General features: G+C 46.3%; 62 protein-coding genes (1 of these 62 only partly in view). 9 read left to right on the top strand and 53 right to left on the bottom strand.

From position 1 onward, the window contains the following. The 7 genes from AMJAP_RS07100 to AMJAP_RS07070 form a co-directional block, all read right to left on the bottom strand. On the bottom strand, nucleotides 1-441 hold the 5' portion of the coding sequence (locus AMJAP_RS07100) for an RDD family protein (RefSeq protein WP_201356423.1). Its footprint begins 261 nt before the window's first position; the window shows 441 of its 702 coding nt (coding positions 1-441); it begins with the start codon at nucleotides 439-441; its stop codon lies off the left edge, out of view. Between the two features lie 16 nt (nucleotides 442-457). After that, complete coding sequence (locus AMJAP_RS07095) at nucleotides 458-1747, bottom strand: BPSS1780 family membrane protein (RefSeq protein WP_019621559.1); 1290 nt, start codon at nucleotides 1745-1747, stop codon at nucleotides 458-460. Nucleotides 1748-1997: 250 nt separating this feature from the next. Beyond that, complete coding sequence (locus AMJAP_RS07090; protein WP_019621558.1) at nucleotides 1998-2369, bottom strand: hypothetical protein; 372 nt, start codon at nucleotides 2367-2369, stop codon at nucleotides 1998-2000. A 26-nt stretch (nucleotides 2370-2395) separates the two neighbouring features. After that, on the bottom strand, nucleotides 2396-2908 hold the full coding sequence (locus AMJAP_RS07085) for a gamma-glutamylcyclotransferase family protein (protein ID WP_019621557.1): 513 nt from the start codon (nucleotides 2906-2908) through the stop codon (nucleotides 2396-2398). A gap of 42 nt (nucleotides 2909-2950) precedes the next feature. Next, the gene (locus AMJAP_RS07080) at nucleotides 2951-3355 is read right to left on the bottom strand and encodes a VOC family protein (RefSeq protein ID WP_019621556.1); all 405 of its coding nucleotides are present in this window, start codon (nucleotides 3353-3355) and stop codon (nucleotides 2951-2953) included. 104 nt (nucleotides 3356-3459) lie between these two features. After that, nucleotides 3460-4062 carry a flavin reductase family protein gene (locus AMJAP_RS07075; RefSeq protein WP_019621555.1) on the bottom strand — a complete coding sequence of 201 codons (603 nt, stop codon included), beginning with the start codon at nucleotides 4060-4062 and terminating at the stop codon, nucleotides 3460-3462. Nucleotides 4063-4174: 112 nt separating this feature from the next. Further along, on the bottom strand, nucleotides 4175-4543 hold the full coding sequence (locus tag AMJAP_RS07070) for a hypothetical protein (protein WP_019621554.1): 369 nt from the start codon (nucleotides 4541-4543) through the stop codon (nucleotides 4175-4177). Between the two features lie 692 nt (nucleotides 4544-5235). Here AMJAP_RS07070 and ubiU point away from each other — a divergent pair. Continuing rightward, nucleotides 5236-6231, top strand: coding sequence for a ubiquinone anaerobic biosynthesis protein UbiU (gene ubiU, locus AMJAP_RS07065; RefSeq protein WP_019621552.1), 996 nt, complete (start codon nucleotides 5236-5238; stop codon nucleotides 6229-6231). Between the two features lie 11 nt (nucleotides 6232-6242). Continuing rightward, nucleotides 6243-7193: a U32 family peptidase gene (locus tag AMJAP_RS07060; RefSeq protein ID WP_019621551.1), complete on the top strand. Its 951-nt coding sequence runs from the start codon at nucleotides 6243-6245 to the stop codon at nucleotides 7191-7193. Between the two features lie 127 nt (nucleotides 7194-7320). On the opposite strand, the gene ubiT is transcribed toward AMJAP_RS07060, so the two are convergent. The 5 genes from ubiT to AMJAP_RS07035 form a co-directional block, all read right to left on the bottom strand. Then, on the bottom strand, nucleotides 7321-7821 hold the full coding sequence (gene ubiT, locus AMJAP_RS07055; RefSeq protein ID WP_019621550.1) for a ubiquinone anaerobic biosynthesis accessory factor UbiT: 501 nt from the start codon (nucleotides 7819-7821) through the stop codon (nucleotides 7321-7323). A 227-nt stretch (nucleotides 7822-8048) separates the two neighbouring features. Continuing rightward, nucleotides 8049-8528, bottom strand: a complete 480-nt coding sequence (locus AMJAP_RS07050) for a hypothetical protein (protein WP_019621549.1) — start codon at nucleotides 8526-8528, stop codon at nucleotides 8049-8051. After that, nucleotides 8518-9654 (bottom strand): PIN domain-containing protein, encoded by a 1137-nt coding sequence (locus tag AMJAP_RS07045; protein WP_019621548.1) that lies wholly within the window; start codon nucleotides 9652-9654, stop codon nucleotides 8518-8520. Before AMJAP_RS07045 ends, AMJAP_RS07050 begins: the two co-directional genes overlap by 11 nt. Before the next feature lie 90 nt (nucleotides 9655-9744). Next, the gene (locus AMJAP_RS07040) at nucleotides 9745-10041 is read right to left on the bottom strand and encodes a hypothetical protein (RefSeq protein WP_019621547.1); all 297 of its coding nucleotides are present in this window, start codon (nucleotides 10039-10041) and stop codon (nucleotides 9745-9747) included. Between the two features lie 72 nt (nucleotides 10042-10113). Next, nucleotides 10114-10344, bottom strand: coding sequence for a hypothetical protein (locus AMJAP_RS07035; protein WP_019621546.1), 231 nt, complete (start codon nucleotides 10342-10344; stop codon nucleotides 10114-10116). A gap of 528 nt (nucleotides 10345-10872) precedes the next feature. Here AMJAP_RS07035 and AMJAP_RS07030 point away from each other — a divergent pair. Next, entirely contained in the window at nucleotides 10873-11391 is a 519-nt protein-coding gene (locus tag AMJAP_RS07030; RefSeq protein ID WP_019621545.1) for a YcxB family protein, read from the top strand. A gap of 153 nt (nucleotides 11392-11544) precedes the next feature. Here the strand turns inward: AMJAP_RS07030 and AMJAP_RS07025 are convergent, their stop codons facing one another. The 14 genes from AMJAP_RS07025 to AMJAP_RS06960 all read right to left on the bottom strand — a co-directional run bounded on the left by AMJAP_RS07025 (nucleotide 11545) and on the right by AMJAP_RS06960 (nucleotide 21853). Next, a complete protein-coding gene (locus tag AMJAP_RS07025; RefSeq protein ID WP_019621544.1) occupies nucleotides 11545-12156 on the bottom strand; it encodes an MOSC domain-containing protein in 612 nt (203 codons plus the stop codon). A gap of 186 nt (nucleotides 12157-12342) precedes the next feature. Next, a complete protein-coding gene (locus AMJAP_RS07020; protein ID WP_019621543.1) occupies nucleotides 12343-12750 on the bottom strand; it encodes a VOC family protein in 408 nt (135 codons plus the stop codon). Nucleotides 12751-12838: 88 nt separating this feature from the next. Beyond that, the gene (locus tag AMJAP_RS07015) at nucleotides 12839-13840 is read right to left on the bottom strand and encodes a hydrolase (RefSeq protein ID WP_026340096.1); all 1002 of its coding nucleotides are present in this window, start codon (nucleotides 13838-13840) and stop codon (nucleotides 12839-12841) included. A gap of 255 nt (nucleotides 13841-14095) precedes the next feature. Further along, on the bottom strand, nucleotides 14096-15646 hold the full coding sequence (locus tag AMJAP_RS07010) for a peroxidase family protein (RefSeq protein WP_019621541.1): 1551 nt from the start codon (nucleotides 15644-15646) through the stop codon (nucleotides 14096-14098). Between the two features lie 489 nt (nucleotides 15647-16135). Further along, nucleotides 16136-16594, bottom strand: coding sequence for a hypothetical protein (locus AMJAP_RS07005; RefSeq protein ID WP_019621540.1), 459 nt, complete (start codon nucleotides 16592-16594; stop codon nucleotides 16136-16138). A gap of 91 nt (nucleotides 16595-16685) precedes the next feature. Beyond that, nucleotides 16686-17198, bottom strand: coding sequence for a hypothetical protein (locus AMJAP_RS07000; protein WP_019621539.1), 513 nt, complete (start codon nucleotides 17196-17198; stop codon nucleotides 16686-16688). A 58-nt stretch (nucleotides 17199-17256) separates the two neighbouring features. Next, nucleotides 17257-17643 carry a hypothetical protein gene (locus tag AMJAP_RS06995; RefSeq protein WP_236588753.1) on the bottom strand — a complete coding sequence of 129 codons (387 nt, stop codon included), beginning with the start codon at nucleotides 17641-17643 and terminating at the stop codon, nucleotides 17257-17259. A gap of 196 nt (nucleotides 17644-17839) precedes the next feature. After that, nucleotides 17840-18295: a hypothetical protein gene (locus tag AMJAP_RS06990; protein WP_019621537.1), complete on the bottom strand. Its 456-nt coding sequence runs from the start codon at nucleotides 18293-18295 to the stop codon at nucleotides 17840-17842. Between the two features lie 68 nt (nucleotides 18296-18363). Next, nucleotides 18364-18852 (bottom strand): tetratricopeptide repeat protein, encoded by a 489-nt coding sequence (locus tag AMJAP_RS06985; RefSeq protein WP_019621536.1) that lies wholly within the window; start codon nucleotides 18850-18852, stop codon nucleotides 18364-18366. Nucleotides 18853-18946: 94 nt separating this feature from the next. After that, nucleotides 18947-19249 (bottom strand): hypothetical protein, encoded by a 303-nt coding sequence (locus tag AMJAP_RS06980; protein WP_019621535.1) that lies wholly within the window; start codon nucleotides 19247-19249, stop codon nucleotides 18947-18949. A 33-nt stretch (nucleotides 19250-19282) separates the two neighbouring features. Next, the gene (locus tag AMJAP_RS06975; protein ID WP_019621534.1) at nucleotides 19283-20218 is read right to left on the bottom strand and encodes a hypothetical protein; all 936 of its coding nucleotides are present in this window, start codon (nucleotides 20216-20218) and stop codon (nucleotides 19283-19285) included. A 95-nt stretch (nucleotides 20219-20313) separates the two neighbouring features. After that, complete coding sequence (locus AMJAP_RS06970) at nucleotides 20314-20685, bottom strand: hypothetical protein (RefSeq protein WP_019621533.1); 372 nt, start codon at nucleotides 20683-20685, stop codon at nucleotides 20314-20316. A 115-nt stretch (nucleotides 20686-20800) separates the two neighbouring features. Then, nucleotides 20801-21382, bottom strand: coding sequence for a hypothetical protein (locus AMJAP_RS06965; protein WP_019621532.1), 582 nt, complete (start codon nucleotides 21380-21382; stop codon nucleotides 20801-20803). Between the two features lie 69 nt (nucleotides 21383-21451). Beyond that, nucleotides 21452-21853 carry a hypothetical protein gene (locus AMJAP_RS06960; RefSeq protein ID WP_019621531.1) on the bottom strand — a complete coding sequence of 134 codons (402 nt, stop codon included), beginning with the start codon at nucleotides 21851-21853 and terminating at the stop codon, nucleotides 21452-21454. A 641-nt stretch (nucleotides 21854-22494) separates the two neighbouring features. Between AMJAP_RS06960 and AMJAP_RS06955 the strand changes: the two genes are divergently transcribed. Further along, entirely contained in the window at nucleotides 22495-23454 is a 960-nt protein-coding gene (locus AMJAP_RS06955; protein WP_019621529.1) for an integron integrase, read from the top strand. Nucleotides 23455-23496: 42 nt separating this feature from the next. On the opposite strand, the gene AMJAP_RS06950 is transcribed toward AMJAP_RS06955, so the two are convergent. The 12 genes from AMJAP_RS06950 to exaC form a co-directional block, all read right to left on the bottom strand. After that, on the bottom strand, nucleotides 23497-24075 hold the full coding sequence (locus AMJAP_RS06950) for a PhnA domain-containing protein (protein ID WP_019621528.1): 579 nt from the start codon (nucleotides 24073-24075) through the stop codon (nucleotides 23497-23499). Between the two features lie 138 nt (nucleotides 24076-24213). Next, nucleotides 24214-26268, bottom strand: coding sequence for an alpha/beta hydrolase family protein (locus tag AMJAP_RS06945; protein ID WP_019621527.1), 2055 nt, complete (start codon nucleotides 26266-26268; stop codon nucleotides 24214-24216). 47 nt (nucleotides 26269-26315) lie between these two features. Beyond that, nucleotides 26316-27491 carry a pyrroloquinoline quinone biosynthesis protein PqqE gene (pqqE, locus tag AMJAP_RS06940; RefSeq protein ID WP_019621526.1) on the bottom strand — a complete coding sequence of 392 codons (1176 nt, stop codon included), beginning with the start codon at nucleotides 27489-27491 and terminating at the stop codon, nucleotides 26316-26318. Continuing rightward, nucleotides 27466-27759, bottom strand: coding sequence for a pyrroloquinoline quinone biosynthesis peptide chaperone PqqD (gene pqqD, locus AMJAP_RS06935; RefSeq protein WP_019621525.1), 294 nt, complete (start codon nucleotides 27757-27759; stop codon nucleotides 27466-27468). The genes pqqE and pqqD overlap by 26 nt, the downstream gene beginning before the upstream one ends. Beyond that, nucleotides 27756-28526, bottom strand: coding sequence for a pyrroloquinoline-quinone synthase PqqC (gene pqqC / locus AMJAP_RS06930; protein WP_019621524.1), 771 nt, complete (start codon nucleotides 28524-28526; stop codon nucleotides 27756-27758). Before pqqC ends, pqqD begins: the two co-directional genes overlap by 4 nt. Before the next feature lie 10 nt (nucleotides 28527-28536). Next, on the bottom strand, nucleotides 28537-29457 hold the full coding sequence (gene pqqB / locus AMJAP_RS06925) for a pyrroloquinoline quinone biosynthesis protein PqqB (protein ID WP_019621523.1): 921 nt from the start codon (nucleotides 29455-29457) through the stop codon (nucleotides 28537-28539). Between the two features lie 76 nt (nucleotides 29458-29533). After that, nucleotides 29534-29605 (bottom strand): pyrroloquinoline quinone precursor peptide PqqA, encoded by a 72-nt coding sequence (gene pqqA, locus AMJAP_RS06920; RefSeq protein WP_003243383.1) that lies wholly within the window; start codon nucleotides 29603-29605, stop codon nucleotides 29534-29536. A 160-nt stretch (nucleotides 29606-29765) separates the two neighbouring features. Continuing rightward, on the bottom strand, nucleotides 29766-29942 hold the full coding sequence (locus tag AMJAP_RS06915; RefSeq protein WP_019621522.1) for a DUF3012 domain-containing protein: 177 nt from the start codon (nucleotides 29940-29942) through the stop codon (nucleotides 29766-29768). A gap of 25 nt (nucleotides 29943-29967) precedes the next feature. Then, nucleotides 29968-30381, bottom strand: coding sequence for an alternative ribosome rescue aminoacyl-tRNA hydrolase ArfB (arfB, locus tag AMJAP_RS06910; RefSeq protein WP_019621521.1), 414 nt, complete (start codon nucleotides 30379-30381; stop codon nucleotides 29968-29970). A gap of 50 nt (nucleotides 30382-30431) precedes the next feature. Further along, entirely contained in the window at nucleotides 30432-30881 is a 450-nt protein-coding gene (locus AMJAP_RS06905; RefSeq protein ID WP_019621520.1) for a bacteriohemerythrin, read from the bottom strand. 54 nt (nucleotides 30882-30935) lie between these two features. Then, nucleotides 30936-33056: a sensor domain-containing diguanylate cyclase gene (locus AMJAP_RS06900; RefSeq protein WP_019621519.1), complete on the bottom strand. Its 2121-nt coding sequence runs from the start codon at nucleotides 33054-33056 to the stop codon at nucleotides 30936-30938. Between the two features lie 322 nt (nucleotides 33057-33378). After that, nucleotides 33379-34899, bottom strand: coding sequence for an acetaldehyde dehydrogenase ExaC (gene exaC, locus AMJAP_RS06895; RefSeq protein ID WP_019621518.1), 1521 nt, complete (start codon nucleotides 34897-34899; stop codon nucleotides 33379-33381). 301 nt (nucleotides 34900-35200) lie between these two features. Here exaC and AMJAP_RS06890 point away from each other — a divergent pair, with 301 nt between their 5' ends. Beyond that, a complete protein-coding gene (locus AMJAP_RS06890) occupies nucleotides 35201-36763 on the top strand; it encodes a methyl-accepting chemotaxis protein (protein ID WP_019621517.1) in 1563 nt (520 codons plus the stop codon). A gap of 31 nt (nucleotides 36764-36794) precedes the next feature. Here the strand turns inward: AMJAP_RS06890 and AMJAP_RS06885 are convergent, their stop codons facing one another. After that, complete coding sequence (locus AMJAP_RS06885) at nucleotides 36795-37424, bottom strand: LysE/ArgO family amino acid transporter (RefSeq protein ID WP_019621516.1); 630 nt, start codon at nucleotides 37422-37424, stop codon at nucleotides 36795-36797. A gap of 106 nt (nucleotides 37425-37530) precedes the next feature. On the opposite strand from AMJAP_RS06885, the gene AMJAP_RS06880 reads away from it, so the two are divergent. Continuing rightward, nucleotides 37531-38427, top strand: coding sequence for a LysR family transcriptional regulator ArgP (locus AMJAP_RS06880; protein ID WP_040404341.1), 897 nt, complete (start codon nucleotides 37531-37533; stop codon nucleotides 38425-38427). 14 nt (nucleotides 38428-38441) lie between these two features. Here the strand turns inward: AMJAP_RS06880 and AMJAP_RS06875 are convergent, their stop codons facing one another. Then, nucleotides 38442-40796 (bottom strand): sensor domain-containing diguanylate cyclase, encoded by a 2355-nt coding sequence (locus AMJAP_RS06875; protein ID WP_169336951.1) that lies wholly within the window; start codon nucleotides 40794-40796, stop codon nucleotides 38442-38444. Between the two features lie 434 nt (nucleotides 40797-41230). Between AMJAP_RS06875 and AMJAP_RS06870 the strand changes: the two genes are divergently transcribed. From AMJAP_RS06870 to AMJAP_RS06865, 3 genes are all read left to right on the top strand, one after another. After that, nucleotides 41231-41704, top strand: a complete 474-nt coding sequence (locus AMJAP_RS06870; RefSeq protein WP_019621513.1) for a helix-turn-helix transcriptional regulator — start codon at nucleotides 41231-41233, stop codon at nucleotides 41702-41704. A 133-nt stretch (nucleotides 41705-41837) separates the two neighbouring features. Next, nucleotides 41838-42038 carry a 23S rRNA (adenine(2030)-N(6))-methyltransferase RlmJ gene (gene rlmJ / locus AMJAP_RS17745; RefSeq protein WP_236588752.1) on the top strand — a complete coding sequence of 67 codons (201 nt, stop codon included), beginning with the start codon at nucleotides 41838-41840 and terminating at the stop codon, nucleotides 42036-42038. Then, nucleotides 41980-42675 carry a 23S rRNA (adenine(2030)-N(6))-methyltransferase RlmJ gene (locus AMJAP_RS06865; protein ID WP_236588751.1) on the top strand — a complete coding sequence of 232 codons (696 nt, stop codon included), beginning with the start codon at nucleotides 41980-41982 and terminating at the stop codon, nucleotides 42673-42675. The genes rlmJ and AMJAP_RS06865 overlap by 59 nt, the downstream gene beginning before the upstream one ends. Before the next feature lie 127 nt (nucleotides 42676-42802). Here the strand turns inward: AMJAP_RS06865 and AMJAP_RS06860 are convergent, their stop codons facing one another. The 13 genes from AMJAP_RS06860 to AMJAP_RS06800 form a co-directional block, all read right to left on the bottom strand. Further along, nucleotides 42803-44566 (bottom strand): PQQ-dependent methanol/ethanol family dehydrogenase, encoded by a 1764-nt coding sequence (locus AMJAP_RS06860; protein ID WP_019621511.1) that lies wholly within the window; start codon nucleotides 44564-44566, stop codon nucleotides 42803-42805. A 170-nt stretch (nucleotides 44567-44736) separates the two neighbouring features. Then, nucleotides 44737-45027: a hypothetical protein gene (locus AMJAP_RS06855; RefSeq protein ID WP_019621510.1), complete on the bottom strand. Its 291-nt coding sequence runs from the start codon at nucleotides 45025-45027 to the stop codon at nucleotides 44737-44739. A 21-nt stretch (nucleotides 45028-45048) separates the two neighbouring features. Then, a complete protein-coding gene (locus AMJAP_RS06850) occupies nucleotides 45049-45969 on the bottom strand; it encodes a quinoprotein relay system zinc metallohydrolase 1 (RefSeq protein WP_019621509.1) in 921 nt (306 codons plus the stop codon). 10 nt (nucleotides 45970-45979) lie between these two features. After that, entirely contained in the window at nucleotides 45980-46744 is a 765-nt protein-coding gene (locus tag AMJAP_RS06845) for a quinoprotein dehydrogenase-associated SoxYZ-like carrier (RefSeq protein ID WP_019621508.1), read from the bottom strand. 60 nt (nucleotides 46745-46804) lie between these two features. Then, nucleotides 46805-47713 (bottom strand): substrate-binding periplasmic protein, encoded by a 909-nt coding sequence (locus AMJAP_RS06840; protein ID WP_019621507.1) that lies wholly within the window; start codon nucleotides 47711-47713, stop codon nucleotides 46805-46807. A gap of 22 nt (nucleotides 47714-47735) precedes the next feature. Then, the gene (gene pedF, locus AMJAP_RS06835) at nucleotides 47736-48179 is read right to left on the bottom strand and encodes a cytochrome c-550 PedF (protein WP_019621506.1); all 444 of its coding nucleotides are present in this window, start codon (nucleotides 48177-48179) and stop codon (nucleotides 47736-47738) included. A 259-nt stretch (nucleotides 48180-48438) separates the two neighbouring features. After that, entirely contained in the window at nucleotides 48439-51507 is a 3069-nt protein-coding gene (locus AMJAP_RS06830) for an efflux RND transporter permease subunit (RefSeq protein WP_019621505.1), read from the bottom strand. Beyond that, complete coding sequence (locus AMJAP_RS06825) at nucleotides 51507-52643, bottom strand: efflux RND transporter periplasmic adaptor subunit (RefSeq protein WP_019621504.1); 1137 nt, start codon at nucleotides 52641-52643, stop codon at nucleotides 51507-51509. The genes AMJAP_RS06830 and AMJAP_RS06825 overlap by 1 nt, the downstream gene beginning before the upstream one ends. A 96-nt stretch (nucleotides 52644-52739) precedes the next feature. Next, nucleotides 52740-53486, bottom strand: a complete 747-nt coding sequence (locus tag AMJAP_RS06820; protein WP_019621503.1) for a MipA/OmpV family protein — start codon at nucleotides 53484-53486, stop codon at nucleotides 52740-52742. Between the two features lie 148 nt (nucleotides 53487-53634). Further along, nucleotides 53635-54942, bottom strand: a complete 1308-nt coding sequence (locus tag AMJAP_RS06815; RefSeq protein WP_019621502.1) for an ATP-binding protein — start codon at nucleotides 54940-54942, stop codon at nucleotides 53635-53637. 135 nt (nucleotides 54943-55077) lie between these two features. Continuing rightward, a complete protein-coding gene (locus AMJAP_RS06810; RefSeq protein ID WP_019621501.1) occupies nucleotides 55078-55815 on the bottom strand; it encodes a response regulator in 738 nt (245 codons plus the stop codon). 262 nt (nucleotides 55816-56077) lie between these two features. Beyond that, nucleotides 56078-56899, bottom strand: coding sequence for a tetratricopeptide repeat protein (locus AMJAP_RS06805; protein WP_019621500.1), 822 nt, complete (start codon nucleotides 56897-56899; stop codon nucleotides 56078-56080). Nucleotides 56900-56950: 51 nt separating this feature from the next. Then, nucleotides 56951-57391, bottom strand: coding sequence for a cupredoxin domain-containing protein (locus tag AMJAP_RS06800; RefSeq protein ID WP_019621499.1), 441 nt, complete (start codon nucleotides 57389-57391; stop codon nucleotides 56951-56953). Nucleotides 57392-57400: the final 9 nt, after the last annotated feature.

Below are 57400 nucleotides of genomic sequence, written 5' to 3'. Positions count from 1 at the left end.
AGCCAGATCACCAAGCCGCTGGAAATTTCGATTCATCAACATCGAAAGTAACCCTGCGGCATACAGAAATGGCAGAAAATCCGCAGCCCGTAACAGGTTCCGAATGAACGAAGAGGAAAAAGAGATCGGCGTACCATTATCATGAATAACCACCAGCCCCATCGCCTTTTTTCCCGGTGAAGCGCCGTTATAGAGTTCGAATAACACCGGATAAAACCATTCAATCAGGAAAAACATGATCAGCATTACCGCCGTCCCCACCCCACCAAAGAATGAGAAAACGGTGACAATCAGACCATAGAGAATCGTCCTGATCAGCATATCGATGCTCCAGGCACAGGCACGCACGATCGGCCCTGCCAATCGGAGTTCCAGGCGAATACCTTCAGGCGTTTCATGCGCCCGGACAGTATCCGTCAACGGGCTCATTTCAGTGTGCACTGACATCCTCTACAGCCTAGCTGTAAAAAATATCGCGGTACGAGGTATACATTGAGGCGACGATCATCGGTATAACCACCAACAATCCTAAGCCAAAGGGAATTGAGCCAATAATAAATAACAGCATCATGAACAAGCCGTAAAGGAAAAACGGCAGCATATTTTTCAGGCAGGCACTGAAGCTCATCTTCATGGCAGCAATCGCCGAGATATCATTCAGTGCAACCAGCGCTGGCGCAAACCAATAAGCCATCACCACCGGGATAATAAACAAAGTACCAATCAGAATCGGTACCAGCATCGCCGAAGCCATATCCGGCCCCATGCTGTTAAGACCATCACCCAGCAAAAAAGCTGCGCCGCCAGCGAACATAGCGATAACCACAATCACCACGATCATTGATACCAGATAGAGTAGCCCTACCAATACCAGCTGTCCGACATTGCTGCTAAAGCCACTGAACAGATGAGCAACGCGGAAATCTCCGCCCTCCTCTTGCTCACGGCATCCCAGCATAAAGCCCGCCGAGATAACCGGTGACAACAGTGTTACCGCCAAAGAACCAATAACAGGAATAAAACTAAGTACCGAGGTAAGGATTACCCAGACGATCATTGTAACAATCCAGGCAACCGGGTTTTGCTTAAAATGACCAAAGCCTTCGGTCAACCATCCCCAGCCCCGTAAAGCCGATACCGATACGGGCCCGGTCATATCCCCTTCTTCATACTCGGGGGTCAGATCTGCTTCAGGTGCCTGATAAGGGTTTGATGAGGAATCCGCCGGGGCGCTGTAATCTACTGCCGAAGAGGATGATGTATCTGGCGATGACTCTTCAGCTTCTTCAACTTTTTCCGGGGTCGCGGCCGGTGCCGTAAACGCATGGCCGCTTTCCTGTATGGCAAGATACTTCGAAATAACGATTTTACAGTCCAGACAGCGGTCATCGGCAACTTGTTTTGAACCGCACTTAGGGCAGGCAGAAACACTGGTATCAGAAACAGAATCGTCATCATCAGCGGAAGGAGAGTCTCCCTCTATCTCAAATGCAAATGCAGGCTTAGCTGCTGGCTGCGGGGCGACCAGTTCGACTTCCAGCCCCATCGCGACAAGAACCGCCTGGTATTTTTCGGCCTTAGCTTTTTCCAGACCACTCTTAATAGGCGTTGCCTTACCGGACATCACCAGAACACGGGCTTTTTCTTCGCTGCATTTAAATGTTCCAGCAAACGCGGTAATGATATCTTCAGGCTCGCGATCCTCTGCAAGCTTACCCGTAAAAACCACTTTGTATTGATCCGACATTTGCAAAATTCCCTGTTGCGCTCAGAAAGGTGTAAAAACTCATTCTAACGATAACAGGATAATTAACAAGGACTCATAAAGATGAAACACAAAAACATGAAATAGCTCATTAAATTAGCAAGTTACTGGTTTAAAAATGCTTGTTTTAAAAAATAAACCCGTGGCGGCCTGACGATAGATAAAGCGATCTTAGAGCAGATATTCAGGCGCGTTTATGTCCGGCTCTCAAGCACTACGAGAGCTCCTGTTATTAATCCGGAAGATTGAGTGTAAATGACGTTCCACCGTACCCATGCACCAGATCCTGGGCGCGAATCGTCACGGACTTCACCCCGGCACCGATGCGGACACCCGAAAGGCTTCGCGTAAAGGGTTGCTCTCTGACGTGGGGATGAACCAAAATCCGGGTTCCCAGAACCTTACCCTGCGGATCAACAACCTCCCACTGATTGGCATAATGATCCCAGCCGCTATCCTCGTGCTGCACCGTCACACTAAAAGAATAAAGACCCGCACCCGTCTTACTGACAGTCGCGTTAACGACATTCGCTTCTCCTGCGTCGGCGCCATTCAACAATGAGCTCAGTAGCAGCAACGCAAAAACACAGGTATTTTTTTTCATAGAGTAACTATAGCCTAATCAGCTCTTCAGGAATTTTCGGGGCATGGCTGATGAATCTCTCTCTCCCGGGTATTCCGGGCAGCATCAGCATCATCGACAGACTCTGTCGAGGTGATGCTGAGGATATACTCATCGGGTAACTCCGCTTCCCTGGCACCGATGACCACATGATTCACATACCAGCTATAGGGCTTCAGAACCTCATCGATCTGCAACGCATAATAGGTGATCGCCTCAACGTTAGTGCCATTCAGATTATAGATCTGAACCATTTTTTCACCATAGCCGACGCCGAGCCCTTCTGCCTTATCTAATTGAATTTTTTCGACCGAATCAATCTCATACAGCACACCGTAGACCCGGCCTTCCCCACCGGTATAGCACACATTGCATTTGGCAGAGCCGTCCTGACCGGACTTATGAAACCGCAGCGAGTGACCATCAAGATAATAGACACCGATAACGCAGGCGCTGGGGACACGTTGCCTTAAGCGGGCAACAGACATATTGGAACCATAGGCAAAATATTTAATCAGCATAATGAGGGCTGTTCACCGTAATATCTCTCTTCATTACCCGGTCTATACTGGCTCATAACACACCGCCTGCAGTTTATTGCCATCCGGGTCTCTTACATAGGCAGCATAGTAGTGATCGCTGTACTCTGTTCGTACGCCGGGAGGGCCTTCACACAACCCACCATGTGCGAGGGCCTGATGATAAAACGCATCGACTTCATCCCGGGTCTCTGCAAGCAAGGCCAGGTGAGTACCGTTTCCCCAGGTTGCGGGCCTTCCATCAAAGGGTTTATACAAATATAAGTGGGGCATTTCACCGTTCTTGGCAAACAATGGAGGCTTACCCGCCGGCTTAGGCACACGGCTAAACCCTAACGGCGCAAGTGCCGCCGTATAAAAGCGGGCGGACCTTTCGTAGTCATTAGACCCCAGCGTAATATGACTCAATGCCGCAGTAGATTTTCCCATGAGTTCCCTCTTAAGCTTATGTGAACCTGTAACTCAAACACCGGAGCACAGCAGCCCCATCGTATAAAAAACGGCGAAAACTATTCAACATTACAGCCTGGTTTTCAGGGGCGTTTCATCTCTACGCAGGTAGAAATTAAGCTGTAGTGATCACCACCCATCTTTCCGACTGACTCGATTAGTTGCTGATTTATAATTCCATCTTCATACAAGTCATCACGGACATAAACAGACTGCACATCTAAAAGCACAACGGTACCGCCCATCGGTAAGTCACTGATAGACACAACTTCTCTCAGAGTACACTCGTAACGCACAGGAGACTCTTTTACAGAAGGAGGTTTCACTTTCTGACTCGGGCAACGTTCAACGTCCGCCAGATCGAACTCACTTTCATCCCTGTTAAGCGTGGTACTGGTCAGACTCATTTTTTCTAATAGCGCAGTATTCACAATATTAACCACGCACTCACCCGTTTCAATAAGGTTGCGCAGCGTATCTTTCTGTACGCCACTTCTCGGGTTTACCTGTGTGTAGAGCAGTACCGGAGGGTTACAGCTGGCCACGGTGAAAAATGAATACGGGGCTAAATTATCAATATTATCATCTGATCGTGTACTCACCCATGCGATCGGTCTGGGCGTAACTCCCCCATTCAAGAGGCGATATTTATCCTGGTTTTCTAATTCTGAAATATCAAAAATCATCTGTTATCCATTTAGTCATGCAGAACGTTGGCCCCGAAACGCCAGGCCGCCTTTACAGTGAACATAGCCAGCAGCAGCCAGGCGGAATCTTATCAAGGGTAAAAGTTCCGCGTCATTCGCTATTGAGTATTCTGTTGTTATATTCCGGGTCAAATGCGGTCACTTTAAGCGAATTAGTGAGTATACAGGTCGCGCCTTCAATATCGTTTTCATCAATATAAACAGTGCTACCGTCTACTAGCTGAACCTGTAGCTTCCGGTTTCGCTTACCTTTAAGCCACGCGATGAAAACCGATACAAGATTTTCAATCAGCGTTTCAGGGGAATCAGTACTGATAATTTCCACCGTTTCGTCCATCGCCACCACAAACTGCCGGGTAACCGGTACCTTCCTAAACGCTATACCGCGTTTATTTAACCCGGCAACAAGCGTATTCTCAGGATCAAAAAGGGTTAACTCAAATAACGTATTTTCATTCATTCAAATGGCTCTGTAGCAATATAGATTTGAACATAACTGTTAGGGTCACACGGAACCAGGTATTCAGTTTGCAACTCAACGCGCATTGGTGAACTTTTAATTATTATGCTTTACCCGTACATAAACCAAAGTCTTCAGCTAGCTGTATCGCAGCGATTATGTAAATTACACAAAAAAATAAAACGGCACGCCACTTTCTACCTTTTACACTTGCAGACCATCTGTCTCTCACAAGCACCAGAATACTGCATACTATTCCAACCAGAGCGACAACAAAGCCAGCTAACAAAAACACTTCATACTGAGCGGAACATGCGCCAAATATAATATTCATAATTCCTTCAAAGCATCCTTCTCCTGATCATTTGTCCGCTGTATAGATGCCCGCATGATACAAAGCAATGCACAGGGTCAGACTATGTCCAGCTTTTCTAATCGACCTGCAGACAGTCAAATCAATAACGACAACTTAACCATCTATCGCTGTAAATATTTTTCATGATAATAGAGGCGCGCTTTTCATGCCTCTCTTTTCTGCAACTCAGGCGCTCCTTTTAAGTTCACCTTGCCGATGACAGAAGATAAATCTGATGATGCATAGCGTCATCTATTTTTATTGTTTGATGGCTATCAAATACATCTATTATTGCGATTGTTAGGCTAGCGTCTCTGAAATATGTTGGAGATGCATCGTGGATTTGATTTGTCCTGCCGGAAGTTATCCTGCCTTAAAAGCAGCCGTTGATAATGGTGCTAGTGCTGTTTACTTTGGCTTTAAAGATGCCACCAATGCCCGCCATTTTGCAGGCCTTAATTTTGACCGCCGCAAGGCTGAAAAAGGCATAGACTATGCCCGCAAGCATGGCGTTAAAGTGCTCTGTGCTGTGAATACCTATCCGCAGCCTTCCGGCTGGAAAGCCTGGCAGGGCGCGGTTGATCTGGCCGCCGATATGGAAGTTGATGCGTTAATCGCTGCGGATATGGGAGTATTAGGCTACGCCTCGGATACACATTCAGCGCTTAACCTGCACCTTTCTGTACAAGGTTCAGCAACCAACTATGAAGCCCTCGCCTACTATCAGCAGCAGTTCGGTATTAAGCGTGCGGTACTGCCCCGTGTGTTATCGCTCGCGCAGGTCGAACACTTAGCTCAGCACAGCCCGATTGAACTGGAGGTATTTGCCTTTGGCAGCCTTTGCATCATGGTCGAGGGCCGTTGTTATCTTTCTTCGTATATTACAGACGAATCGCCTAATACCTGTGGTGCCTGCTCTCCGGCGAAAGCGGTGTGCTGGCAAGAGACCGCAACAGGCCTTGAATCGCGTTTAAATGATGTGCTGATCGACCGCTACAAAACTGATGAAAAAGCAGGCTATCCCACCCTGTGTAAAGGTCGCTTTGATGTGGAAGGCTCGGTTTATCACGCGATGGAAGAACCCACTAGCTTAAATACGTTGAACTTGATTCCTGAGTTAAAACAAATGGGCATTAAGGCATTAAAAATTGAGGGACGCCAGAGAAGCCCTGCCTATGTCGCTAAGGTTGTGCGTATTTGGCGAGAAGCCCTGGATACGGCGGCGCGTAACCCTGATCACTTTGACATAAATCCTGAGTGGAATAACGGCCTGCTGGAACTCTCTGAAGGCTCAACAACGACCATCGGTGCTTATCACCGTAGCTGGCAGTAAAGGGAGATAACATGATGAACCGGGTTGTGAATCAACAAGAACCTCATCCAGAAAATCAGATCATCGAAAAGGCCATGAAGCTGTCATTGGGCCCTATGTTATATTTTTGGCCAAAACAGGATGTTTACAATTTTTATGCAGAAATGGCAGAGCTGCCACTGGATACCATTTATCTGGGCGAAACCGTCTGCTCTAAACGGCGTGAACTCAAACTGTCTGATTGGTTAGAGATAGCGCAGGAGTTAACTCAGTGCGGAAAAAGAGTGGTGCTCTCTACCCTGGCGTTGCTTGAGGCCGAATCAGAACTAAAAATGCTGCGGCGTATCTGCAGCAATGGCGATCTGATGGTCGAGGCCAATGATATGGCCGCCGTGCAGTTACTCAGTCAACAGGGTATCCCCTTCGTGACCGGCCCTTCTATCAACGTTTATAACTTACCGGTTCTGAAACAACTGTATAGCAGCGGCATGCGACGTTGGGTGATGCCTGTAGAATTAGGCGCACAAACCCTTGAAGACTTGTTACAACAAGCCACCGCTGATGGTGGCTTACCAGCGCTAGAAACCGAAGTCTTTGCTTATGGTTGCTTACCCCTGGCTTACGCTGCACGCTGCTTTACCGCTCGCTTTAAGAACCTGCCCAAAGATAACTGCAATTTTTGCTGTATCGAATACCCCGATGGTATTCCGATGAGATCACAGGAAGATGATAATCTTTTCATCATCAATGGTATTCAGACGTTATCGGGAGAGCACTACAACCTCGAAAACGAGTTACAGCGGATGCGTGACATCGGGGTAGACCTGGTGCGCCTCAGCCCACAGCGTGAAGGCATGGCTGACGTGGTGCAACGCTTCGCTAACCGTTTACATGAGTCTTCATCAACGAGTATCCCGCTACTGAATCAGTCCCAATGTAATGGCTACTGGTATGGTGAGCCCGGTATGAAGTGGATCGATTAGGGTGTTTTCTAAGTCGCGAAACTGAATCTCAGTGGCGACCTATGAGGGCTAAGTGATGAGTTTCAACTAACAGGAATAAGATAAGAGAGGGTCGTCATCTTATTCCTGTTCAAGTTACCGAGTCCAACTAAGTAGTTGAACGTTGGGCTAACTGAATACTACGCTGGAACACCGCCGGCATTTCACTCCAGTCCACGCTATCCATTAGATTCTTAATAGCTAAACCGAGTTCTGTATTACCCTCGATAACCAGCTTACGTTGAAAGAATAACGTGTCGGGGTCAACGTCCTGAGACGCCATTTTGATGAAGTCGGCTGAATCGCCTCGAATCCAGGCATCCGGTTGTTGGGCTGGCAGCACCACGAGCTTTTCGAACTCGCAGGTAAACGCCACCTGTATGCCTAAATCCCTGACCTCCAAACCTAACTGCTGCCCTTCGAGAAAATAAAACTCATCATCCTGAAGCTGTTCTTTGAACAGATAATTTAACAGCTGCTCCGCCATTTTTTTCCTAAAAGCAAACGGCAGCTTCGGCTCTGTAAACTGAATAAATTTAGAGAAACTCGGTATCGGTAGAGATTGCAGCAGCCGGGATGGCGCCAAGTCAGGCAGCGTGAACGAGGTCATGGGAGACTCCTTAATCGATGCCTGATAGTAGAGGAAAATGCGCTTTTAGCCTTTGATGGCAGTCAATTTTTTAAGGTCAGCAGCTAGACCGCCGCTTCGCGGCTAGCTAGTGGTTAGACGCGACTTCGTCGCTTGCTAGAAAAAGCTTTGGTTCTGTGGGTTGTGAAGAGAGAGGGGACAACGAATAAATTTGCCCTTTTTTCTCTTCTTTTTCTTTGTTAGAACAATTACTCACTGACATAAATAGCCCTACCGGTAACTGTTTGTTCAGAGACAGGTATAACGTAGGTGACTCCATTTGAGTAAGTCCAAACAATAGCCGAAGCATTCTCTCCGGTAGTAGAGAGTAAAACACCATTAGCACCCAATTTTGCTGCCTGCTTTTTTAGCTCTTGAATAGCATAATCTTGGCTGCGCTGCTCTGTCCAACCTGCATCACTAGATGCTTTAACAATACCTACTGATTCGTAATTTTTAGGAGCGTCTAGGTAAAGTTTAACTTGATTAAAGTCTATTGGTGCTCTGACTTTACCAGTGACAATCGATGAACCTGAAGCGCAAGCAGTGAGGAATACTACAAGGACAACAAGGGTATATATTTTGAATTTATCGATATACATGTACTCTCCCGTTACTTTTAACGCCCAAAACAGCGAGCGAGGAACGAGTCCGCTGCTTTTTCTTGTTATATTTTGGTTACTCATCATCCCAAAAATCTGGCTGTAGATCCCCGAACTCAACGCTGTTAGGACTAGATAGAAATTCAATTCCAACTAGCTCAACAGCATCCATTCCTTGGTCAAACTCACCCGCCAAGGTCATTAGTACATCGGTTTTGTACTCAAAATCAGTTGAAGCTGATGAACTATCTAGAAACACGTAGTCTTTATCAATGGAATCATGCACTGAAAGAGAGAAGCTACAGCTTGCCTCAGCCTTAATAATTACTTTTGCTTCAATGACAATGCTTTCTTCTTCTACTTCGACTAAGCGTAAAACTGGTTGATTGTTACCATCTTCTACAAACTCAAAACTCTCATAGTTGACTTCCACTGAATCCGTAGCTTCCCAGAAGAAACCAGAGGTTGCTTCTGCATAAAGGTATAAATCATTTGTATAGTCGCATGCCGCTTGCTCAATATCTGCAATGACAGCTTGATCATCGCCACTTGATATAGCTTTGGCAAGTACATCGCAGAAGTGATATGGAGCAGTTTTAGGTTGAAAAGTAGAAATGGCCTCAGCTAAGTCTCCTTTGATAAATAACCAATCTGATACCTCACAAAACTTCACCCAATCCTTATCTGTTGATACGGCCAAAACTTTTATTTCATTTTCTTCCGCCCATTTTTCAAGAGATAAAAGGGCTATAGCATCAGGAAACTCATTTTTCTTTTGACCAGACTCGCTAAATGGGGCTTTGTGAGAAAAATAGCTATTTATCAGTTCATCAACATTGAGGTATTTAGAAGACTCAACGGTTGTGAACCCATTGCTTTCTTGAAAGTCCTTTAGACGTTCATCTGTGATTTCTTCAGGGGACTTTTCTGGAATTAAAATGCTTTTTCCATCGTTGATTTTGGATGAATCAAAGCAAAGGTGGGTTTCGGTATCCTTGATGCTCTTCTCAAGTTTATTTTTTATTTCAGAAACTTTTGACTTTAAATGGTTGCGAACTTCATTTAAAACAATATCTGAAATAGCAAGTTCAACATCTGTAGGTTTGAACTGATCAAGTTTTCTCAATAGACCTGATTCCAGCCTAATTCCATGATTATCAAAAATGGAGGTATCTACAGTTAACCCACCGAAGTCATGGTCTTCTTCGCCCATTGTTACTCCTTAACTTTGTGCAAAATATAACGCTTGCAGCATGGGCGGCCACGCAGTGGATGTCCAATGCCTGCACTTGTTAAGCGGCTGCTACAGAGTGCCATTAAAGAACCCTCCGGCCGCGGTTATAAGAAACAAACCGAAAAATACTAGTAGGTTCTTACCGGCCTTAGCTCGGTATTTGATGCCTTCTTCGTTTAATGCTCCTGGGACAAACAGAGCATTAAAAGTATTGAAACGAGTGAATCGGTTTTCTTTGGTAATGTTCACGTTGTGATTGCCTACGGCTTTGATCGTGAAGTACATGCCTTTGATTAAGCTCGGCAGGCCTACAATCAACATAATCGAAAGCCATACCAATGAAATTATAATTTCTACGATTTCCATCTAGTTACGCTTAACGCCTAGCTTAGTGGTGAGGAGCGCAGCGACGATCCACTACAGCTACTTGTTAAATGTTTAGTCACAGCTACCATCTCCACCAAAACCTCCATCATTACCATGATAACCAACCCCTCCATCATCTCTTCTTCCAAAGCCTGCTTTCAAAACGAGCCAAATACCTAATGAGATTAGAAAAATGAATACACCTAATGGAGCGAGAACACTATAAAGGCTGCTATCAGAGGATAAGTCCGTGAAATGCCATGATGCAAATAATCCAATTATGATTATAAGTAGTGATTTCATCTGAGATCCATTTTAGACATTTAACATTTTAATACTAGGCCGGCGCATATGCATGCCGAGCTAAAGTCACAAAAGGGGTGATAACTATCTGATCTTAGAAGGGAATTACTGAACATCGTGATCTCCTTTAAGACAAAAACGAGAATGCGCATATGCATTCTTTACCTGGCGCAGTATCTCACCAGCGTTTTATACCTATCCCTTTGTATTTCTTCAGTTTTGCAAAACTTATAAGCAGCAAAACGAGCCTTTGTCTAACGATAAAACGAGCATAACTACTGCTATATGCAAAATAAACTGTTTATACATACAAGCTATGCACTAACTATAACAGTACTGGAGAATTGATACTTTTGACAATTACTTTTTCGAACAACGAGCAAGTCACGCTTTTTGTGACGTTCGAACAATGAGCTACGGCTTTTAAAGACTAAATCGATTAGAGCCCTTTAACTAATCAAGCTTCATTTGCCAGATTTGCTACACTAGCGTTCCTACAACATTGTCCTTACATCGCCAGGCCAGAGTATGACAGACACCGCCCACCCTAACAGCAGCACCAGTACAGATCAGAGCAGCTACTATATCCTCAATCGTGAATACTTCATTGAGTGCTTTGACGAATCTGCGAATACTACTCTCAGCCTCAAAACATACCGTCAGGTGATAATACTGGTCATTCTCGCCGGTGTGTTTTTTGCCCAAGAGTCTGACCCCTATATTGCATGGTTTCTACTCGCCCTCTGCGCTGTTGAACTGCTATCTATTCGCTATAAACGCGGTTGGTGGGTAACCCGTCAAATGCTTAGTCGCAGGGCCGGTAGCCGGGTCAATATTCGGATTGATGATCAGGGTATCTATAGCGACAGCGCTCACCACCAGCAAAGTATCCTCTGGAACGATATTGATGAATTAAAGACCACTGAGAAAGGTTTTATAGTCATCCATAAGGGCGGTACTAACTACCTTTCAAGAAAAGGCCTGGATAAGGGTTATTTGGATTTATTAGCCGAAAAATCAAGCGCAGATAACAAAGCACCGACCTAAATGCCTATCATGTCGCTTAGCGACATTCGAACAACGAGCTACGGCTTTTAATCTTTCCCTAGCAGTCACGTAGCGACGTTCTAGCAAGTGGCGTAGCCACGTCTAACCACTGGCTTCTGCTCCAAATCTTCGCACGCAACTCATGTTGAACGATTAAGCGTGGCCCAATAATCGAAAATTCCAGTTTTCAACTTCACCTGTGTCTATACGCTGGACAACTTTTTGCATCCAGCTATCAGACAATCTCGTTTGCTGTTTTAGTTTACACAAGCCCTCTTGATCGAGTGGGTTGCCGAAGTAGATATCACATACCTGACGAACGGTTAGCGCGTCAGGGACCCGCTCAATCAGCCGAAGCGGCTTATCAACATTGACTATTCCGGGCTCGATCACTCGATACAACCACCCGCATCGACTGATCTCCTGCATATGGATAGAAAAGTCTTCTATACCCCACCGTGTATTGAGTTTATAGCAGGGAGAGCGAGGCTGGCTTATCTCAATAACCGCATCACCCCAGCTAAAACGATCGCCGATGCAAACGTTCTGCTCTGTCATACCCGTAGAGCTAAGATTCTCTCCCATGCCCGGCGCATGCCATTGAAACCCTGTCCCATATCGCTTGCACCAATATTTGTAGTGTTCAGATGGATACTGATGAAGGGCACGCTCTAAGCCACCATGGTGATTTTTATCCGCACAGGCGTCACCTTCCAGGCCTTCAATAGATAGGTAAATATCCCCTTCCACAGGCGATTTCTCCATCCCTGTCTCTAGCCCAAAGCTTTGCTTTACCTTTCCTTGGAACAGGTTATTGAGAACGTTGTGCTTGATCATTCTGACTTAATATCCCATGTGAATGTGACGATCGAACAACGCGCTACGGCTTTTAGTCTTTCCCTAGCAGTCGCATTGCGACGTTCTAGCAAGTGGCGAAGCCACGTCTAACCACTAGCTACTGCTCTTATTTGAGGCCTGATGAAGCTCTATGACGTTATCGTCCGGGTCTCTGATAAAGAAGAATTTTGCACCATTAATCTCTACCCGTTCAGTGATTGTTATTCCCAGCTCTTCAATTTTCTTAGACACGACCTCTGCGTCAGTTATCTCCAACGCGATATGTGTATAGCCAGGATATTTTATATCCTGTTTCATTAGAATATTATCTTCCGGAGCATCATCAGATGCGTTGAGAATGAAATTGATATTGATACCTGATGGGTGCTCAACGATAGCCGCAGGCTCTGGACCAACCGGACCTGCAATGAATTTAAATCCGAGTTGCTCGTAGAATTTTCTAGCGGTATCTAAATCTCTAACCCGAAGCCCTACATGATTAATTCGTGTGATCTCTTTCATTGAGTCCTGCCTTTATTTACAGTTTACGGCTTTTAATCTTTTCCTAGCGAGTCGCGTAGCGACGTTCTGGCAAGTAGCGAAGCTACGTCTAACCACTAGCGATTGCTTCATCACTAGCTACAGCTTTATTTATCGTCAGAAAATGAATAATACGTTGTTCTAAATAGTAGCGTGGTTTTAGTGGAGAACCACCGTCAATAAAGCCGACATGACCACCCTGTTGATGCAGTTCATAGGTTACATCTGCGGAGCACTGGTTAGCTGATGGGATTACGTCTGCATTCATGAACGGATCATCAGCGGCATGTATGACTAACGTTGGTCGGTCAATCTTCGCCAAATAACTAAATCCACTGGCTTTAGCATAGTAATCATCAACACCCTCGAAGCCATGCAGTGGCGCAGTCACCCGGTGATCAAATTGATAAAACGTTTTCAGTGTACTGACTTGCTTCGGCGTCACCGATGCTTGATCGACAATGGTTCGATGATTAAATTTATCGGTGAGTTTATCTCGAAGCTGCTTAATCAGATGCCATTGGTAAAGAGTCGAAAACCCCTTTTCTAATCGCTTGGCACAGGCTGATAACTGCAGTGGGGCCGAGACAACAACCGCACGGTCTATGGTGCTATCACTCTGCATCTCGCCCAGATATTTAGTCAACACATTCCCCCCTAAGCTATAACCCACAGCGCACAGTTTTGCTTGAGGGAAATGCTCTTTAAGGTACGCCAAGGTGTCACTAATATCTTGCGTATCGCCACTATGATAACTGCGGGCTAAACGGTTCGGCTCACCCGAACAGCCCCGATGGTGATGCACAACCGCGCATAAACCATGGCGATTACAATCTTGCAGTAAGCGTCGTATATAGTGGGAATCAGAGCTACCTTCCAGCCCATGCATAATAACAACAATGCTACCGGCGTTATGGGGGTCACCTAACCAATCAAGATCGATAAAATCACCATCACCTAATTCCAGGCGTTGGCGGGAAAGTGCCGGGGATTCAACCTTAGTGAGCACAGGTAAAATCGTCTGCACATGTGGGTTCTTTGCCCACCAGGGGGGTAAAAAAGATCGTCTCATCATAGATTGGCTGTTATTTGAGGGAAGCGCATAGGATAACAGATCATCCAGCCGCTACTTCAGAGCTTTTACCACCGAGGACACAGAGAGCACAGAGAAAAGCGGATAGAGGCTAGTTAACGGTCCTTCTCCGTGCTCTCGGTGTTCTCTGTGGTGATATTTTTAGGTGTTAAAGTTGGTTTTTGAGGGCTTTTTCGAGCGACGAGCAAGTCACGTTTTTTTGTGACGTTCGAACAACGCCCCAGGGTTTTACTTCTACCTCTTAACACTAACCTTCACCAGTCGATTGGTATTGCGATCAGCCAGATCCTGAAACGACTTCGTGGCATCGATTCGCTCCATACCGTAAGCGGTGAAGTGCTTATCGCAGAAGTTTTCCTTTGCCAGTAAAGGATTCGTATATATCTGTGTCAGCGCATCGTAGGCCACCATGGCGGTCTGTAGCTCGCCTGTCAGCGTGCTGCCTCCATCTTCTGCAAACAACCCTACGGTGAGTTCCAGATTATCAATGTCGCTATAGAGTCTTTTAAGGCTTGCGTTGAGATTAGTATCGTCAGTCACCTGATCGAACGAGTCTAATCGGGACAGACCAAACTGAACGCGATAATCATTAAAAGACCGTAACCGCCAGTCCCGGCCTTTGTTGATCATCGCCTGCTCTGCGGGCATTAAAAATCCGGGGACATTGTCCAGTGATATTTTACCGGCCACCTGCAATGTTGCCGCTTCTAACAGACTGCTCAGGCCTTCCCTGATCAGCAGATCAAAGTTTTTAACGAGGCTCTCATCTCTGCCCGCAACCTTTAGCGCATCAGGTACTAAGCCGTGCCAGCGATAAAGCAGATTGAATTCTGCCGCTATCCAGGGAGTACGGTACCACTGCTGTTTCTCAACGAATGAATTATCCATCACCAGAACATCCAGACCGGCGATATGGTTAACGTAATCTTCGATAATGAGTTTCATCAGGATGACAGTATTGATGATGCGCGCGGTGTGAAATAACCGATCATCGTCCCAACCGGGATTTCGGCTAGCCAGCTGATCACAGATACCGTTGTGCTCCCTTAGAAACAAGGTACTCATCACCATATGCCCAACAATTGAGTTCCCCCTCTCCAGCCCTGTCGCGAATAGCTTGTCTTTCTGCGAGTCAGTTAACCCACCAAAAATAGACTCCATCCACTCTTTATCAGCGATGTAAGGTAGGTTTTTATAACGATCTTTTACCTGCCAGACACCGTTTTCATCCAGTTCGCCAAGAGAATCCGGATACTCTTCACCCCCTATCATCTGGCTACGCAACTTGCCGCCCTCCCCTGAGCGGAGCATCAGTGCTACCGCTTCGTTAGAACCATATATCTGGGCAAGGTCGATGTTATGGTTGGAGGTGGTCTGTCTGAAATCGATATGACTGGAACGGAAAAAACCGTCGGTGAACCATTGAGCAACAAACATAAAAAAGACCGATGAACGGTCTTCCTTCATTCCACCTTTTCGCTCAAACAAGGCGGTAACCTCACCGAAAGGGAATTCAGTCGTCCCCTCATTTGATGGTAAGGCATTCATAAAACGATCATCAGCCGGGGCAAGATGACGATCGAAGTAGTTTTTATCGGTGACCGTATGCCAGGTCAGATATTCACTGGGCGAGGCATCAACTTTATCGAGGGGCGACCACAAACTATGGCTATGGGGCCGGGGTGTTGTGGCTGACGCTAACTTATTAGATGCGATTCGATTAGCAAGCTTAGCAACGCCAGGTAATCGTTTGGCGAACCCCAGTAGTTTGTTCAGCGTAGACATATCAAACTCCCTCTATCGTCGTTGATAAACTTAGGGGATTCGTCCGATTAGCGATAAAACTCTTATCCAAGAGCTCGCTATAAGCACTACCCCTTCGCCAAAAACACTTTAGCTGTTACGCATATTGCTCGATGCCGTGCTTTGCCTGAGCAAATTAAAACAACAGTTTGAAATAAGAATAGTCGTTAAGCATTAGAAAACAACTTCATCCAGACCTTACTCATTACTTGTAAATTGCACCAACAGAGTCTAATAAACTCTCATATTTGAGCGAAAAAAAAGAGCGTCTAAGCGCTCTTCATTTTTCCAAGCTAGTTGAGCAACGATTTTCTAATCTCTGAGAAATCCGCTGATTAAAGCTCTTCTGATTAGCCTAAACTATTCAGAAAAAACACATCCCTAAGCATAACTTTTCCTTAGGTATAACGCCTTACACAGCGGCGAGTGCAACGAGTCCGACAGCCACAGGCTGCGAACCGCTGTAACTTGTTATTTTTCTTCAATGTCAGATTCCTTAGCACTAACTATTACCAACCGGACATTGCCTATTTTTTTCCCGATAACTCTATCTAAAGCAACAAAGATAAATGCAGTTGCTATCACTAGGTAAAATATCACTCCGATAGTTTCTGCTACGCCAGTAGTAAGCATCTCCTGTTCAATAAGCGTGTTCATAGAATGATAAAATATTAATCCGAGGAAACCGCCAATAACGACTAACATAAGCATGAAGCGCCACGTAATAGCCCACCATACGGATAACAAGTTTGAACCAGAAGTATCAACTTCAACCGGGATAAACTTGACTGTACCCTCTGTCCACACCTTAGCAGCGCTTCGCTTTAGATCGGTGAGTTTAGTGATATGGTTGGTATGCTCTTCACAAACTACGGCGAATTCGTTACCCCAGTTTATAGTGATTGAACGACCACATACGTCACACTTCATCCTTGGCACCTAGTTTTGGAGAGAAATATCGCCTTGCACTGCGGCGAGCATAGCGAGTCCGCAGCCGTAGGCGGCGAACTACTGCAACTTGTTATACTTTTTCATAGCCGGATATTATAGCTATATGATTTCTTAGCTGAAGATAAAAAAGTGAGTAGAACGCTAGTGTTGCTACAAACATTGCAACCACAGTAATTACCGCACCAACCGAACCTAAACCGCTTATCAATAATGTTGATGTAAAACCCAAAGCTACCCCAGCAACTAAAAAGTACATAAAAAGCTTGAGACCAATTGGTAAACTTAAAGATGCTAATCTCAAGAAAAAATCTTTACCGTCTCCTTTTTCGTTAGCCTGATAAGCTAGCCATAATCCATAGTAAGTAATAACACCTGAAACTATTAGTATTAATAGTGAGGCCAAGCTCTTCCACATACTTATTTCAGACTCAGAAAAAGCAATTTCAACAGGAAACTCAAATGAAAACCGCCCTATCACTGCTGTAACAATCAAATGTTTTAAAGCTCTAACCTCTGAGAACGTCCCTGATTTAAGCTCTTCTGAGAGCCCTCGACTATTAAGAAAATATATATCCTTGAGCATAACTTTCCCTTAGGTATAACGCTTAGCTTAGTAGGAGCGTAGCGACGATCCACTACAGCTACTTGTTAGATTGTTCAATTTGAACCCGCCCTTGTTCCAAATGTTCAATCAAGTGATCCATATTTGTATAATGCTTTATCTCTATGAATTGGCCTGAAGTTGTGAATATTTCGATGGAACCATCAGATTCTAAGCGAGTTATAACTTTCTCAATATCAGAAAATAAAATATCTGCATGCGCATTGGTATAGAGGTATCTAATTCCATCCGTTATTATTTCGATTTTCTGCTTTCTGGATAGAGGTTTGAGGAAAGGGACTAATACCCTATCCAAACCTAATGCACAGATAATACCCATAATTAAATCTAATGTAATTTCAAGAACGTTTGCTAAACCATTCCTATGATTTAAAGAGTCACTTCTTTGGTTCAAATAATCACTCAAATACGGAATGTCTACGTAATCCCTAAAGTAAAAAAAAGGCCTATCAACCCTGCACCGATAATCATCCTTAATATACCTCGATAGTGCTCTATAGAAGGCTTCAAGCTAGGCTTACTCATATTGCGTTCCTTTGCAATCTAACGCCAAGCAAAGCGGCGCAGCTTGCTGTGTCCTTGCTTGTGCGCCTTGTTATGCATTAGACCTTAACTTTTGTGCTGCATTTTCGGCAACGAATTGAAGTAACAATAGGATTGCCAACACGAAATTTATTATGACCACAGCTCGGGCATGATTTTTTAGCGAAGAAAGTTTTAGCGTTACTGATGAAGCAAATGTATATGACAGCAATGGCTGGTAGTACAAAAGCGAATAATCCAAAAAACGCAGCAAAGTACCTGGAAATGTTACCACCAACAAGAAGCATATAACCGTTCCAAATAAGCAAGATCCAAATAAGGTTAACTGAGATTTTGCTGCCTCGAGCTGTTTCCTGAACGGTTAACAGGCCGGATTTATACAGAAAAGGTAAGTAGAGAATACCTGCTAGTATAAAAAGCCAACCTAAAGCGGTTACAGAGGTGGGTCTTTTGGGAATAGTGCCTTCAGATTGGATAGAAAGATCACTAGCAGGTGTTTTATATATTTCGTTCATATTCATTCCTTTGATGATGCATAACGCTTAAAGCAGCCGACGCTTTAGCGGTCGGCTGACTTTACTTGTTATACCTTAGCTTTCGTCCTGTCTTCGATTTCTTTTAAAAGCTCTTTTGCTTTCTCATAACCTAAATCAGCTGACCTCTTTAGAACATAGTGCGCTTTATTAAAATCTTGTTGTACAAAAATTCCTTCTGCATATGCAAAGAAAAGCATATATAACGCATGTACATGGTCCTGTTCAGCTGCTTTGAGATACCACTTCACTGACCCTTCCAGATTTACAGGCGTGCCAAAACCATACTGAAGAAGCTCTGCATAGAGAGTTTGGCCATCACTATCTCCCGATTTAGCAGTTTTTTCACACCACTTAACGGCTTTCTTATAGTCTGCTTCAAAATCATCTCCATACCGATACTGATAACAGAGATAGTGCATAGCAATTACGTTACCTCCGTTTGCAGCCTTAATCGTTTTCTCCAGATCAGGCAAAGAACTCTCAGCACTTACAACGCCTGAAGTTAAAATTAACACAATAGTCAGAATTACTTTCATATCCGTCCTTGAGGTATAACGCCAAAAGCAGCGGACCGAAAAAGCGAAGCTTTTTTGAGTCCGCTGGCTTGCCTTGTTAGCTGTTTTGGCACGATTACATTTTATATATTGCATAGAAAAATATACTCACACCAAAAACCATTATTATTGGGGCCAATATCTTGCGTGATTTTGGGCCTATTTTAATCCGCTGCTCGTGACGTATGACTTCACTTGCCAGCCATAATGCAGGAAAGCTACAAGCTAACCAAGCAGACACACCACGGATATTAAGAATGTCGCTGCGACCGGGAACACTTATTTCACCAGTGAAAGCGCCTGCCACGAAATACACCAGAAAAAGAACTGGGATTAGATATAGCGCTAATGCTTTTTTAGGTGATACAACTTGATCCATGCTCATACTCTATTAAGACAGCTAACGCCGCGCTCAGCCGCTGACAAAAGTGGCGCTTATTTTGCGGCTTTTTGCAAAACGAGTGACACTTTTGGCAGTCGGTTGCAGCGCCTTGTTAAGCCTACCATCTGGTTGCCAGTTTCCCTCGCCGAGAAACGAACCAACAATTTGTGTAAGTGATAAGCCTAGGAATTCCTGTGCTGCCGACTCACCTGCATCTTCGTAATTTGCATGATTACTGAACTTTGCAAAAGCCGAAAAATCCTGGGAGATATTACGCGCAAGAATGTGAGCCAAGTTATAGCTAAGCTCCTGACCTTCATCAATTGCCATAAAGCTTTCGCCTGACCAAAAATCTTGGATAGTATCTTCATTCCAATACCTTTGGTGACGTTCAACCATTTCTTTATCTAGAAAAAGGCGATTACCTGCAAGTACATCTTCCATCAGAACAGCCATGCCTTCATTTAGCCATAATGGTATCGGCAGATGAACCAAGCAAGCATGGGTGAGTTCATGAACGGCAATTGGCTCAGCATAATCTATATCTTGAGATGGAAATACAAAATGACCATAACCTTCATTTATGTACATTCCTGAGCTAAGACCGAACTCCCCTTCATCAGGAAAGAACATGCCAACGTATTCATAATATTGGTCACTATCTTGAAAGATTAATGCTACATGCTTCCCAAATCCTTCGTCGGAAGCAATTCCTTCAAGAGTGCTTAAAATTCGTTTTAATGTTCTTTCTAAGAAGCCTGAAAAAACATGAATATACCGATCGCTTTCATTCGACATAATCGAAAAGTTTAGCGATTCTTCAATTCTATAATCGCTGCCAAATTCACTGGCGATAGATTCTAACCATTTCTTACATTCTTTAGACCATTCAGAATGCAAGTCATCATGACTTTGATCATCTCCAATCCTTAGAGCTATTTCATTCCAATCTGGCTTAATACTCATCGATCTCTCTATTCATTGGCTTAACGCCAAGCAAAGCGGCGTAGCTTGCTGCGTCCTTGCTTATGCGCCTTGTTATGTTTTTGTGGACCATCTAATTATTGGGCTACTGTTGTCGTCATTTCATTAATACGCCCACGCCAATATGTTTCAGCTGCCTCACTTATAGAACCCTGTTCGTTTGACGGCACAGTGCAATAGGAACGAATGGCTTCAATAGACCTTCCAATATCGGGGCCACTAAGACCAATTGAGTGTTTATTTAAAATGCTATTAACAGCTGTCATGTACCCGGTGAGCCATACTTTTAAAACGAACTGAAATTCTTCTTTCTCGATGTTTTCGTTAACTTCAACACATTTAGTTACACCCATTCCGAAAGCATGGTACTTCGTCTCGATTTCGCTTTCACTAGCCAGTAAGGGTGACATAACGAGGGTTGCTACTAGTAGCCCGTAGATAAACTTCATTCCATGATTCCTGGCTAGATCTGTAAAAAAAACATAACGCTCAGCGCACAGGCGAGGAGCGAAGCGACGAGTCCAGCCCGCTCGCGGGCGAGTGTGGCGTGCCTTGTTATGGTGCTTACTCTTCATTCTTTTCTGGCACCAAGCCCATGAACCCAACATTCTTAGGTGGTGGGTTTTCATTTGTGTTGTACCAACGTGAGTCTGGAACCCAACTTCTGGGTTCTAGGCGTTCTTTTGCCACCCATTCCGGCCGATAGTATAGGCGTAACACAATACACACTATGGAATTTACTAACCTAAACCGAGAGGTACCTACCGGGTAATTTCCCTCTTCAGGTAAAGGTGACTGAAGGCTTGTACAAAGCCCTTTTATTTTTTCACTTTCAAATGAAATCCCGTGTTTAGCATGGGCAAATTCATTGCGAATTTTTCTGATTAATCCGATTTCTTGATACTCAAATTTATCTATTAGAGCCAAACTGTAGCAAGCATCGATTCTTGAGGAGAATGTTCCCAGCGGTGCGTTTGGGGAAGAAAGCAATTTCTTTGCAGACTTGCCTTCAACGAAAAATGATTCAAGTGAATTCAGCAATTTTTCATCGATTAATGCTGCACCAACCAGCGGCAAACCTCTATCGGTTTCGTTTTGAAGCTCCTTCACAAAGCTAGCTAGGTCTTCTGCATGCTCTACTAGCACTTAACTCTCCTTGCGCCATAACGCCAAGCTAAGCGGCGCAGCTTGCTGCGTCCTTGCTTGTGCGTCTTGTTATGTATTTTTATGCTTTTTTAATCCCGTATAGCCTTCATAAGATGAATAGCAGGCCAAAAGAAAACAAAATGCAGTAATGGACCAGAACATTTCGGGATCTTCACCTCTATATAAAAAACCACTCTTACTTGGCAAGTACAGGGTTCCTGTAGCAATGGCTACTACAACCAAGCAAAACATAATTATTGAGCCATAGAGCTTCCACCGAAGCATACTTGGAGAATTAGTTTTCTTCTTTTCTAATTCAACTTGCTTTTTATGTTCTGCCTCATTTTCTTTTTGGGATGCTTTTTTAAAAGGCTCTAGTTCACTGGCTCTATCACTATGCTTCTTGCAAAGAACAGTATTCCCTTCACCCCAGTTAATTCCCGTTTTCTCTCCACAGATTTCACACTTCATTGATTACTCCGGAAACTGGTAATACATAACGCAAAGCTAAGCGGCGCAGCTTGCTGCGTCCTTGCTTATGCGATTTGTTATATGTGTTAACGGTGTGAGAGTTTATTACCAATTTCTTTAATTCCTTTTAATAAACTAGATTCACCTGTGATTGCAAAAATCAGGAAATACAGACCAGTGGTTACTCCTGATATCCCTGACAAAGATGTCACCACTTTCTCTGAGAGCATAAAAGTAAAGCCTAAGACGAAAAGCAGACCGACTATACCTCCCAATACTCTCATTAATTTTCTCAAAGTAACCTCATTGGCTAAAACATATAACATTTTAATACTACGCCGGCGCACATGCATGCCAGGAAGAATTGATGAAAAGAAGGATAACTATCAGATAATAAAGAGGAATTATTGAACATCGCGATCTCCTTTAAGACAAAAACGAGAATGCGCATATGCATTCTTAACCCGGCTCACTATCCCGCCAGCGTTTTTAACCTATCCCTTTGTTTTCTTAATGTTTTGCTACACATTGAAGTAACAAAACACGCTTATCAAAAACGACAAACTGAGCATAACTGCTGGACAGAACAAAATAAACTGTATATACATACAGATGCACATAACTTCACAAGGAGGTGTCTTATGTCAAAAAGTCCTTTTCTGGAACAGGTTCGCAAAGAGATTAGATTACGCGGATATAGCATACGCACTGAAAAGACTTATCTTTTGTGGATCAAGCGCTATATCCTTTTTCATCATAAGAAGCACCCCGCGGATATGGGCCCTGTACAGGTTAAAGAATTTTTATCCTGGATGGCAAACCAACAACATGTCGCCATTAATACTCAAAAAACAGCACTGAACGCCTTAGCTTTTTTGTACCACAAAATACTTAAAATTGAGCTAGGTGAACTGGGTTTTAAGCAAGCAAAACGCCCAAGGAGACTTCCCGTAGTCTTAACTCCAGCAGAAGTTAATGCGGTACTGAGCCAATTGAAAGGCCGTCACAGACTCATAATTTCGCTGCTATACGGCAGCGGCCTTCGAATTACTGAATGTCTGCGCTTACGCCTTCAGGATATCTGTTTTGAACGATGTGCTTTATTAGTACGCGACGGCAAAGGAAATAAAGACCGACAAACAATTTTAAGTCGAAGTCTGTTTCCAGCCATTGAGGCGCAAATGTCTAAAGCGATAAAGCTCCAACAAGAAGACAACAGCCAGGGTCTTGGCCCTTCTTTGCCCTTTGCTCTTGGTAGAAAATACCCAAACGCTTTTCGCCAACCCGGCTGGATGTATCTTTTCCCGTCAAACACGCTGAGCCCGCATCCATTGTCTGGGCAGTTATGCCGGCATCATTTACATAATTCGGCGCCACGAAAAGCACTTAAACAGGCGTTCACTAAAACTGAGATCCGATTCAAACGGGTGAGCTGCCACACCTTCCGACACTCTTTTGCAACGCATTTGCTTGAGGCCGGTAGGGATATAAGAACCGTACAGGAACTACTAGGTCACAGTGATGTAAAAACCACTCAAATCTACACTCATGTAATAGGCGAACATTATGCGGGAACGTCCAGCCCGTTAGACTTACTATAAAAAAACGCGCCCTCAGGCGCGTTTCTATGATTCAGACTCGAATCAGGATTTTTTAACAAATTTGGTCAGAATCACAAGTCGTGTACCGTTAACCCGGCCTTCGATATGCTCCTGGTTATCCTGTACCAGTGAGATACCCCGCACCGCTGTACCGCGCTTGGCGGTGAAACCGACACCTTTTACATCCAGATCTTTGGTCAGCACGACATTGTCACCGGCTTCAAGGATAGTGCCATTACTATCCCGGTGAATGACTTTTTCAGAATCGTCCAGATGCTCGCCAGTCGCCTGTGCCCAGAGAGAGGTTTCATCATCCAGGTAAAGCATGTCCAGCAGATCCTGAGGCCAGCCTTCGCTACGCAGTCGATTCAACATACGCCAGGCGATTACCTGAACCGCTGGCACCTGACTCCACATGCTGTCATTCAGGCAGCGCCAGTGGTTTGCATCGGTGGTAGCAGGGTTCTCGATCTGGCCTTTGCAGGTATCACAGACCAGCACAGAGTCATCCACACCGCCTTTCGAACTTGGCGGTACTTCATACACGCTCAGGTTAGCGGTAGCGCTACACAGTTCACATTTAGATTCGCTGCGGTCACGTAAGGCTTGCTCTGTACTCATGATTACTCCGATAGTGTGTCAGGACGCCGCTGTGTGAGAGTTGAATACAACTGTCGATACAGGCAGGTGGTGATTCAAAGTCGCGCATTGTATCAGAAGAGAGGAAAGCTGCGAACCAGCCCTTCACTGGGATCAGAATCAGCTAAGCAGACCACGATAAAACGCCAGCTCCGCTTCGAGGCTATGGATCTGATTCTCAGCCTGACGGAAACCGTGCTGCTCGTCTGGATATAGATGATATTCAACCGGAATGTTCTGCCTCTTAAGCGCGTTAACCATAACGTCGGTTTGTTGTGGCACCACCACCCGGTCTTTCCCCCCCTGAAAGAAAACCATTGGGCAATGAATCTGGTCGGCATGCGCCAGTGGACTGCGTTGTTGATATCGCGCCGCATCCGCTTGTGGATCACCGATGAGCCAGTCCAGATAATGACTTTCAAATTTATGCGTATCCCGGGTTAACGCGACAGGGTCACTCACCCCGTAATAACTGGCGCCCCCCTTAAAATGTTCGCTGTAAGCCAGGGCGCAGAGAGTCGTGTAGCCCCCGGCACTGCCGCCGCGAATAAAGACATTGTTGGGATCAATCAGCGCTCGCCCCGCCAGATAATCAACAACTGCCACCGCGTCTTGCCAATCAGTCTCGCCCCAGCTACCGGCTAATCTCAACCGGTAATCCCGCCCATAACCGGTGCTACCACGGTAGTTCAGATCAACCACCGCAAAGCCGCGGCTGACCCAGAACTGAATCTTTGGGTTAAACACCGGATAGGTCGCCCCCGTTGGCCCTCCATGCGTGAAGACTACCAGGGGCGGCTGGCTTTCCTGTTCCTGTACGCCAACTTCCGTGGGCTTAGGTTGCTGAGGACGATAGAGAAACCCGTATGCCGACTCATCAGCCACCGGGTAGTGAAGTGGTTCCGGCTCGCTCACCTGAATACCGGGTAATTGCCCTCCCGCAATCACTTTAACCGCCTCACTCCCGGACTTAGCCGGTGCGATCTCGATGACGGCAGAGCCCTGCGCTTTTGATGATGCAATACAGTACACATGGCCACGAAAGCAGCACACATGGCGAAATAAGCTGTATGTTTCAGCCAGCCGCTGCTCAGGCATAGAAACAGACCCGATTACCAGTCGGCCTTCACCCTGTTCCATATAGCAGGCGACCCAAGGATGCTCAAAGAACTGATTAGAAAGTGACTGATTATCTTCCCTCTGAGGGTCGGTCAGTTCATCCCAGGTATACACCCCCAACTGCCATTGCGGAATGCCAAAATCGTTATTGCGGGGCCACAGGGCTTCGGCCTCAATCGACAGACCGCCTGGTTCTCGTTCCTCTATGCCACCGGTCAGCTCCTGCGATGTCTCAACAAAACCATCCTTATATAGATAACGGTATAAATTCCACCAGCCCGTTTTATCACTTATCGCCACCAGACTGTTATCACGCATAAATCGGGGCTGTTGAATCGCTTCTTCCGTGGTGCCTCCCGCTAGTACCCGGTGAGCACTCAGTTCGCCTTCGGCATTAATACGAGCGCTGTTCAGCCGGGTGCTTACCCAGGGCATATGCGGGTGGTCCCAGCTTAGCCAGGCAAATAGCCGCCCATCAGCGCTGAGGGTCGGCGCAGCATAAAAATCATCGCCACTGACCCATTCGGTGACGATTCCACTCTCTATTGAGATAGCGACTAATGAATGACGAGGCTGAGTCGAGTCCGCCGTTGTTTGTTCTTGCACGGCGATAATACGTCGCTGCGTGGCATCATACAGCAGGTCGCCATAGCGACAATCGCTATTATGAGTCAGCTGCCAGGGCTCTGTTTCAGGCCTCGTTTGAGAGTCTGACTGACTAGCGGATGTTGAAGATGGGGGTAATGGGGGTTCATCGGCGCACAGCCAGATCTGCTGATCTGCCGCGTTTACAAAAGCAATCTGCGATGCCAGCTTGCACCAGCTTTTACCACCGTATTCATACACCCCACTACGAACGTTAAAACCGGCGGGCGTCAAACAGGCTTTTCTGCCCTCCCAGCTACGGTAAACCAGAACATTTCGCCCCCCGTCTGCAGGCCGGTACTCAATCCAGTATAGCCCCTGTTCACAGGCCTCTAGCTGACCATATTCCAGCCCTGCCGTTACCGCATCCACGGCCGACAATGTAGAATCGAAAAAACCATATTTGGGCATAGGCAGGATCTGTCCCTTCCGGTTGAAATCAGAGATGGCTGATCATATCAGCCTTTGCAGAACACCTTTGAGTTACGCTCATTGCGGAAGATAGGTTCTTTGTGCGAGGGAAGTTCAGCTTCTTCCCGGGCCTTCACAATCAACTCATGATGAGGTGATTTACTGCACACAGGATCGGCATTATTAGCATCGCCGGTCATCATAAAGGCCTGACAGCGACAACCACCGAAGTCTTTCTCTTTCTCATCACAGGAAGCGCAAGGCTCCTTCATCCATTCGTAACCACGGTAGTGATTAAAGCCGTTCGACTGGTTCCAGATCGCCTCGATGCTCTGCTCCCGCACATTGGGAAATTCAATCGGCAACATACGGGCGCTATGGCAGGGTAACGCTGTACCATCCGGTGTCACGGTCAGAAACACCTGACCCCAACCATTCATACAGCCCTTCGGACGTTCTTCATAGTAATCCGGCGTCACAAAGATAATCTTAATCGGGTTGCCTGCCGCAGCCAGACGGTCACGGTACTCATTGGTAATGCGTTCTGCTCTTTCGAGCTGTGCATGAGTTGGCAGAAGATCATTACGATTTTCATAAGCCCAACCGTAATACTGACAGGTGGCCAGCTCAACATAGTCGGCTTGCAGCTCAACACAGAGTTCAATAATACGATCTATCTGGTCGATATTGTGACGATGGGTGACGAAGTTCAGCACCATCGGGTAACCCTGGGCTTTCACCTCTTTCGCCATCGCCATTTTTTGCGCAAAAGCCTTTTTAGAACCCGCCAACAGGTTATTGACTTCCGGGTCTGCCGCCTGAAAACTGACTTGAATATGATCCAGTCCTGCTTCACGAAAGTCAGCGATTTTACGTTCGTTAAGCCCGACACCGGAGGTAATCAGATTAGAATAGTAACCCAGTTGCCGCGCTTCACGAATAAGCTCAGTCAGATCCTGGCGCACCAGTGGCTCACCACCGGAAAACCCCAGTTGTGCCGCACCCAGTTCACGCGCCTGGGTAAAGACATCGATCCACTCAGCCGTTGTCAGCTCGCCTGTCTTGCTGGCGAAATCTACCGGATTCGCACAGTAAGGACATTGCAACGGACACTTGTAGGTCAATTCAGCCAGCAACCAGAGTGGCTGGCCGTGGGTTGGAACACTACTTAAAGACGGCGCCGATGAAGGCTGGCCGTTACAGGCTGATCCAGAGTTGCTCACGAGCGTCTCCTAAGAAATCAAGAATATCCCGATCGATCCCTTCGGCATCGGGAAATTTGGTCTGTAGAGCCTGGACAATATCCGCTACAGTACGCTGGCCATCAACTAAAGCCAGTACTTCACCAGCCGGGCCATTAAGCTTCACCATCCCTTCAGGATAGAGCAAAACATAACAATCCTGCGCTTTCTCCCATTGGAAACGAAACATGCTATTAAGAGCTGGCGTCTGAGTCAGGCTAATCTCACTCACTTGCGCCGGGCCACTCATGAAAACAACCCTTTGTGATAGACCTTCTCGTCGGTCACGGTATGGTACGGTGGGCGCGCCATTTCATAGGCCATGGTCATGGCGTCAAGCATGCTCCAGAGAACGTCCAGCTTAAACTGCAGAATATTCAGCATCCTTTCCTGCTGTTCACGGGTCGTATAGTGTTCCAGAGTAATTTCAAGTCCATGAACCACATCACGACGGGCCTCGGTCAGACGATTACGGAAATACTGATAGCCCTCTTCTTTAATCCAGGGATAATGTCCCGGCCAGCTATCCAGACGATTTTGATGGATAGTTGGTGCAAATAGCTCGGTCAGTGAGGAGCTGGCGGCTTCCTGCCAGGTCGCCCGACGGGCAAAATTCACATAAGCATCCACGGCGAAACGCACACCCGGTAGTACATGTTCCTGAGAGAGAATCTCTTCACGGGTCAAGCCGACCGCTTCACCCAGTTGCAACCAGGCTTCAATACCCCCGACAGCACCATCATAACCATCGTGATCCAGCACACGCTGTACCCAGTGACGGCGTACATCCCGGTCGGGGCAATTGGCCATAATCGCCGCATCTTTTACCGGTATTGAGATCTGATAGTAAAACCGGTTAGCCACCCAGCCCTGAATCTGCTCTTTCGTACAGCTGCCGTTATACATGGCGACATGATAGGGGTGCTGGGTATGATAGAAAGCACTTTTAGCCCGCAGTGCCTGTTCGAATTCATCCCGGCTCATCGGTGGCAGGGCTTCGTTAACCTGTGCGTTCATAGTCAACCTCTTACAGTTCTATGCTCATTCCGTCATGAGAGATTTCGATACCGTGGGCGAACACTTCAGCCCTCTCTGGCGAATCTTCATCTAAAATCGGATTGGTATTGTTTATGTGGATCAGAACTTTCCGGGGCTTTTCCAGCGTATCCAGAAATTCAATCATGCCACCTTCGCCCGACTGAGCCAGATGACCCATCGTGACACCCAGCTTATCGCCAACACCGGTGGTGAGTAGCTCATCATCACGCCAGATAGTGCCGTCAACCAGCAAGCAATCCGCATCTTTCATAATCGGTTTCAGGTGGGGTTCGATCTGACCAAGGCCAGGTGCATAGAACAGTTTTTTACCGCTGCGGGTATCTTCTATCAGGATACCTATGTTGTCCCCTGGATGGGGATCGTTACGATGCGGCGAATAAGGGGGAGCACTACTGAGCAGTGCAACCGCTGTCAGTTTAAATTCGGGAACCTGGGGAATAACAAAGCTATTGTTTCCCTCTTCTACCGGAATAGCATTACGCTTAATGCCGCCGTTCCAGTGTTCCAGCATATTGAAAACAGGGAAACCGGTGGTCAGATCCTGATAGACCATATCAGTACACCAGACCTCATGAGGGCAACCTTCCCGCAGCATCAGCAGGCCGGTGGTATGGTCGATCTGACTGTCCATGTAAACAATTGCCGCAATACCCGTATCACGTATCTGACGATTCGGTTGCATGGGTGAAAAGTCTGCCAGCTGCTGGCGTATATCAGGCGACGTATTAAATAGAATCCAGTCTTCACCGTTTGCACTTATCGCGATGGATGACTGAGTACGAGCCTTTGCATTGAGGGTTCCGGCACGATAGCCGGCACAGTTACGGCAGTTACAGTTCCACTGAGGGAACCCGCCACCGGCTGCGGAACCTAGAATCTGAATTTTCATTGTTATTATCTTGTCAGCAATTCTGAAGGGGCAAAAACTAAAAAGCTCCACCCTGGGGCGGAGCTTGATAGATTGCTTAGCGGTTTGCGAAGTACATTGTTACTTCAAAACCAATACGCAGATCTGTGTAAGCTGGTTTAGTCCACATATGCATTACCTCTGTTGTTATTAGATTTTCCAGTCTTGAGACTGTTATTAATAATATGAAGTAGTTCGCGGATCACATATGGTACTTTGGAACTAAAAACGCTCCTGTTTTAGTCTATAAAAAAACAAACTCTACTACGTTTTATATATGAATCAATAAGTTAGAAAATACAGCTTTTAGCAAACTCTTTGGCTTCATTGCCCGACCAGTCTCCCTTCGGCTTCTCTTTCATTTCTGCACACCACTCTTTGCTGCCTACTTCAGGGGAGCAGCCCTGTAAAGACACTATGGCCAGCCCCATCACTGTCACTAACCCCAGTCGCTTAATCAGTTTCATCTATCTATTTCCTTCTTTTTAAAAATTAGTCGGTAACCCGTCCCCGCATTACCTTTACCTGGCCCCGCTTAGTCTTACTGTCCATCCGTTTTCGTTTGGCTGAACGACTAGGCTTGGTGGCTTTTCGGGTTTTCTGCACAACGGTAACGGTTTTAATCAGTAACAAAAGGCGTTGCAGTGCATCATCCCGGTTCTTTTCCTGCGTTCGAAACTGCTGCGCCTTGATGACAATAATCCCCTCTTTGGTGATACGAGAGTCTTTCAGCTGTAGCAATCGTTCTTTGTAGACAACAGGTAACGAAGAAGCATGGATATCAAAACGCAGGTGTATCGCAGACGAGACTTTATTAACATTCTGCCCACCGCTTCCCTGAGCCCTAATCGCAGTTAGTTCAATTTCATCATCCGGTATAGATATAGCATTGGAAATTTTCAGCACAACTGGGCCCGTTTTAGTCGAGGAAATCCATTATAACAGCATCTCTTCTTTCAGCTCAGATCCTGCGGGTGCTTTCGTAGAAATACCGCCATTTTGCCATCTGTCTTAATCAGGTGATCTAAAATCCATTCACGTGCCAGACTAATAATTTCATTATTCAACTTAGCACTAATCTCTTCTGGCGCGGTCTTCGCTGCATTCGACCCCACCACCTGTTGAACCTCAAGATAGAGCTTCTCCAGATGCTCAACAATCTGCTGATGCTCGATTTTATGTTCAGCATAGTGAGGATAACGAATCTTTAGCTGGATGGTTTCTTCCCGGTCAAAGTGCTCCCGGGTGTAATCCACCAGTTGACGAAAAAAAACAGGTAAGAACTTTAGATTTTCCGGCTTACTTATAGCCAGTTCAACCGAGTTAAATAAAGCGATCAGGTATTTATGGTCCTGATCTATCTGATCATTCCCAGTAGAAATTTTTGGCATCCAGACAACGGGCATTAGGCAAAATCCTTAACTATAAATTATAAAATTGAGTATTGTAATTTAACGCTATTAAACATAATCAGTCTTCTGCTGCCCTTTCGCAGCCATCCAGAGTTCGAAAAACTTATAGTTATTACGCCCCTGCTCCTTCGCCTGATAAAGTGCTAAATCAGCATATTCGAGTAGTTGAATATCATCCCGGCTATCCGATGGTGCCACAGAAATGCCAAGACTGGCCGTTAGTGAAAAACTTTCTCCGGCAATCATAATGGGTTCTGAGACAACCTGGATAATACGTTCCGCCAGTTTGATCGCTGTTTGCTGCATATCACCAGGCTGGTTGCCCAGCAGAATCACAAACTCATCTCCCCCTACCCGGCTAACCATATCAATACTACGGACTGTCTCGTTCAACCGACGGGCCGTTGTAATAAGTACCTGATCGCCTACCCCATGACCGTAGGTATCATTGATCGGCTTAAAGTGATCCAGATCCATAAAGATGATACCCAGTTGTCGGCCAGGGTTACGACCGATAATAGCCAGTTCATGCTGCAACCGGGCGGTTAACGTTCGACGATTGGGCAGATCCGTCAAAGAATCACTTTGCGCCAGGTGTTCTAGTTTTTCCTCAAACGCCTTACGCTGACTAATATCGGTAAAGGTGCCAATATAATTTTCTGCCTCCCCCCGACTATTCCGATAACAGGTGATTGATAATGCCTGAGGGTAAAGAGACCCATTCTTACGCCGGTTCCAGACCTCCCCGTGCCACTCGCCCTCTTTAGTCAGCGTCTCCCAGAGCCTTCGATAGAAACCACTTTCCTGACGGGAGGATTGTAAGAACTTGGGATTTCTACCTAAAACCTCATCGCGCTCATAACCGGTAATTCGGGTAAATGATTCATTGATACTCACAATTCGATTATCCGCATCGGTCACCATAATGCCTTCATGCGCGGCCTGAACGATACGAGCACTAATCTCTAACGACAGAGCATTCTCTGAAAGTTCTTTTTGCTGCTGATCAATATCCGTTTGGTAGTTTCTGAAGACATGTTCAAATCCACGAGTAAAATACCTCATCGCTACCAGGGCGATGAACAATATCAGACCCAACAGGAGCATCAGCTGCAGATGGTCAATACGTTCCTTCTGATTAATCACTTGTCGTTGTTGCGCCAACAGCTGTATACCCGGATCCGTATCAGCCCCGCCCACCAGGGACCAACCCCAGATAGGCAGTGGTTTAATATAAATCAACTGATCATCTATCGGCGTACCATCTGCCTGATACCAATCGCTTCGGTGAAACCCTTCCGTTCCTAGTTTATAAGACAGCGCCGTAAGCCGTTTCTGATCATCTGCCGATTCGTACAGAGATAAATGTTTTTCAATAAACTGACTAACCCCTTTACCGGCAATAATATGTCCTCTGCTATCAAAAACAGCGATATAGCCATCTTCACCAAACTGAATATTTTCGAGGTGCTGGATAATTTCCTGCTGCAGATCATTCTGAATTCTATAGACATAATCACCCGCACCAATCATCCAGTTGAAGGGTTCAAAACGTGCGATATAGGTGATTTTATCCTGCATATTCTGCTCGTCACCCGGCGGATACCAGCGATAACGCACATACCCCCGCCCATCCTCTGAAGCGATCACCTGGGTAAAGCGACGGACAAAATAATTCCCCCGGTCATCTTTCAGATCAATAAGCGAGGTTCCCTCTAATTCAGGCTGCGGGGGTAATAACAAGCTTTTGCCAAATGAATCACCGACGAAATAATATCCGCGACCATTAAAGAACCGCACTTCACGCAAGGATTCCAACATGACTTGTTTCAACTGATCGTCTGAAAGCTTGTCTTTATTCTCCTGGTAGATTCCCTTCAACACCGCTATCGCTTGCAGTACTTCATCCTGCGCGCGAGTCATCAGCACTTGTTCAGCCCTCTGATACCGGGCTTCTGCATAGCCACTTGCGGTATCCACTTCATCCTGTAAGCGCCGATTAACCTGCGCTTCAACTGACAGCTGCAATGCATTAAGCCGTGCTTCGCTATGTTGATGGCTGATCATAGAAAAATAAGCCAGCACTCCCACCAGCAAAAAGACAATAAGTAACATCGCCGACCAGAGGGTGCGCATGTGTTTTTGATAGAGGCTTTTCGTCAATTCCATTCCTGCTCCGGCAAGAAAACAGATCGTTCCTAAAAAGAAGCTGTGTACCAGCTTAGTTGGTGTAGAAGAGCCGTTACAAGGAGGTTCGGGAGCGGACTACTCAAGATGACAGGTAATCAAACAAAAAGGGCGGTCAAAGACCGCCAAAGAACACCGACAAATCCCGGTACAAAGTGCGATACCAGTTGCGGATTGTAACCCGCCCATGAATAGCGGGTTACGGTGCGAGTCTCCAAAACGACGAATGGAGATATGCAAACGGGGCAGCATGGCTACCCCGGGGATTGCGTCAGCTATATTGCTATAGCATCAACAGATCGGCTTAGAAAAAGCCCAGTGGATTAATATCGTAGCTAACCAACAGGTTCTTGGTCTGCTGATAATGATCCAACATCATTTTATGAGTCTCACGGCCTACACCAGACTTCTTGTAGCCACCGAACGCTGCGTGAGCAGGATACAGGTGGTAACAGTTTGTCCAAACACGACCAGATTCGATACCACGACCCATACGGTAAGAAAGGTTCATATCGCGGGTCCAGACACCGGCCCCAAGACCAAACTCAGTATCATTTGCGATTTCAAGCGCTTCCGCTTCATCTTTAAAGGTCGTTACAGCGACAACAGGACCGAAGATCTCTTCCTGGAATACGCGCATTTTGTTATGACCTTTCATCAGCGTAGGCTGAACGTAGTAGCCAGAACCAAACTCACCATCATTCTCATGAGCATCGCCACCGATCAGGAATTCAGCGCCCTCTTCTCTACCGATATCCATGTAAGACATGATCTTGTCGAATTGCTGCTCAGACGCCTGAGCACCTACCATCGTATCAGTATCCAGCGGGTTGCCACGCTTAATCTGATTGGCACGCTCAACTACCTTAGCGATGAACTCATCATACATGCTTTCCTGAATCAGCAAGCGAGAGGGACAGGTACATACTTCGCCCTGGTTAAAGAATGCCAGTACAGCACCTTCGACCGCTTTACTCACAAACTCATCTTCCTGATCCATTACATCGGCAAAGAAGATGTTTGGTGACTTACCACCCAGCTCTACGGTAGACGGAATAATATTTTCAGCAGCACACTTAAGAATGTGCGAACCAACAGGCGTAGAACCAGTGAATGCAATCTTAGCGATACGGGTGCTGGTTGCCAGCGCTTCGCCCGCTTCTTTACCAAAGCCGTTAACCACGTTCAGAACACCCGGTGGTATCAGGTCACCAATCACTTCCATCAGTTTCAGGATAGATACCGGCGTCTGCTCCGCAGGCTTCAGTACGATACAGTTACCTGTCACCAGTGCAGGTGCCAGCTTCCAGGCAGCCATCAGCAATGGGAAGTTCCATGGAATGATCTGACCCACCACACCCAGAGGCTCGTGGAACTGGTAAGAAACTGTATTCTGATCGATTTCACCGATTGAACCTTCCTGAGCACGGATACAACCGGCATAGTAACGGAAATGATCAACACAGAGAGGCACGTCAGCGGCCATCGTTTCACGAACTGCTTTACCGTTATCCCATGTTTCTGCAACGGCCAGAAGCTCAAGATTTTGTTCGATGCGATCTGCAATTTTAAGCAGTAGATTAGAGCGCTCAGTTACTGAGGTAGCGCCCCAGGCAGCTTTGGCTGCATGCGCTGCATCCAGCGCCAGATTAATATCTTCCTCAGAAGAACGTGGAATTTCACAAAACGTTTCACCGGTAACGGGTGTAGTATTCTGGAAGTACTGACCTTTAACAGGCGCAACCCACTCACCACCAATATAGTTAGCGTAACGGTCTTTAAAAGAAACAACTGAACCTTCGGTTCCTGGCTGTGCGTAAATCATTTTCCTAAGCCTCTTTTTTGTTATACAGCGCACTTCGCGGGCTGTTTTGAGTACCTGTTCATAGTAGTCAGTAGGGCCGACCCTCAACCATGCTCCCTTGGCACTGAAAAATTAGTCATTTAGTAGTAATTCCTGAGCTGAAGTACATAACCTGCCCCCCAAACTGAGCACCATTTCAAAAGCAATAACAGACAAACAACGCTATATTCATATTATCCACCTAAGGCCCGTCAGGCTTGAGATCGCGGCCTGATACTGCCAGTAATAATCTGAACCTGAAACGATTCAGTAAGAGGTTTCAATGTCTACAAATCAGCAACAGAGAGAACAACTTGTCCAGGATGGCTGTCGCCTCATTTCCACGACCTCTCTAACCGGCTGTATCACCTATGCCAATAAATACTTCTGTGAGGTTGCCGGCTACACGGCAGACGAGCTGATGGGGCAGAATCATAATATTGTCAGACATCCGGATATGCCGGCAGCAGCCTTCGCCGATCTGTGGAAACACTTAAAAGCTGACGAATCGTGGCTGGGCGCGGTGAAAAACCGCTGCAAGAACGGTGACTACTACTGGGTGCTGGCTTATGTCACCCCGCAATACAATGAAGCGGGAAAAAAAGTTGGCTACCAGTCGGTCCGGACAAAGCTGCCTGACGACATTAAAGAGACCGCCCAACGGCTCTACGATCAACTCAATAGCCATCCAACACGGGTTTCGTTTTCTCGAAAACAACTCAGTCATCGAGTCGTTGCGTCAGCCTTTTGCGGTTTACTCGGGGTTACTTTGGTTAATCTGGCGCCGTTAGATCTCTATTTAAAGATTGCCCTATCCAGCGTATTGACCCTGTCATTTACCGGACTAACCCATTGGCTTCTCTCACCTTTGCACGATAGATCCAGACACTCACTTGAAATTTATAACAACCCCGTCTCCCAGAAAGCACTGACCGGACGGATGGATGAGATAGGCGCTTTCCAGCTATCCAACTTGTTTCTTGAGGCGCGATTAGGCACCGTTACCGGCCGGGTTGAGGATGCCATTGCGACCGTTAAAAACGTGATGGGGGTTACCCACGAGAGCCTGGATCAAACCACTGACGGTATTGAACAGCAAAACCTGGAAAGCGACATGCTAGCCTCCGCCAGTACAGAGATGGCTTCGTCATCGCATCAGGTTGCAGAAAACACCTCACGCACATCAGAGGTGACGCTTCAGGCCGCTCAAGATGCGCAGAACGGTCGCACGAGTGTTAACGATATGCTGAATACTATTGAGCAGCTCGTCATTGAAGTCGCACAGGCCTCGAAACTATCAGATCAGTTGCATAGCCAGACTGAAGAGATCGGCAACATTACCACCATGATCAACGACATTGCAGATCAAACCAACCTATTGGCGCTCAATGCTGCGATCGAAGCGGCCCGGGCAGGTGATAATGGCCGGGGGTTTGCGGTGGTCGCCGATGAGGTACGCACCCTTGCAACCCGAACTCAGGAAGCCACCAATCAGATTAAAGCCAGTATTGATGCTATCCAGAATCAGGTAGAACAAACTACTAACAGTATGAGTAAAACCCATCTTCAGGCGAAAGAGAGTATTACCCGAGCCGAAACCGCCGGTAAGTCTTTTGACCAGCTGAGCCAGTCACTCGATCTGATATCGCAACAGAGTCAGCAGATTGCTGTATCTGCTGAAGAACAGAGCGGTACCGCTGAAAGCCTTAGCCGCAGCGTCATTTCGATTCGCGACATTTCCGACAATAATAAAGATTCCATTGCCCGGACCAATGACGCAACCGATAAATTGGCGATGCTGGTGACCGACCTGTCTCAAATTGTAAATCGAACACTGAAACGCTGAGCAAGAACGCTTGCCGGATTATCGATCAGCGCTATACCAGATTATCGCTGAGCAACAATCCGGCAAGGGTCCACATCATAATACACACCAACCCATCTAATACCCGCCAACTAAGCGGGTTGCGGAAAAGTGGTGCCAGCCAGCGCGCACCTAGACTTAAAGAGAAAAACCAGACGAAGGAAAACAGAGCGGCACCGGCGCCAAACCAGTAGCGATCACCTTCAGGATAACGCCCCCCTATTCCACCCAACAAAACCAGTGTATCCAGATACACATGAGGGTTCAGTAAACTCAGTGCAAGCGTCGTCAGCAAGGCTGATTGCAGACCGGAAAACTGACTCTCAGAAAGATCAAGGGCTTCACTGCGTAGCGCCGATCTCAGCGCATTCGCGCCGTACCAGAAGAGAAATAGAGCTCCTCCCCAGGTAATTATTTGCAGTATCACCTCAGATTGCCCGATGAGTACGCCCATGCCCGCAATACCCAGCACAATAAGCACCGCATCAATAAAGCTGCACAGTCCTGCTATCGGCCAGTGATATTCACGCCTGACTCCCTGACTCAGGACGAAAGCGTTTTGGGCGCCTATCGCAATGATAAGGCCTGCGCTGGTCGCTAATCCGGTAAAAAAAGGTGTCGGTAGAGATAACGAGAGAAGCATTCTTATTCCAACGCTGTTATTGAGTAATAACAGAGTAAAGAGTCGACTATAATTAGTAAAACTAATAATATTTATATTTCATTAGCAAAATTAATAATGGTGTACCTTGCTTGATTTTCGCCAACTACAGGCCTTAGCGACAGTGATTGAAGAGCAAAGCTTTGACCGCGCCGCTAAACGGCTCTTCCTGACACAATCAGCCATTTCTCAACGTATTAAACAGCTGGAAGAATCAACGGGGCAACTCCTGTTAATTCGTAGCCAACCCTTAAAACTCACCCCTGCAGGACAGCAACTCCAGCGACATTATCATCAGGTTAGCCTGCTCCAAAGTGAGTTATTGCATAGCCTGTCTAACACACAGGAAGAAGGCTTTACCCGTTTGACCATCGGCCTCAATGCCGACAGTCTGGCCACCTGGTTTATGGCAGCGATGCAGCCATTATTAGAACAAAGCCCGGTACTACTCGACCTTAGAGTCGATGATCAGGAACAGACTCATCAGCTATTAAAACAGGGGGATGTTCTGGGCTGCATCAGTGCCAGCAGCAAGCCATTACAAGGAGGTAACGCCGTACCACTCGGCATCAGCCGGTACCTTGCACTGGCCAGCCCTGAGTATATCGAGCGTTATTTTCCTCAGGGTGTTTCTAGTGAAGCTTTAACCAATGCACCGGCTGTTGAATATAACGAAAAAGATGATTTGCAGGATAATTTCATCTCTGCATTTTTTCCCGGAGTTGAGCGTTATCCACGTCACAGGGTTCCCTCATCAGAAGCCTTTACCGAACTGATAAGGCGGGGACTTGCCTGGGGAATGGTACCTGACCTTCAGATGAACGCTCAGATAAACAGTGGAGAAGTAAAAGAGATTGCTGCCGGCATGAGTTTAGAAGTTCCACTTTACTGGCACAGCTGGAACCTGGTATCAAATTTCAGCCAGCAGCTTACCCATCAGTTAGTGAACTATTGTCATATTCACCTGGAGCAACCTGAAATATAGCGACCTTAATAGCGTTAAGCGCCCATGCTTACCTGATTTCGGCCATTACCTTTCGCCTCGTAAAGACGCTGATCGGCAAGACGGAGTATATCTGTAGACAGTGTCATGGCAGAAGCATACTCGGCGACTCCGATTGAGGTCGTAAGTGTTACCTGCTCTCCTGTTCTGAGCTCCACACTAAGCCGCTCTACCTTACCCCTCAACCGCTCGGAAAACTCCGCCGCCTGACTCAGTGTTGTATCCGGTAATAACAGCGCAAACTCTTCACCGCCAATACGACCCGCTATATCGCTTTCTCGCAGTTCTTCCACAAGGCAGTCTGAGACCGCCTTAAGCACCTGATCCCCTGCATCATGGCCATATTGGTCGTTAATCTTTTTAAAGTAATCCAGATCTAACATACAGAGGCTGAATGAGCGATCATATCGTTTCGCTCGCACAAACTCTCCTTTAAGGCTTTCTAACAATTTTCGCCGGTTATTCAATCCCGTTAGCCCATCTGTATTTGCCATCTCAAGCAACGTTTCTTCCATCTGAAACTCTTCAATGAGAAGACTGATAAACGCAGCCATACTGGTAATCAGTTCCAGATCTTCATCGCTGGGCAGCGAAGGTTTCTCATGGTAGATAGCAAAGGTGCCTTTAAGCTGGTCTTTTTTACCAAAGATGGGTTCTGACCAGCAGCTACGAAGATTGTGACTTAAGGCTAAATCTTTGAAAAGAGACCAATAAGGGTGTGTTGCGATATCCTCAACAACCACACGTTTACGGCGAAATGCCGCCGTGCCACATGAACCCACGCCATCACCTATCTCTACCCCGTGAATAGCCGTTTTGTACCCTTCCGGTATTGAAGGACCTGCACAGTTAAGTAGATGCTTGCCGGTCTTATCCAGCAGTAAAATAGAACACAGTGCACCAGGATATTGTCTTTCAATACCCGTCAACACCAGATCAAGCACATAACTCAATGACTCCCCGCGCAATGTAGCCTCCATCGCCCTACTGCGCAGTTTATCCTGCAACTCTGCATGCCGCTGTTCAGTAATATCGCTACCCGAACACAGCACCCCTGCCACCTCTCCCTTTCCATTAAAGCGCCTGTTATTACGCCACGAAATCAGACGCATCAAGCCATTTCGGGTACAGACTTTACTTTCACTCAGGAACAGATTGTCGTCCACCAGAGCACTACTCATTAATACATCAAATCGCTTTTGTTCCTCTCTGCTGTCAACCATAAAGCTATCACTGAACCACTGCTTACTCATCAGCTCTATCGGGTTATACCCCAGTACTTCGCAACCTTTACGGTTGATCATTTTAATGCAACCTTCCCGATCTAATACCAACATAATGGTATCCACGGTATCGAGATAACTTTGCGCTCTATCCCGTTCCAGCTGCACCTGTCTGTGGGCAATCATCAATCGTGACAGTACAACAACTAACATTAGTGTAAACAGGAATCCGAATACCAGTATCAAGCTTGCAGAGCTATGCCCGGAAGTAGCCTCTTCACCTCCAATAATCTGTAACGACCAGTTACGTCCTAACACCATAAACTCTGTCATGTATGACCCACCAGCAAGCTTACTTTGCTGATGATTAGTGACGCCTATTTGCACTCCGCTCCCACTGGTTACATCTTCAAGCTTTATAGCCAGACCTATATCTGCTTTGATTTGCTTATCCAGTAGAATCTGGGGTTTCACCAAAGCAGCAATAAAGCCTTTTAATACCGGTTTTTCCTGGCTCGAAGAAAGATCATACACTGATCGAAAAAACACAACGGACATACTGTCCATCTCATCCTGAACCAGCTGAAAAGGCGCTGTCGATAGAAATTCGGCTGAGCCATTTAATAGCTGATCAATAACCTCTGCATTGAGTCTGCGCGAATAGGCGTCTAAACCTATGACGCTATGATTAAGCGCATAGGGCTCTGAGTATAAAATTGGGTAGTAAACCTCTCGGTCTGATGCTGACACCAAACTATTTAATTGCGTATTAAGAGACGAGATCCCCTTAGTGATACCCTGTGCATTTAGCAGCCGTTCGAATTGATCTCGATTATTGTGACTGACACGTGGAATCCAATGCAGCGCAAAGAGTTCTGCGTGGCGCTTAAATATTGGCTGAGTGAATGATTTAAACGTTTGGCTGCTTATCTTATCGCTGTGAGCAACAAGCTTCGCAATTGAATCAAGGATTTCAACGGTACTATTCACGCTGCTCTGCAACTGCGCACGCTGTTCAGTAGCCGCCTGAGCAACAACTAACTGCTGATGCTCCTGCTCGGTTCCGATGGTGTATTGGTAAGCGACAATGGTGATTAATAAGCCGATAACAGCGGCTGTAATCAGCATCAGTGCATTAGTACTTGAGTGAACTACTTTTCCGTAAGCTAACATAAACCCGCATTTTTACTGTCCGGAGTCAGCACCTTGCCAGACGACTTATCCGTTTACGAACAAGCAATTACACATCCATATATCGCCGAAATTAACAATTCGATTTACTTTGCCACTGCCTCAGTTTTTATACAAGGGATATTGCATACCCTTATTCCAAAGATTAAGCCTCTGACCAAACTCTATAAACGAAGCCAGCATACCTGTATCGCTCATAAATTTTTCGGACATTTTTCTCATATCGGTTAAGTTTAAGGAAGAAAAGCATTACTATTATTGTTTATAAATTTAATACTGTTAAATCAATCTGTTAATAACACCTCTCAGGTGTACCATAAAAATAAGAACAGGAAGCTAACGTGTTGAAGCATTTTTTACAGGACTATTTAATGATGCTTTTTCTGGCGGTTGTGGTCATCGCCAGTGGTAGCGATATAGCGGCAGATATTTCCCATGGTGCCAGCGCCCTCCACCTTTTTCAGGAAGCGATTGTTCTGCTTATCGCACTAATCTTTCTCTGCTGGCTGATCATAGACAGTGTACTCAAACGCGCTCAGATCAGGCGATTGAACTCGGAACTGGAGCAGGTAAAAACCATGCCCATGCCAGACTCCGAAACCGTTCTGGCAGCCCGACATCAACTCAGACAAGCAATAACCGAGCAATTCGATACCTGGCAGCTCACAAACAGTGAAAAAGATGTGGGGCAGATGCTGCTTAAAGGCTACAGCCTGAAAGAGGTCGCGGCCTTACGGGGCACGGCTGAAAAAACAATCCGCCAGCAAGCATCCTCTATCTACCATAAAGCAGGACTGCCTGGCCGGCATGCCTTTTCAGCCTGGTTTATTGAAGATCTGTTATAACCAACTAACTAAAGCCTATTAAAAAGACATTATTTTCAGCAACCCGTAGATTTTTACCGACCACTCTCTTGACCAGATCACAGAATCAAACGATAGTCTGCATCTATTACTACTATCTGACCAGGATTCCGCTTTGCTAAGCTATAGACACTCGTTTCATGCAGGCAACTTTGCCGACGTACTTAAACACATAGTGCTGGTCGAAATTCTTGAGCACCTGACGCAGAAAGATAAGCCCTTTGATTACATAGACACCCACTCGGGTGCAGGTTTATATGACCTCTATTCTGAAACAGCCACCAAACTCGGTGAGCACCAGGGGGGGCATCAGTAAGCTTAAAAACGACAAATGGCCCGAACTTAAAAGCTATTTTGATGCTATCGATGAGTGTAATAAAGATGGGAAATTACGTTTTTATCCAGGTTCTCCACTGATAGCGGCCCAATACTTACGTAAAAAGGATAAAGCCTGGTTATACGAGCTTCATCCAAAAGACTTTAACCTTCTAAAGCAAAATACAGCCCGACATCGCTCTATTAAGGTCATGAATGAAGACAGCCTGAGCAATGTTTTAGGTTTATTACCGCCCGTATCACGCAGGGGTTTAATACTGATTGACCCATCCTATGAATTGAAGACTGATTACGAGGCTGTTTTCAGACTGGTGCAGCAGGCCCACAGCAAGTTCGCTACAGGAACCTATGCACTCTGGTATCCGGTAGTCGATCGTCAAAGAATAAACCAACTGGAAAAACGCTTTATAAAAAGTGGCATTAAAAACATCCAACGATTTGAACTCGGCCTTGAGCCAGACTCGGTAGAACGGGGAATGACCGCCTCTGGAATGATTGTCATCAATCCACCCTGGCAGTTAAAGGATAAGCTAAACCAGCTTCTTCCTCGCATAAGCAAAGCCCTGGACGCGGGTGAAGGTGCTTATTTCACATGCGATCAACTGGTCAATGAGTAATATTGCCTCTTAACAACACAGACTATCTTCAGGGTAATTATTGCCCGGATAAACAGCAGCGAGCCAACGCTATAAACAAAAAAAGGCTGATGCGTGAGCATCAGCCTTTTTTAATGCCTGCCTAAACTTAAGACTTAGGAAGCTTGAACGTCCACACAGAACCACCCTGGTTCAAGTGTTTAACACGCTTAGCAACTTCACCACCCCAAAGCGGTACTGCACCACCCCAGCCGGATACGATTGAAAGGAATTGCTCGCCATCCTGCTTCCAGGTAATAGGTGAACCAACGATACCAGAACCGGTATTGAACTCATATTTCAGCTCACCTGTTTTCGCATCGAAACCTTTCAGGTAACCCTCAGGTGTACCAATAAACACCAGATTACCCGCTGTTGCCAGTACGCCACCCCAGAGCGGAGCGTAGTTCTGGTAGCGCCATACTTCTTTACCCGTTTTCGGATCCATCGCTTTCAGAACACCGATATGGCTATCATTCATCGGTTTGATGGTGAAGCCCGCACCTAAGTAGGCTGCGCCTTTCTTATAGGCTGTTGGTTCGTTCCAGATATCCATCGCCCATTCGTTAGAAGGCACATAGAACAAGCCTGTGTCCTGACTGAAGCCCATAGGCATCCAGTTCTTACCACCCAGGAATGCTGGCACTGCACGTACAGATGATCCTTTCTTACCGTCTTCAGACGCCGTTGGGTTACCCGGACGAATTGATTCGTTATAGATAGGTCGTCCATTATCATCGAGACCTTTCGCCCAGGTGATCTCATCAACGAACGGGAAGCCACGGATGTAATCGCCATTAGTACGATTAAGTACGTACATATAACCGTTACGGTCAGCGGTTGCTGCGGCTTTAACGGTTTTACCACCCTCTTTATAATCAAAAGAGATCAGCTCGTTTACACCATCGTAATCCCAACCGTCATGAGGCGTCGTCTGGAAGTGCCATTTGATTTTACCGGTATCAGGATCGATCGCCAGACGAGATGAAGAGAACAGGTTATCGCCAGGTCGCATATGCGAGTTCCACGGCGCCGGGTTACCCGTTCCGATGAACAAAGACTTAGTATCCGGATCATAGGTTCCACCCAGCCAGGTTGCTGCGCCGCCACTCTTCCACAGATCGCCAGGCCATGTCTCGCCTGCTTTACCACCGGAAATACCGTTTTCAACCTTCTTACCATCTTTCCAGATGTAACCCATATGACCTTCTACAGTCGGTCGGGTCCATAAAATCTTACCGGTAGTCGCATCGTACGCTTCAACTTTACCGACGATACCAAATTCACCACCGGAAACACCGGTTATGATCTTGCCATCTACAACAATAGGCGCGGCTGTGATTGAGTAGCCCTCTTTATAATCGGCTACCTTCTTCTTCCACTTTACCTTACCGGTCTTTGCATCCAGAGCAACTAACTTAGCATCCAGAGTACCAAAGATAACCAGATCACCGTAAAGCGCTACACCCCGGTTGATGACATCACAACAAGGCATAATTCCATCGGGCAGGCGAGCATTGTATTCCCAAAGCTCATCACCGGTTCTAGTATCTACCGCAAATACTCGCGAGTAAGACGCCGTTACGTACATAACGCCATCTTTGACCATTGGCTGGGATTCCTGGCCCCGCTGTTTCTCTCCACCGAAAGAGAAAGCCCACACCGGGCGCATATCCTGAACAGTGTCAGTATTGATCATATCCAGCGGGCTGTAACGTTGCCCCCTTGGGCCCAAACCATTGGATACCACGTCTTCTACAGTCATCTGGTCTTGCATTATATCTTTATCAGTCACACCCGCTTGCGCGATACCTGATACAGACATTGCTGTTACCAATGCTGTTACAGCAAAACTGCCGCCGAACTTTTTCATTGCAATGCTCCTTAATTAAGGATGTTCTTATTTTCTGACTCTCGACAGGGCTGGATGCAGAGCCCAGACCTGTCCATATTTTCGGAATTAACCAGCATTTCAACAATTAACCGGGGGAATGAGTTTTCTACTTACTTAGTAGTAATACTTGCTCGAGTGGTGGCGGACAATCATCCTGCAGCGCTCATAACAGAGAGATACCCTCGCCGTTCGAACTCATCCAACAGATCCAGAACATCGTCAATAGTCACACTCTCTCGTGTTGGACATGCAACCAATGAACGGGCTATCTGCTGTTCACTGCAATGGCCGTCACAGGCCTGTAGTACGGCCAACGTAAACTGATCTGGAAACATAATCTGCTGCGGCGCTTTAAACACCCATCGGTTGTGCTGACCGTCGAAATAAAGCCTACAGTGCGCACTTAAAGCCGGCACCCGTTCCGGCATCGTTGCAATCATTGCGAATTATCCTTTTCCTGATTACTGAAACATCGCATTTTCATAACGTTCATAAAGATGCGCCACACTGCGAATATACTCTTTTCTGGCAACCGCCAGCCCGGCAAAACGACTATCCAGCGGTAGTTCAATAACCTCATTCATACTCAACCCCTGCTCTGCCGCCTGACTCAGGCGCTTATCCAGCCATGTCAGGTAATCTCGCATCTGTACGATGGCCACCGTCCCTTCAGAGACAGGGCCATGTCCGGGTACCAGCCATTGGAAATTCAGTTGTTCAAGCTGTGTGAGGTCTGCTATCCACTGTTTCAGGTCCGGGGTATGCGGGGTTGTCAGTGCGCGCTGATAAAATACGATATCCGCCGCAAACAGCACGCCTGTGGTTTCATCTAAAACCACCAGATCAGCTCCTGCATGTCCGGTCATACTGAGGAAGCGAAACCGGTGCTCCCCTAAAACTAACCGACTCATCGTTAACGGTTTATCAGGCAGATGCACCTCAGTTGAACGCATCCAGTCCCCGACCATCCGATACATATTTTCAGCAAATGCATTACCCTGTTGAGCAATCAGCTTCCCGGTGTCGGGGAGTGCGTAGATAGAACTGTCCTTAAAAGCCTGATTACCGAGAAAGTGATCGGGGTGGTGGTGGGTATTCAGCACGAAGCGTATTGGCTGATCCGTTACTGAGCCGATAAGCTGTCGTAACTCAGTGCCATAACGTAGAGAGGGACCGGTATCAATAAGCACAACACCATCACCGGTGACCACAAAGGCAGTATTGACAATATTACCGCCATTGGCACGGCTGAAATCCTCCTGTTTTCCCTCAACGACCCAGGTGCCAGAGGCAATCTCCTGCGCAGTGAGGTTATATTCCAGCGGTGCGCTATATACAGAACTGCAAAGCACTAAAAGGAAAACAGCCAGTAATGATTTCATCAGCGTACTCCTACAATGCCTTCTCAAATTCATTACCGTTGTTATCCCGCATCCACAGCTGATAACCACTGGTTTTATCACTAAGACCATCCCTGAGATCAAAACTAATAACCGGATTCTCAGCCACCGGCTGAGACAGTTCTAATCTTGCCAGACCTTCTTCCCGGGCATTACGCAGTATTACCTGCTGGATATAAAACTCAGGTATCGCATCTGCGAGCCCTGTATCCATAGGGTGGATTACTTTGAATTTGAACCTAACACCACCGTCTGAGGCCAATGGAAATACCCGGCTCTGGGTTTCGCCCAGATGATTCTCCCAGTATGGACTGGCATTACCTGTACTAGGGGTAGTACAGCCACCGCCTGCCGCATCAAGATAAGAGAAGCCTACATGCCACACCCCGGATTGCGTCAGTACGGCGGCCCTGACAGCGGTTCCCTGTTGTACTTTAAATCTAAGTGACACTTTTGGGATAACATCAGGGTGAGGAAAATAGGTGAAAATATGTTGAATCGGATTAAGATCAGCCCAGACAACAATGCGTTCAATATCTCCAGCCAAAGCCGTTGCATCTATCTGAAGTGGAACCTGCGTTGGATTTTCTGCAAACGTCGGCAGAGAAACTTTGATACGCTCATCAAATCGATAAGGCGCCGAGCCAATAAACTGCTCACGTGTGTAGTCCCACATAGGAGACTGTAAAGGGTCAGACTCAGCTGCCTGGACAACCGAAGCAGCAGCGAGAAGAATAAGAAATAAAAACCGGACCATTCTCTACTCCTTCCTAAATTTGCTAGCGGTAACCTGCTGTCATTTAAGACTCAATTTTCTTTATTGGGTGACATCCTGATACAGCCCCGGCAGCTCGTATCGCACTCCATACTGAGCATAAATTTTTTCTATTTCACCGCTGCGAATTAAACCATCAACAACTTCTTCTACGGCATGCCCCAGCTGTCGGTAGGTCTGTTTTACCGCCATACCAATATCCCATTGCTGTTTGCCCATCGAAGGAAAACCATTTTCTGCCAACTGGTAGCGTGGGTTGTCTGCCTGAGCAAGCCGCCAATCGACTTCAGCACGCATCCCCATCACGGCATCAACTTTACCCTCCTGCATAGCAAAAAAAGCATCGTGTATCGTCGGATAGTGATGGGTATTATTTCGCATCCTTCCGCCGAAGGCAGAAGTCAGGTAAAAATCGGGCAGACTATCGATTTCAACACCGATAGGGTGATACTGGAATACAGCGACGGTGCCTACACGCTCAAGTTTTTTACTATCAAATGCGACCTGCCAGCGTTCACGCTGGTAAGGGCCAAAGAGCACAACCTGATCATTAATCAGCAGGTCTAAATCACCGCGCTTAAACGCATACTCCCGGTCATAGGGCACGCGCATCATAACGTCAGCAAGGTGCTTCATCGCCAGTGGGTTTTCATCATCCTTGTCGAGATAGTGACCTTTCCAGACATTATTTCGCAGATCATCTTCCAGGTTTTCATCCGGTGTGATCCAGTGAACCTTCATTTTCAGACCAAAGGCATTTGCAATACGTCGTCCAACTTCAATATCGACACCCGCAGGTTTTCCATCCTGCTCAAAAGAGTATGGAGGGAAGTCTTTATAGGCGCCAATATAGATCTCACCACTGGCAATAACGTCATCGTAATAACGCGCATGAGCCGTATTGATCCAGCTCAAAACCAACAAGGTTGTCAGGATAAAAAAACGACTCATTCGCATCACCACTTAGTCTCGTTTATTCGGTGGTTGCTACAGTTTCTAACCAGGCACGAATAGCCCACAAAGCTTCCTGGCTCAGGTACTCAGCCATTTTCGGCATATATACACGCCCGTCGCGTACCGCGCCATTAAGCACTCGGTATTTGTACCACTCATCACCTTCAATACCCGGCTCAAGATAACGCAGATCAGGAGCAATACCGCCGGATATCGCTTCTAAACCATGGCAGCGGGCACAGTTCTGAGTATAAGCAGAGAAGCCTATCTCGACGGCAACATCGTGCTTCTCATACTCGGACGTATATGGATTTTCCTCTAACCATTCATCACCCAGTTGCTGTAGCTCTTGAGTGTCCATTGTCTGAGGCGTCACATCACCATGCGCCAGTACTTGCGCAGAAAACAGCATTGAAAAAGCACCTGCTGTTACAGCACCCAGAGTTTTAGTTGGCATTCTCATTCACTTCACCAGTCTTATTAGAGTTTTAGTAATCTCGGATTTACCCGTTCAGCCCGCGGGGACGAACAGAAATAACGGGGAAATCGCTATAGGTGAAATAATAAAACAATCAGGCAATACCAAAGAATTCTGCTTTGGTGCCGAAAAACCAGTACCTTGGTACTAAGTAAAATTCTAATTACAAAAATAATCAAACAATATCAAATCGTTAGAAAAACAAGCTATTCAAAAGAGGCACGTCATAGAACGATAAACTCTACTACGCGGCTTTAACTAACCTTTCACCCAGAACCAGCATACAAGGCGTTAATAGAAGGGTGAGCAGGGTTGCGAAACTAAGCCCTCCCGCTATGGCAGAGGCCAACTGCGTCCACATCTGCGTCGAAGGAGCTCCTATGTCAATCTGTCGATTAATAAGATCAACATTCAATGCGAAGACCATCGGGACTAATCCCAACACCGTGGTTATCGCCGTTAACAGTACAGGCCTGAAACGCAGTTCTCCCGCTTTTATGGCTGCCTCAGCCACCTTTAATCCCTCTTTACGCAAACTATTAAAGGTATCTATCAACACGATATTATTGTTCACCACGATACCCGCAAGCGCTATAGCACCTATACCGACCATAACGATGCCAAATGGCTGGGCTGTAATCAGTAATCCCAATAAGACACCCGCCGTTGAAAATAAAATAGCACTGAGTATTAGCAAGCTTTGATAAAGGCTGTTGAACTGAGTAACCAATATCAGCAGCATCATGAACAGTGCAATTAGAAAAGCCTTAAGTAAAAACTCACCGGTCTCTTTTTGATCCGCATCTTCCCCCTTGAAAGTTAGCTTAACGCCCTCAGGCAGAGTGATATTGGTCAGTTCCCGCTGTAATTCACGCAGTTTGTCACTGGCTAACAAGCCTTCCTCAACTTCACTGCCCAGTGTAATCACTTTCATCCCATCAACACGGGAGATTGAGCCTGTTTTAGCAGCAGGCTCAAACGCCATAAAGTTACTGATAGGGATCATCCCTTTAGGTGTTTTAATTCGTAGCTGGCCAAGCTGCTCCAGCTGTCGTTCTTCTTTAGGAAAACGAATCAGTATATCCACCTCATCTTCAGTGTAATCTGGCCTGTAATCGGTTAGCTTGATGCCACTGGTCAACATCTGGACCGCACTTCCTAATTGGGAAATATCGGCACCATATCGAGCGGCATCCTCTCTGTTCACTTTCAGCCGCCATTCAATACCTGGTAATGGCCGGTTATCCTCCACATTTTGAAAACCACCCAAGCTATCTATCAAAGACCGTATATGCCCCGTCGCCTGATTAATATCTACGATATTTAGGCCACTTATCTGTAGCTGTATCGGCTTACCTCCTGAAGGCCCTGACTCCTGCTCACGAAACTCCAGCGAAACACCGGGAACAGCCGAAACTGTTTTTAACCGCATTTCATTGATTATTTCCTTTGCGCTGCGCCTCGTAAACCAGTCGGTAAACTGGAATTGAATAACACCGATAACATCCTCACCGCTGCCCTGATTAAACGAGCGGGCGTAAACAGACTTTAGTTCGGGCATTCCCATAATTCGTTCTTCTACCTGTCTGACCATCCGGTCTTTCTCAACCACTGACAGATCGCCACGAGCATGAACATTTACCAGTGCGGTTTCAGGCTCCACTTCAGGAAAGAACTCCACACCTCTGCCAAAAATACTGTAGGTATAGCCGGTAACCATCACCAGAGTTAGCGTAAACAGCAGAGTTTTACCGGGGTGTCCAATCAAGTAACTTAGTAACCTCATATATCCACGCTTAAATAAACCAGCCTCAATCACTATGTCAGGAGCCGGTTTAACCCTATGTCCCCGATACAACAGCCCTCCGATGACCGGTAGAAAGATCAATGCCATCATCAATGATGCAAGCAAGCAGAGCGTCACTGTGATCGGAAGATACTTCATAAACTCTCCGACAATACCGGGCCAGAACGCCAAAGGGACAAATACAGCCAGAGTAGTCGCCGTCGAAGCGATTACCGGCCAGGCCATCTGTCTGGCAGCGAAACCAAAAGCTTCAGCGGCATTCGCTCCCTCTTTCAATCGCCTGTCCGCCAACTCAATAACGACAATAGCTCCATCGACTAACATGCCCACAACCAATATGAGACTGAAGAGAACAACGACATTCAAGGTCATATTCAATAAATAAAGAAACAACAAGCCAGTCAGAAATGACCCAGGAATAGCCAGGCCGATCAGCAACGATGAGCGAAACCCGAGAGCAGCTATAATTATCAGCATCACTAATACAATAGCGCTGACAATATTATTAAGCAGGTCATTCAACATAGAACTTATCTGCTTTGACTGGTCGAGAATATAGGTAAACCTCACAGCTTTTGGGAAACGCAGCTCGGCAACATCAACAATGGCACGCACCTGCTCAATAGTTTCGATAATATTCGCGCCGGAGCGCTTTGATATTTCCAGCGCGATCGCCGGTTGTCCATCTACCCGGGCAAACCCTTCAGGGTCTTTAAAGTTATTCCTGATAGTTGCCACATCAGCAAAAGTTACTACGGTATTACCCTGAATCTTAATAGGAAGATTGAGCACATCATCCAGGTTTTCTATTACGCCAGGCACTTTCAATAACATACGACCGGCACCTGAATCTATGGCACCCGCTGCAACTAACTGATTATTTCTACTGACAATATTGAGTACCGTCTGAAAATCAATGCGATAACTTTCCAGCGCCAAAGGGTCAACCAGAACCTCCATTACCTCTTCGCGATCACCTCCCACATCAACCTTTAAAACGTTTGGTAGCGCTTCGATCTCATCCTTCATTTTACGGGCAAGACTAACCAGCTCACGCTCACCTATACTGCCCGAAAGACTCAGAGTCATCACCGGAAAAAGCGCTATATTTACTTCATTAACCGTTGGTTCGTCGGTGCTGGCTGGCAGTTCTGATTTTGCTATATCAACCTTTTCCCGCACATCCTGAAGCGCCTGCTTCGCGTCAAATCCGGCATCAAATTCCAACGTCACTGACGCATGACCCTCAGCGGCAATAGAGCGTATCTCTTTAATTCCTGCCACATCACGCAGAGCATTCTCCATTGGGCGTACCAACAGTCGCTCTGCATCTTCCGGCGCAATTCCTTCATGACTCATAGACACGTAGATGACTGGAATCGCTACATCGGGGTCCGATTCCTTAGGTATAGCGATAAATGCAAAGGTTCCTGCGATTAACAAGAAGATAAGGATCAATATAACGGTACGACTGCGGTTCAGAGCCGCCTCTATAAAAGATCGCATTACTGATCTCCTGTCGAAGTGAGCACCATCGGACTATTCATAACAGAGGAAACCGGCAGACTATCACCCGGCTGATAAAAACCCTGACCACGGGTTATTACCCTTACCTTATCTGGCAATCCAGTTACCCAGACACCATCCGTTTCGGAACGAACAATACTGACGGGTGTCGTCAGCACTTTACGGTCAGAACTCAATGTTTTAATGGCCAGCCCGCCATCACTGTTAAGACTCAGCAGTGCTGCTGATAACCGATGAGCTTTCAGTTGTTCAACGGAAATATCAAGACTAACGCTCAAACCTATCCAACGTTCACCTTCAGGGTTAGGCACTTCAACCTCAATCCGGTAACTACGGGTTTCATCATCAGCAACAGTCGCTATATAACTCAGGCGGCCATTCAATTTTTTCCCTGATATCAATTCCGCACTCACCTGCTGACCCAGCTGAAGACATCCCAAATTACGCTGAGAAACCTGCGCGACCAGCAATACCTGACTGTCATCGACAATGGTTGCTACCGGGTCTGCCCGATCTACAAAATCGCCTATTTCCAGTTTTCTCTGTTCGAGTATGCCGGCGAAAGGCGCCAGAATACGGGTATTCTTCAGCTCAATTCTAACCTGCTCCAATTCAGCTTCAGCAATAGCCAATTGTGCTTTACTTTGAATCACATGATTCTTTGCTTTCAAACCTTTAGCCATTAACGTTTCATGTGCAGACAGATCACTTTTCCGCTGCCGTAATACTGCTTTAGCCTGCAATAACCGGACTGTACGATCATCCGCTGATAGCTTTAACAGCAACTGGTCGGCAGATACTCTCTCCCCCCGTCGACCTGGCAGTTCGACAACTCTACCCGTTGCTTCAGCGCGTAATGTCGCTTTCCGATAAGGTAATACCTGGCCTTGTAGCACCAATCTCCTATCTATGTTTTCAGCAATCATGGTTTCAACCTGCACCGACACATGAGAACCTTGAGTTTCACTATCCGCTGCAACTGAAGAGTATTCAGCTACAGCTGTTTCTGATGCACTATTATCAGTATCACTCAGTGTACTTCTGATGTCTCCTGTCATCATCCAGATCGCTACCACGGCAAAAATACCTAGCGCCAGTAGATTGGAACCTTTCATTACTTTTCTCCCGCCTTGGTAGAGATACTTTTGCCCTCAAGCACACTCAGCACCTGACCGGAGTTACTGAGGTGCGCCTGCATTAGTTACTGACTGCTAGAAGGTATATGCGAGACCCAAAGTTGCACTCCAGGCATTATCACGATCAACAATTGACGATTGCTCTACTTCATCACCCAGCCATATGTAATTAGCATTGCTCACTAACTGCCAGCTTTCACCCATAGGAACAATCATCTCTACACCCACATAAGGATTGAACGCTGCATCGGCCTTGTAAGCGGCTCGATTGGCGGTCGCTTCAGAGTCACGAACACCAAAATAATAATCAGCATAATCTTCGCTCATATAAACGATACCCGCTGCAGGGGTCAGGTAAGCCTTACCCGCAATTTCAAAGCCATGGCTATAACTAACATCAGCTACAAAGCCATTATGCGTATCGGATACATCATGAAGCAGTGATCCACTCACAGCTCCCTCACCTATCTGGTATGCCGCTGTCACACCTAAATCTACACTCGTGTCACGATCTGACATACCGGAAAAGAACGTAGAATCACCACTATCAAATCCCTCCCCTACCGAAGCAAGGGTGGCGTACAGGCTCAATGGAGAGTTATCATTTCCCATCACTCTATAGCTAATACCATCCAACCCGACACTCAGGTCTTCACCCTGATACTCTACAAATAGCAGTGGCGCGGAATCATCTTTAAAGTCTTTATAAGGGGATTTAAATACAGAACCGCCTGCGCCGATTGTAAATTCGCCTGCCGCAACAGACAGAGCAGAACAAGATAGAATGACAGCAGCGGTGATTGGTAATAATGTATGTTTCATTGGAATGTCTCATCGGTTGTTTGATTTCGATAAGACTATTGTGATGAGAAGAGAGCACTGACAGTATCGTCAGCCTGTATCAGATTGTATGGAAACAGTAAGCTGATTGTATTTTATAATAGTTCCGCGAATTGCTACCGCATATCCTTCAGGGCTGCGGTAGCATTAAAGGCAGATAGACTTCGATTCGAGCGCCTCCCAGAGAAGATTCAGAGATCTGTATATATCCTTCATGCTGCGCAACTATTTCCCGTACAATAGACAGCCCCAGGCCATGGCCACCTGATTCACGGGTTCGTGCATTATCGACCCGCTCAAAAGGCTCGAACACTCTTTCTCTGTCTGCTTCAGGTATACCAACACCATCATCCTCTACACAGATAACAGCAAAGCCGGCTTGTTGATTAATACTAAGTTCTATTCGCTGTTGCGCAAATTTATCGGCATTACGAATCAGATTTGTTAAGGCCCGCAATATCAAACGTTCATCATACTCAATCACAACAGGCTTAGCGGTTTTCAGCATTAACGATTTACGACAGTTTCGCTCCAGTCCTTCATGCCGCTCCAATAACCACTGATTTAATTCGTGGGATTTAAGTACTAAAACGTCGCCTCCCGAGCGCTCCATCCGCGCATAACTCAGTAGTTCATCCACCATCTGATCGAGCTCTGTCAGGTCTTCATCCATACCATTAACAAATCTATTATGCTCGGCAACATCAATACCATGCTCCAAAAGCTCTAGCTGACACCGCAAACGAAATATGGGCGTACGTAATTCATGAGCAACCGCATTTGTCAGTCTTTTATGACTAGCGATCAATTGTTCAACTCGTTCAGCCATCAGATTAAAAGCACGGTTTAAACCGCCAACCCGGTGCTTAAATGTAGTCGGGGCCCGAGCGGAGAAATCACCATCTGCAATACGTATGGCTGATCGCTCAAGCTTCTTCAGTTTATTGTGTAAAAGATAGATCCAGATACCAAGCGCCAGGGCAGTAATAAGAAAAAAACCGCCTAGAAAGGCCAAAGATAACATTTCCGCTACACGCCAGATTTCAGCACTTTGGTCCGGCGTTATTTGATAAACCTTATCGTTAACGTTTAAGCGAAAATAGATGACTTCATCATCATTCGGATCAAGGCTCTCATGAAAAATCCCTGGTTTTGGAAGGTTACGAATTGATTTTGATTCAAGTAACTTTATATCAGTGACTTCAGACAGCAGCTGATTATTGATTTTTGCAGTGCGCTGCATCGCAGCAAACATTGCATCTGATCCTGCTAGTACATGAATCTCCTGAAATAACTCGATGTACCCCCCCAGTGTCTGCTCAACATCTCGCGCCTCTAGATCGTAAGCCATTCGCTTAGCCACAAGATCAATGGTGAAGAACAAAGCAAATATGGCACCGATCATGCCGATATAAAGTGTAAAGAACAGCCTGGCCATGATTCCATCCAGATAATTATTTGAAGACGTAACCAGTTAAAAGTTACGTGTATTGAACATTCTGACAGCTTTAACCTACTATCGTCTCAGTCATTAATGTATGGGTTTGTATGGGAGGGAGGGACAGTCAATCAGCTAAACCCAATTATTTGACACCAGCAGATATCCCTTTCCTCTTACTGTAATTATTCGGTTTGGTAATGAGGGGTTATCATTTAACTTCTTACGCAATAGAACGATTTTATTGTCAATCGTACGATCGACACCGTCATATTCTATTCCCCGAGTCTGTTTTACCAGCTGATCACGGGACAGTACCTGATCCGCGTTAGTGGCCAGATACCAAAGCAAATCAAACTCACCAGGGGTTATATTGACCAATTCTCCATCGAGAAAGCAGCGCTGAGTCAGGTTGTTAAGCTCCAGTCCTCCCAACCTCAACAGTGACACATTCTCATCAGAGACAGGCGCTTTCTCAATAGTCTTTTCAGCTGTCGATGGAGAATCATTACCCTGGCGACGCAGTAACATTCTTATCCTGGCCAATAGAACCCTTGGCTGAAGCGGCTTACAGACAAAGTCATCCGCACCCATCTCCAATGCAGCTACCTGATCCATATCGTCATCACTTGCTGTCAGAATTAAGATTTTACCTTTGAAAAAACTACGAACCTGACGGCAAACACTCAAGCCATCCATACCCGGCAACATTAGATCAAGAATCAATAGGTCAGGTTGAGAGCGTAATAGCATTGGCTCTGCATCTGTCCCCCGATGGCCCACTTCAACGTCAAAACCATTGCGCGTGAGATACAAGCTAAGCAGCTCCGTCAGTTTCTCATCATCTTCGATCAGCAGTATTTTTTCTGACATCCGGATTTATACCTGTTTCCTTTTTACCACGTCACTACGCATCTACATTAACGCTTAACAGTAGCAGCTGATCATCGATCTAAAAAGTACATCTATCACACTATTTTAAAGAGTCTAACACAAAGGAATTTAGCACATAGCCTGGAGAGCAGGCGCAGAGGCACAGATACGACATAACCGTATGATAGCAGGCATATGATTTGAACATTGACGATATATAGACGAACTGACAAAACAACTTTCCTAACAAACGCCATTAGGGTTATTTGGCTGTTTTATCCGTAAGTTTATTCATAGCGGTCTGAAAACCTTGAGCAGCTGATCGTTCCAGCCAATAGAGAGCTTGTTGGCCGTTTTGTGGTTTGCCCACGCCGGTTTGGTACATCACAGAGATGGCATATTGCGCTTCTGCATCGCCCGCTTCTGCAGCCTGCATGAAGAGCTCTGCGGCCCGGGCAAGATCTCGCTCAACCGCCAAACCACTCTCATAAAGCCAGGCCAGTCGAGTGATCGCCCGAATATTCGCAGGCCTCGCTTCGGCCAGTGTTTGCAGCTTATCTAATGCCAGCGATGTTTCTCCGTTAATCAGCAAAGCCTGTACTTCGGACATCGGATCTGAAGAATCATTATTCACTAATCCTGCCAGAAGATTTGCAGCATCATTATCGCCATCCAGCGCAGCGACTGTAAGCCAGTAACGAGCCCGTTCTTCATTTTGAAAACCGGAACTATTCAAGTAAATAATACCTAGCTGATACGCTGACGATCGACTGCCCGCCTCAGCTGATTCTCGGTATAAGCTTACTGCCTGCTTCAGATTTTGCTTAACCCCGACACCCTGCGCATACATGTTAGCAAGATTAAACAACGCTTCAGCTCTACCTGACCCACCAATACTGAGCCACATCTGTTGAGCCAGTTGATGATTGCCCATCTTAAATTCGGCGTAAGCCATGTAGAGCTGTATACGAGGTTGAGCATCGATAAATTCATCTGACAGTTTGCTATCTGAATCAGCAAAACTGTTTACCGCCAGGACAGACAGGAGCGCCGTAAGCAACAATGAAACTGGTACTTTTCTCATCAAGCGCCCTCTTAAGTGGTTGCTTAACCGTTACACATCCCGATAAACCAGCTACTTAACAACAAAGGTCCCAACCATGCCCTTGTTCTGCAATCCGTTCGCATAGAATTCGTAGGTTCCGGGCTTAACAGGAACAAAATAAATTTCAGCACTGCCTTCATCTTCAAACTCTAACTCAGTCAGACCAACCGCTTTAATCTCCATTCCCCCGGCTTCTACTTTTCGCAGAAAAATGGAGGTAAAAAAAGCTGGCGCTTGCAAGGCATACTCTTTTTGCCCGCTTGAAACGATTTCCAGCTTGTAGGCCTGACCGGTTTCCAGTTCATAGGTTTTCTGTGAAAAACTATAATCACTCTCTTCGCTACCCATCACCAGATCAGGCAGGGCCTGAGGTTTACGAGTCAGATCTCCTTTCGCCATTACCGCCCCACTCAGGGTCATTCCCAGGGTAATAATTGTTGCTGCTACACTACTAGAAAACAGACTAGCCATAACTTTTGC

Origin of the sequence: Amphritea japonica ATCC BAA-1530 (genome assembly GCF_016592435.1) — a bacterium.
GTDB classification, from domain to species: Bacteria; Pseudomonadota; Gammaproteobacteria; order Pseudomonadales; family Balneatricaceae; genus Amphritea; species Amphritea japonica.
Note: the sequence above shows the minus strand (reverse complement) of the source record. Positions and strands in the feature narration are given on the sequence as shown.

Excerpts from the sequence above, each read along its gene's own strand:
- AMJAP_RS07085 (WP_019621557.1), bottom strand. The coding sequence starts at position 2,908 with ATGCTGATTAAATATTTTGCCTATGGTTCCAATATGTCTGTTGCCCGC.
- AMJAP_RS06900 (WP_019621519.1), bottom strand. The coding sequence starts at position 33,056 with ATGGAATTGACGAAAAGCCTCTATCAAAAACACATGCGCACCCTCTGG.
- AMJAP_RS07050 (WP_019621549.1), bottom strand. The coding sequence starts at position 8,528 with ATGATGAGTAACCAAAATATAACAAGAAAAAGCAGCGGACTCGTTCCT.
- AMJAP_RS06820 (WP_019621503.1), bottom strand. The coding sequence starts at position 53,486 with ATGAAACATACATTATTACCAATCACCGCTGCTGTCATTCTATCTTGT.
- AMJAP_RS07075 (WP_019621555.1), bottom strand. The coding sequence starts at position 4,062 with ATGATTTTTGATATTTCAGAATTAGAAAACCAGGATAAATATCGCCTC.
- AMJAP_RS06825 (WP_019621504.1), bottom strand. The coding sequence starts at position 52,643 with ATGAAAGGTTCCAATCTACTGGCGCTAGGTATTTTTGCCGTGGTAGCG.
- AMJAP_RS07000 (WP_019621539.1), bottom strand. The coding sequence starts at position 17,198 with ATGCTCAAGGATATATATTTTCTTAATAGTCGAGGGCTCTCAGAAGAG.
- AMJAP_RS06905 (WP_019621520.1), bottom strand. The coding sequence starts at position 30,881 with ATGCCCGTTGTCTGGATGCCAAAAATTTCTACTGGGAATGATCAGATA.
- AMJAP_RS07005 (WP_019621540.1), bottom strand. The coding sequence starts at position 16,594 with ATGAAGTGTGACGTATGTGGTCGTTCAATCACTATAAACTGGGGTAAC.
- AMJAP_RS07095 (WP_019621559.1), bottom strand. The coding sequence starts at position 1,747 with ATGTCGGATCAATACAAAGTGGTTTTTACGGGTAAGCTTGCAGAGGAT.
- AMJAP_RS07060 (WP_019621551.1), top strand. The coding sequence starts at position 6,243 with ATGATGAACCGGGTTGTGAATCAACAAGAACCTCATCCAGAAAATCAG.
- AMJAP_RS07070 (WP_019621554.1), bottom strand. The coding sequence starts at position 4,543 with ATGAATGAAAATACGTTATTTGAGTTAACCCTTTTTGATCCTGAGAAT.
- AMJAP_RS06980 (WP_019621535.1), bottom strand. The coding sequence starts at position 19,249 with ATGGATCAAGTTGTATCACCTAAAAAAGCATTAGCGCTATATCTAATC.
- AMJAP_RS06855 (WP_019621510.1), bottom strand. The coding sequence starts at position 45,027 with ATGATTGCAACGATGCCGGAACGGGTGCCGGCTTTAAGTGCGCACTGT.
- AMJAP_RS07035 (WP_019621546.1), bottom strand. The coding sequence starts at position 10,344 with ATGAAATCACTACTTATAATCATAATTGGATTATTTGCATCATGGCAT.
- AMJAP_RS07090 (WP_019621558.1), bottom strand. The coding sequence starts at position 2,369 with ATGAAAAAAAATACCTGTGTTTTTGCGTTGCTGCTACTGAGCTCATTG.
- ubiT (WP_019621550.1), bottom strand. The coding sequence starts at position 7,821 with ATGACCTCGTTCACGCTGCCTGACTTGGCGCCATCCCGGCTGCTGCAA.
- AMJAP_RS06890 (WP_019621517.1), top strand. The coding sequence starts at position 35,201 with ATGTCTACAAATCAGCAACAGAGAGAACAACTTGTCCAGGATGGCTGT.
- AMJAP_RS06955 (WP_019621529.1), top strand. The coding sequence starts at position 22,495 with ATGTCAAAAAGTCCTTTTCTGGAACAGGTTCGCAAAGAGATTAGATTA.
- AMJAP_RS07080 (WP_019621556.1), bottom strand. The coding sequence starts at position 3,355 with ATGGGAAAATCTACTGCGGCATTGAGTCATATTACGCTGGGGTCTAAT.
- AMJAP_RS06850 (WP_019621509.1), bottom strand. The coding sequence starts at position 45,969 with ATGAAATCATTACTGGCTGTTTTCCTTTTAGTGCTTTGCAGTTCTGTA.
- AMJAP_RS06915 (WP_019621522.1), bottom strand. The coding sequence starts at position 29,942 with ATGAAACTGATTAAGCGACTGGGGTTAGTGACAGTGATGGGGCTGGCC.
- AMJAP_RS06990 (WP_019621537.1), bottom strand. The coding sequence starts at position 18,295 with ATGAACGAAATATATAAAACACCTGCTAGTGATCTTTCTATCCAATCT.
- pqqB (WP_019621523.1), bottom strand. The coding sequence starts at position 29,457 with ATGAAAATTCAGATTCTAGGTTCCGCAGCCGGTGGCGGGTTCCCTCAG.
- pqqC (WP_019621524.1), bottom strand. The coding sequence starts at position 28,526 with ATGAACGCACAGGTTAACGAAGCCCTGCCACCGATGAGCCGGGATGAA.
- AMJAP_RS06970 (WP_019621533.1), bottom strand. The coding sequence starts at position 20,685 with ATGAAGTTTATCTACGGGCTACTAGTAGCAACCCTCGTTATGTCACCC.
- AMJAP_RS06865 (WP_236588751.1), top strand. The coding sequence starts at position 41,980 with ATGACCTCTATTCTGAAACAGCCACCAAACTCGGTGAGCACCAGGGGG.
- AMJAP_RS06845 (WP_019621508.1), bottom strand. The coding sequence starts at position 46,744 with ATGGTCCGGTTTTTATTTCTTATTCTTCTCGCTGCTGCTTCGGTTGTC.
- AMJAP_RS07030 (WP_019621545.1), top strand. The coding sequence starts at position 10,873 with ATGACAGACACCGCCCACCCTAACAGCAGCACCAGTACAGATCAGAGC.
- AMJAP_RS06960 (WP_019621531.1), bottom strand. The coding sequence starts at position 21,853 with ATGAAGTGTGAAATCTGTGGAGAGAAAACGGGAATTAACTGGGGTGAA.
- AMJAP_RS06985 (WP_019621536.1), bottom strand. The coding sequence starts at position 18,852 with ATGAAAGTAATTCTGACTATTGTGTTAATTTTAACTTCAGGCGTTGTA.
- AMJAP_RS06950 (WP_019621528.1), bottom strand. The coding sequence starts at position 24,075 with ATGAGTACAGAGCAAGCCTTACGTGACCGCAGCGAATCTAAATGTGAA.
- AMJAP_RS06830 (WP_019621505.1), bottom strand. The coding sequence starts at position 51,507 with ATGCGATCTTTTATAGAGGCGGCTCTGAACCGCAGTCGTACCGTTATA.
- AMJAP_RS07015 (WP_026340096.1), bottom strand. The coding sequence starts at position 13,840 with ATGAGACGATCTTTTTTACCCCCCTGGTGGGCAAAGAACCCACATGTG.
- AMJAP_RS07020 (WP_019621543.1), bottom strand. The coding sequence starts at position 12,750 with ATGAAAGAGATCACACGAATTAATCATGTAGGGCTTCGGGTTAGAGAT.
- AMJAP_RS06875 (WP_169336951.1), bottom strand. The coding sequence starts at position 40,796 with ATGCTGATTACAGCCGCTGTTATCGGCTTATTAATCACCATTGTCGCT.
- AMJAP_RS07040 (WP_019621547.1), bottom strand. The coding sequence starts at position 10,041 with ATGGAAATCGTAGAAATTATAATTTCATTGGTATGGCTTTCGATTATG.
- AMJAP_RS06815 (WP_019621502.1), bottom strand. The coding sequence starts at position 54,942 with ATGGCCAGGCTGTTCTTTACACTTTATATCGGCATGATCGGTGCCATA.
- exaC (WP_019621518.1), bottom strand. The coding sequence starts at position 34,899 with ATGATTTACGCACAGCCAGGAACCGAAGGTTCAGTTGTTTCTTTTAAA.
- AMJAP_RS06810 (WP_019621501.1), bottom strand. The coding sequence starts at position 55,815 with ATGTCAGAAAAAATACTGCTGATCGAAGATGATGAGAAACTGACGGAG.
- AMJAP_RS07045 (WP_019621548.1), bottom strand. The coding sequence starts at position 9,654 with ATGGGCGAAGAAGACCATGACTTCGGTGGGTTAACTGTAGATACCTCC.
- AMJAP_RS06885 (WP_019621516.1), bottom strand. The coding sequence starts at position 37,424 with ATGCTTCTCTCGTTATCTCTACCGACACCTTTTTTTACCGGATTAGCG.
- AMJAP_RS06945 (WP_019621527.1), bottom strand. The coding sequence starts at position 26,268 with ATGCCCAAATATGGTTTTTTCGATTCTACATTGTCGGCCGTGGATGCG.
- AMJAP_RS06840 (WP_019621507.1), bottom strand. The coding sequence starts at position 47,713 with ATGAGTCGTTTTTTTATCCTGACAACCTTGTTGGTTTTGAGCTGGATC.
- AMJAP_RS06805 (WP_019621500.1), bottom strand. The coding sequence starts at position 56,899 with ATGAGAAAAGTACCAGTTTCATTGTTGCTTACGGCGCTCCTGTCTGTC.
- AMJAP_RS06975 (WP_019621534.1), bottom strand. The coding sequence starts at position 20,218 with ATGAGTATTAAGCCAGATTGGAATGAAATAGCTCTAAGGATTGGAGAT.
- AMJAP_RS06870 (WP_019621513.1), top strand. The coding sequence starts at position 41,231 with ATGATGCTTTTTCTGGCGGTTGTGGTCATCGCCAGTGGTAGCGATATA.
- AMJAP_RS07025 (WP_019621544.1), bottom strand. The coding sequence starts at position 12,156 with ATGGAGAAATCGCCTGTGGAAGGGGATATTTACCTATCTATTGAAGGC.
- pqqD (WP_019621525.1), bottom strand. The coding sequence starts at position 27,759 with ATGAGTGGCCCGGCGCAAGTGAGTGAGATTAGCCTGACTCAGACGCCA.
- AMJAP_RS06800 (WP_019621499.1), bottom strand. The coding sequence starts at position 57,391 with ATGGCTAGTCTGTTTTCTAGTAGTGTAGCAGCAACAATTATTACCCTG.
- pedF (WP_019621506.1), bottom strand. The coding sequence starts at position 48,179 with ATGAGAATGCCAACTAAAACTCTGGGTGCTGTAACAGCAGGTGCTTTT.
- AMJAP_RS06860 (WP_019621511.1), bottom strand. The coding sequence starts at position 44,566 with ATGAAAAAGTTCGGCGGCAGTTTTGCTGTAACAGCATTGGTAACAGCA.
- AMJAP_RS07010 (WP_019621541.1), bottom strand. The coding sequence starts at position 15,646 with ATGTCTACGCTGAACAAACTACTGGGGTTCGCCAAACGATTACCTGGC.